A 57671-nucleotide genomic window follows, 5' to 3' on the forward strand; every position below is an offset into this window, starting at 1 on the left:
CTAAACGAAGACGTTTCAGAAGCAATCCAGAAAAATACCTTCAAAACGCTGAAAATAAATATTGTGCGTTAATTGGTCAGTCGTAGTTTTTTTTTTATGCGGGGCGCGGGTCAGATCAGCAAGCTGAACAAATTCGGATCTTTGTTGATTTCGCTGAAACCGAGGCCTCTTTGCTTCATCCTCTCGATCAGAGGACCGTAATCCTCCTTATGCTTCAGCTCGATACCGACCAGAGCCGGCCCGTTTTCTTTGCTCGTTTTCTTTGTATACTCAAATCGGGTAATATCGTCGTTTGGCCCCAGCACATACTCCAGAAACTCCCGCAGGGCACCGGCGCGCTGCGGAAAGTTGACGATGAAGTAATGCTTCAAACCCTCATAGATAAGCGACCGCTCCTTAATTTCCTGCATCCGGTCGATGTCGTTGTTGCCACCGCTGATGACGCACACCACGTTCTTGCCCGCAATCTGTTCGCGGTAGAACTCCAGCGCCGCAACCGGGAGCGCACCCGCAGGCTCCGCTATGATCGCGTTCTCGTTATACAGCTCGAGAATCGTCGTGCAGACTTTGCCTTCCGGCACTACGACAATATCGTCGACGACCTCGCGGGCGATGTCGAAGTTGATCTCGCCGACCCGCTTGACGGCTGTGCCGTCTACGAACTTGTCGATCTCGCCCAACGTCACGATCTCCCCCGTATCGATCGACTGCCGCATCGAGGGCGCACCGGTGGCTTCGACACCGATGACCTGCGTTGCAGGGCTGATGCTTTTGATATACAAGCCCAATCCTGCAATCAGACCGCCGCCGCCAATGCCGGCAAACACGTAATCGGCCTGCTCCCGCATGTCGTTCATCAGCTCCAAACCTATAGTTCCCTGTCCCGCCACTACCTTAGGGTCGTCGAACGGGTGAATAAAGGACATATCTTCCCGGTCGCAGTAGGCCAAAGCCTCCCTCAGCGAATCGTCAAACGTATCGCCGATCAGCAGAACTTCTACGAACGGGCCTCCGAACAGCTTCACTTGTGAAATCTTCTGCCGCGGTGTCGTTGTCGGCATGAAAATTTTCCCCGGTATTTGCAGCGCCTTGCAGGAATAGGCGACACCCTGCGCATGATTGCCGGCGCTGGCGCACACCACGCCTTTTTGCAGCTTCTCTTCGGGAAGACTGCGGATCATATTATAGGCACCGCGTATTTTGAACGAACGGACGACCTGAAGATCCTCCCGTTTCAAATAAACGTTACAGCCGTATTTCTCGGACAGGATGAAATTTTTTTGCAGTGGGGTGTGTTGGACAACATCCTTCAGCACGTGGCTGGCAACGATAATGTCCTCGAGCTTGATGTGTTGTGCAGTCATTTGGGCGCTTCCTCCAACGTTTATCACCATATTTTCCTACTAATTATACACCTAAAGAAGATCGTGTCCACCCTCGCGTCTTTACCGGCAAAAAAAGAAGAGCCCTTCACCAAGCGCCGGGCGCTGAATGAAGGACTGCAGTTTCATGTAATTCTAACCTTTTTTCTGATCTGATCTGTCATCTATCGAATAATGATGGTGTGTACGATTTGGTTTTTGCCTCTCAGCTCGAGCGAGCGGCCTGCAGTCAGCAAGCTGAGGTCACCGGAAATGTACAGCTCGGGAGATACGCCATATACCGCAGACTGAACTCCGCCGTTTACCGACTGATTAATGGAAATGGTGGCAAGCTGACCTTTTGAATTCAGCGTGTAGTTGTTCAGCGTGCCGGTTACCGTGAAGTCCACGCGCTGCTCGGAGTCATTCGTTTGGTTCAAAACCTCAACATAAATGGCTTTCCCGTTATAGGTGCGGATCAGCACTTGATCTCCCGCGCGCAGTTCCGTCGCCGCTACTTTGGCACCATTGCGGAAAATAAAGGCGTTTGCGTCGAGTTCAACATTCACCGTTGTGTTGTTTTGCAATTTGACCGGGAGCAGGTTGTTGCTTACTGCCGCATTGACCGTTCCTTTTACGGAAGTACGATCCGGCAGTTGGGTTCCCGTACGGTCAAGCAGCGCTGCGAGCTCGGCGCGGGTTACGGGCTTGTAAGGACGGAACGTATTGTCTTCATAGCCGTCAATGAGATTTCTCTCCAATGCAACCGCTACGTAACCGACCGCTCCGGCAGGGATTTGCTTAGCGTCCTTGAAAGGCAGCTGCGCGTTCATTTTCGCCTTGGCTTCATCCTGGAGCTTCAGCGCTTTGACAAGCAGCATCGTTGCCCAGAGACGATCCGCTTCTTTCTCCGGCTGCACCTTGTCGTCCGTCTCCAGGAACAGGTCGTTTTGCAGCGCTACCGAAACATAGCCAGTCGCCCAAGGGTAGTCTTTTTTAATTTTGTCGGCATCTTTGAAGTTCAGGTTGGCTTGCTTCGCCGCATCGGATTCGGCTTGATCTCTGAGACCCATCAAACGGACTGCCGCTGTAATCGCTTCAATGCGGGAAATCGTTTTGCGCGGCTGGAAGGTGCCGTCCTCATATCCTTCAAATACGCGCTTGGATGCCAAACTTGCTATGTATCGTGCCGCCCACTCGACGTCTTTTCCTTTCAAGTCGTCAAAGCTCAGTTTAATATTGACATTGTTATCTTTACCGGCATATTTTTTATCATCATCTTTCTTATTATCATAACGGAACTCATAACGATCTTTCCAATCGTCGTTCTTGGCCTTATCGCGTTCTTTACCTTTACCGTCGGCAAACGCGGCGGTAGAACCACCCAGCACCATAGCCAGAGTCAATGCGGAAATAACCGTCTTTTTAAATGTTGTGTTCATCGTCATTCTCCTTTGAAGGTTTTGTTTTGTCGACAGGCGCAAGCCACACCGTCCAGACAAAAGACCGGCGAACGGCGGCATCCCGTAACGCTGGATAACGCTTGTCCGGACGCCACTTCGTAAAGCGGGTGCACGCATGTCATGTAGTCTTGTGTAGAGGATGATCTCAGAACCTTCGCGAAGAGTTCCTTGCTTCACCAAATCATTTCGCCGCCTCAAAAATGTTTGTGGGGGTGCTTTTGCCCAACCTTGCCAAAAATGATAAACTTAACAGAGCAGAAACGATAGAAATATGGAGCTTGAACCCCATCGATTAAAGGAGCGAATGTGTTTGAGGAGGAATGCCAAAAAAAGAAACATGACCGCCCTGCTGGCGGTTCTGGCACTGGCCATCCTTGCGGCGGTTTATGCTTTGGCCATGGGCGGCGGCACGGGCCCGCCGAATATGGCGGCAACATTACCTGAGAGCGTGACCCCTGTTAACGGGCCGATACCACCCCCTTCGGAACCGGACCCGAATTCCTCCCTCACAAGTGAACAGGCGGACGTCGTCATTATCGGCAGTGAGTTGGAGGGCCTCTATTTGGCCCGTGCCGCCGCGGACGAAGGGCTTAAAGTAAAAGTTCTCGATACCCGCGACGCCTTCGGCGGACAAGTGCTGCAGGGAGAAATGCTCTTTTTGGACGAGACCCGCGACGACGCGCGCCGTCTGCTGGTTCAGGGACGAGCCAAGGAGCTGTTCGACGGCTTTCGTAACGGAAAAATCCGCAAGCTCAATGAATTCCAGCAATATTTTGATAAGCTTATTCAAGGCATTCCTGTAGAGCAGGGCATCCGTATCGACAGCATCGAACAGCTTCAGGGACAGTTCGGCACCCATAGGGTGGGAGCGCTTCAATACACCGACAGGGAAGGCCAAAAGAAACGGATTGAGTCTTCTTATTGGGTGGAGAATACCGATTACGCCGCGATGGCGAGCAGGCTTGAGGTGACCCGTCTGCCGGGACTGGAACAGTTCTACGGACAAAGCCGAATCGAATATATGAGCTCCGGCATGATGATGAAGTTTAAAAACGTCGACTGGACGAAATTCCAGCAGCATTTTAACCGTTTGACCCCGCAGGAACGCAGCCAAAAGTACGGTTACGGTCAAGTCGATCACAGCTATGCGATCGGACTCACGGGGATGACCAACAGATACAAGCCGACCAACGATCGCGTCTTTCTTCGCGGACTGAATGCGGTTCATCAGCGGGATGGCGAAGTGATCATTAATGCGTTCCTGATTTATACCGTCGACCCCTCCGACGACAAGTCGGTCGCCGAAGCGATGGAGCTCGGCAAAAGGGAAATTCCGCTGATTCTGGACCATTTCCGCAAAAACATCGTGGGCTGGGAACATGCGGAGCTGAACGGCTTCCCGAACTACTTGTATATTCGTGAGTATAATCACTACGAAACCGATTATGTGCTCAAGCCTTCGGACATGCTGGGGGCCAACATGTTCTGGGATAATGTCAGCATCGGAGGCTATCCGCTTGATCTGCAGGGCACCAGTGCGAATAAATGGGGCATCGAGATGGGCCGTCCCGACAAATACGGAATGCCGCTGCGCAGCTTTCTGCTCAAGGATTACGATAACGTGATCATGGCCGGCAAAAATGTCGGAGCCTCCGCCATCGCTTTCGGCAGCGCGCGTATTCAGCCGAACACCAGTCTCGCGGCGGAATCGATCGGCGTCATCCTAGGCCAAATTCAAGGCAAAAAGAAGCTGCGCGAAGTGAATGAAGCCGACATGTCAGCGCTTCATGACTATCTTGCAAGCAAATATGCGATCAAGCTGGCCGGTGTGACCGGCAACAACAAGATCGCCGGTTGGACGGCGGATGAAATCGCCAAGCTGGATACGGGCGAAATCGTCTACGCCCAGTATGTAAAAAAGCGAAAGCAGCCATAAATGGCTGCAGCATAAAAAACGGACCTTGACGGGTCCGTTTTTTATTCATCTGGCGTGGGTTGTTATATTTTGCGCTAACGTATATTAAAACTTAACCTGACCGTAGAACCCTCAAAAGCTACCTCATGAATCCTCAACTGCTTCGGCAAATCGGCGTTCAAGTCCAGCTGCAGCGGATCGAGCCGAAACCATTCAAGCGGAACGGATATTCCGCGAATCTCGGTGCCGGTATGGACCGCCGTCAAATAGGGCTCCGTCCAGCTCAGCTTGAACCACAACCTGGCTCCCGCCTCAAGCCGCTGCCTCACAAGCAGATTCACGTCAGCGGATAACCGCTCGTCTTGCAGCGCAAACGCAGCTCCCGTCACCAGTACACCCGGATGCAGCTCAGGTCTTGCCGAGAGCGCCTGCTTCAGCAGATCGTTTACCTCACGCCCGGTCAGGACCATCTCCGGCCTTCGGGTCGACAGCATCGCCGTCAGCTTACCCCGTAAATCCGGCTGTACGTAAGACAGGTCGAGCGGCTTGGCCGGACGAACGTACCATGCCGCACCCGCTGCTAGAAGCGCAAGTATGACGGCCAAGGCCGCGAGCCGTTTGATGAACACGATCACTTGAACATCCCACCCCGGTCTTTCGTTACGGCTTCCGGTTCTCCTGCTGCTTCTCCTTCAGCCACCTCGGAGCGCCCTTGTTTTTGCGGTCGCGCTCCCTCTCCGGCTTCCGTTTATCAGGCGCCTTCCGCCCGGCCGGCGCGCCCTTGGCGCTCACCCTGGCAGACTTGCCCTGACCCGGACCCGCCGGCGCAGCTTCGCCGCCCGGCCCTTTGCGCTCTGCGGGCTTATTTCCCGCCCGGCGCGGTCCTCTCTCCGGCCTTGGATCGATTACTTTGCCTTGATACATCGCTTTCTGTTTAATTTCAATACCGAGCGCCCGGGCAAATTTGTCCATGATAAACTGCTCCCGCGGCGTAACGATCGACAAAGCCAGTCCCTTCCGCCCCATCCGGCCCGTGCGGCCCACGCGATGCACATAATGGTCCGCATCCACCGGCGGGTCCAGGTTGATGACATGCGTTACCTGCGGCAGATCCAGACCGCGTGCGGCGACGTCGGTAGCCAGCAGCAGCTGGAATTTGCCCGCCCGAAACGCCTGCATGACATTGGCCCGGTCCTGTTTGGACGCTTCGCCGTACAGACCTTCCACGGACAAGCCGACATACTGCAGCTTGGCCACCGCCTCACCGATATTGTCCGTTTCGTTGATAAACACGATCGCGGCCTTCGGGTTATACAACCGGACAAGCCTGCGCAGCGTGTCAATCTTATCCCGCTCCTCACAGACGAAATACAGATGCTCCAGCATCTCCGACGTACGCTGCGCCGGATTGACGCGCACATAGGCCGGATCATTCATCCAGCGGTCGATCACGTTCTGAAGCGGGGCCGGGAGCGTCGCCGAGAAGAACATAAGCTGCCGGTCGCGGAGCATGCCTTTGAACAGCGCCTCGACCTCCTGCATCGAACCAAGCTCAAACACCTGGTCCACTTCGTCGACAACCACCGTGCGAATCCCGTGAAGCTTCAATTTTTTCAGCTTGACGAGCTCATATACGCGGCCGGGGGTACCGACCACGATCTGGGGCTTCAGCTTGAGCTTGTCGATTTGCCGTTCGATGGAAGCTCCGCCGATCAGCTGCTGTACCCGAATCCCGCTGTCCTTCGTTAAATCCCCCAGCGTTGCGACGATCTGCATGCCAAGCTCCCGGGTCGGTACCAGCACCAGCGCCTGTACCTCCCGCACCGACTCCTCCACTTTGTGCAGCAGCGGCAGGGAATAGGCAAGCGTCTTTCCCGTTCCCGTCTGCGACTGGGCAACAATATCCCTTCCTTGCAGCGCGATCGGTATCGCCTCCGCCTGAATCGGCGAAGGCTCGGTGATGTCCAGCTCCTGCAGCCGTTTGACATACGCCGGAGCAATAGGTAAAGAAGCAAAGCCCGTATTCATTCCATCATCCCTTCTGCATCTCTCGTTTTCCTAGTATACCAAATTGCAGCTTTAATTTCTCTTGTGTATCTTCCGGCCGGGAAAAATGAATTGATCCATACCGGACAAGCGCGATATAATACCCCTAATCAAAGAAAGGAAGGTAGCTATGAGCATCGATATCGTGTCCATTAACACAGGACTGCCAAAGACCGTTTCCTATCATCAGAAAGATCTTCTTACGGGGATCTATAAATATCCTGTCTCAGGCCCGGTTTTTTTGACCCGATTGCATTTTGAGGGAGACGGACAAGCGGACCTTGTCCATCATGGAGGAGCGGACAAGGCCGTTTGCGTATATCCGCATGAACATTATGCTTACTGGGAGTCCGTCATGGGCCAGCCTTTGCCGCCGGCAGCCTTCGGAGAAAATTTGACGATCCGCGGGTTGACGGAGGAGCAGGTTTGTATCGGGGATACGTTCCGTTTAGGCGAGGCGGTCGTTCAAGTCAGCCAGCCGCGTCAGCCGTGCTTTAAACTTTCGGTCAAACTGGGCAGACCCGATATGCCTCTGCAAGTTCAGAACACCGGGTATACGGGGTATTACTTCCGCGTTCTGAAAGAGGGCCGGGTGAGTAAAGAAAACGGGCTTATTCCCGTCGGCCGGCTTTCCAAGCCAATCACCATCGCATACGCCAACCGTATCATGCATCAGGAGAAAACGAATTGGAAGGCCATGGAGGAGCTGCTTCAGGCGGAAGAGCTGTCGGCCAGCTGGAAGGAGACGTTTCGTGCAAGACTCGAGGGCAAAAGCGGCGGCTCCTGAGAAAATCAGCGGTCGCAAGCCCTGGAGCCCATAAAAAAACACCTGCACCGATCACCGAAGCAGTGCAGGTGATGTATGTCATCTTGACTCCCTATGCCCTGAAACGGTTCATCTCCTCCTGTTTTCGTTTAATCCAGGCGAATACGGCATCCAGCGCACGCTTATCGTCCTCTTTCGGAAACCGGTGCTCCAAGCCTTCGTACAGCTCCATTGCGTAGTCCTTGCCCGCCCGCTCCAGCGCCGCGGCGAGCTTGCGCGCATGGGATACGCTGACCTGCGTGTCGTTTGTCCCGTGGACGATCATCACAGGCACCTTCACCTGCTCGGTCCAATATACCGGCGAACGCCGCTCATACGCTTCCGCCTGTTTCCTCGGGTGCCCCACGACTCTTTTGAGCATCCGCCTGAGATCCACACGCTCTTCGTAGGTGTCGAACAAGTCGCTCACGCCGCCCCAGACGACAACCGGACCGACGTCCGGACATTCCTTGGCCGCCTGCATCGCCATGATCGCTCCTCTGGAGAAGCCGATCAGCGGAACCGGACCGGGCACCGTTTCCGGCAGAGACTGCATGAGCTTCACCGCATGGTATACGTCGAACCGGTCCTCTCCGCCGAAGTCCTCCCGGCCTTCCCCGCCTTCATTGCCGCGATAAAAGGGGGCGAACACCACATACCCCCGTCTGGCCAAATCGAAAATACGCCGTTTGCGCACCATTCCGACCTTGCGGATTCCGCCGCGGCAGTAAAGCAGTCCCGGTCCCGGGACCCCTTCTTCCGGAACGGCCAAATAGCCCTTGACCTTCAAGCCCTGACTGATATAGGTCAGCAGATACAGCTTGATCCCTTTGACCAGGCTTCTCAGGGGTTCACGCTCCACCAGCATGCCATCCTCCGGGACGCCGGCACATGCGCCTTCCGCAGGCAGCGCCGTTTTCCGCCCGGCAGGCTTGTCCTCTCCGCATTCCGTACTCCCTTGCGTTTTCATTTGCATGCTTCTTCACTCCGTTTTTGACACTATGGTAACTTCAGGATAAACTATGATGTAGTATGACCGGAAAGGTGGGTTTTCAATGAATTCACGATTTACGGAAGAGTTCGACGGGCTCGTGGAGAAGTTCTCCGAGCTTGTCACAGGCGATGCCTCTCCCGAAATGGTAGAGAAAATAAAAGTATGGTCGATTTACAACCACATACATAAAACCATGCCTGCTCTGACCAGCCACTGGAATCAGCTGCATCCCGAAGGCAAAGCCGAGATACGCAAGCTGTTCGAGGAAGTGCGCAGCCTCCATCTCAAGCTGAAAGACGAGAATCAGAAACAGGAATAGACGGGCTTAGGCTCGCTGGAATAGACGGCCTCTTCCTCCTATTTTTTATTCAACAGCCGATAGGCGATCTTATCGAACAAACGCGGGAACAGCTGGTACAGCTTCACTCCGAAGGCCGCCATAAACGGTATGTTCACTTCCGGCGTCCGGCGTTTGATCGCCGTGAGCACTCTCTGAACCACCTGCTCCGGCTTTAGCATAAACCATCTGACGTTATTCACGTATTGTCCGGTAGGGTCGGCCCGGTCGAAGAACGGTGTGTCAACCGGTCCCGGATTGATCGCGGTCAGATGAACGCCGGTACCGACAAGCTCCTGCCGCAGACAGTTAGTGAAGCCCAGCACCGCATGCTTTGAGGCCGAATATCCGCTGGATTTGGCCGATCCGATCTTACCGGCCATAGAAGCAATATTCACGATATGTCCGCTGCCCTGCTTCAGCATGTGCGGCAGCACGGCCTTCGTACAGCGGACGACCCCCATGTAGTTGACGTCCATCATGCTCTCGATCTCGGACAAATCCGCATGAATAAAGGCTTCGAACACGCCGTATCCGGCATTATTGATCAGAATGTCGATACGTCCGTGCTTGGCGATCACCCGTTCCATCGTCCCGGCCACCTGTTCCCAGGAAGTCACGTCAAGCACATAAACGCTGTGCGAACCGTTGATGTGAGAGGCGATTTCCACCAGCTTTTTCTCCGAACGCGCCATCAGAACCGGAATTGCGCCCAGAGCGGCCAGCCTCTGCGCCATCATAGCCCCTATACCGCTCGAAGCGCCGGTAATCACCACGATTTTGCCTTGAAAGTCCATTGTATGTATGCCCCCTTAGCACACCTGCTTGACATTGAAAGAAAGAAAAAAGCGAAAGCTCTTCACGGCCCGTACGGTCCGGAATGAAGCCTTCGCTATCAGCTTACACGTAATTTAGCTATCATTTCAACTGCATGATCATTAAGCAATCAGCACTTGAATGTCCAATTCCCCGATCCCATCCATAATAAGCGGAATGGTGAGCGCTCTCTTTGCATCAAAGCCTGCCGCGTTCGCGGATTGCATCAGCTTTGGCGGCGTAATGTCTACGCGTACCCCTTGATTGTATAACATCGTACTGGCATTGCCGCTGATCATATTGCCGAGCTCCGATATGGCACTTTTGCTCATATCATCCATCTCGGTAATGAGAAAGCCTCCCATCATTGCGGAAACGACTTTCAACGCCACTTCTTCGTGAAGCCCGAATACGATGTCTCCTTCCATCTGCCCGGTCATCCCGATTTGAATCCAGATGTAGTTTTCAACAAGTTTCACTTCCTTGATGCCGAGCTGACCGGTGGACGGCCGGATATTGGCGACTTGCTCAATAACGATTCTAGCCGATTCCAAGAACGGATTGATAAGCTCTGCCTTCATAACATTAATGGTCTCCTTTTTTCGGCAATTTTCTTCGAAATCATAGGACTTTTTTCGTTACTTCATTATACCCAAAGCAGTACGATAAGTATAGAATAATGTCCTGTTTCGTGTGAAAATTCACAATTTATAGCCGATTAGACTCAGGAATTTAGTTTCATTCCACGATTTCATCCCATCCGTAGCTGTCATAGAAGACACCATCAAGCACATTGCGGATCGCCTTACGCACATGAGGGATCGTGTCATCCGGCAGCCGATCCAATGGAAACCATCCCATTTCGGAGCATTTATCCGGCTCCTTGTTCACCGGTTCCCCTTCCCACCGGTTCACCTTAAGAAAGAAATCGATCCACTCTCCCTTATCCGACAGCCGATGCATGACGCAGGCTACCTCCAAATCCTCCGGGCTTAGTTTTATGCCGCTTTCTTCCTCCGCTTCCCGCACCGCCGCACGCTTGACTTCCTCGTTTCCGTCCAGCTTCCCGGCAACCAGACTGAGTTTTCCGTCCTCATACCCTGTATTGGACCGTCTCAGCATCAGAATTTTCCCATTCCGTATGAATAACATATATACTGCACTGTTGACTTGAAACCATGGTTTGCTCATAAGCTGCCTCCACACCGATGTTCATTGCCATTACCGAACAGGACCTGCCGAACATCCATTTTTATCTCGAATCGCTTGATCCAATCCTTCCGCGTTCTACAGTGTATGATGACCTCGCTTGGTCGTCCAGCCCAAATCGTTTGAACCCTACCGCCCCTATTTCATTCCATCGTCCGAATGCTATAAGGTTCCCCAAAATTCACTTCATGTCATGCTTGAACGGGAGGATTGGTATGCTGCAAAAAACACATAGCGCGGCCGGACTTGTAGCCGCTGAGCTTGTGATCGTTTATCATGAGGGTTCCTTTTGGTCCTGGGAAGCCGCAGGAGCTCTACTGCTGGGCTGTTTGGCCGGCCCTTTGGCTGATGTCGACAAGCAGGGATCGACGATGGCCAAGCTGCTTTTCCCCGTGTCCGCTCTGCTGCGGCTTCTCAACGTGCGCCATCGGACAATGACGCATTCCATTGTCTTTATTTTGACATTAATGGTGCTTTCTCTTCCTTTATCACCATTATATCATGCCGTTTTCATCGCCGCCTATTTATCGCACCCGCTCATCGACTTGTTCAATGAACAGGGAGTTCATTTATTTTGGCCGCTCAAAGCGAGGGTCCGCCTGCTTCCAAAATTTTTGGCAATTGATACGGGCTCGACCAGCGAAACGGTATTTCGGTGGATGCTTCTTGCCGTCGGGATATGGCTTCCGGTTTCTGCGATCGGCTTTCCCCGCCTATTTTAGCGTGAAATGAAAAATAGCTGCCCGTGGGCTAACACCCGCATGGCAGCTATTTTCAGTTTTTAATACGCTCTTTCGTACTGCTTTGGCAGCTCCGGCTGGCCGGATACGGCCTGAATCGCATGAATTGCCCAATAAGGATCGCGCAGCATGCCGCGGGCTACCGCGATCAAATCGGCATCGCCGTTAGCGACGGTCGCTTCCGCCAGCTTCGGATCTTCCAACAGACCGACCGCGATGACCGGAAGGCCAAGCGCTTGCTTGAAGGCGCGCGCCATCGGAACTTGATAGCCCGGATAATTTCCCGGCTTTCTTTGGCCTGCAGGCCCTTCCCCGCCGCTCGTAATATGGAACACATCCACTCCGGCTTCTTTGTACCTTTGGCCGATCTCAAGGCTGTGATCCAGATCGTAGCCTCCATCGATGTATTCGATTGCCGAGATTCTCATAATAAGCGGCATATGCTCCGGAATGACGCTTCTGATCGCTTGAACGACTTCCACACCGAACTTCGCCAAATCACGGCCGTACTCATCACTGCGGTTGTTGATGGCCGGAGAATGAAACTGATGGATCAAATACCCGTGGGCACCATGGATTTCGATCGTGTCCACCCCGGCTTCAACGGCCCGTCTGGCGGCTTCCCGGAATTTCACGACCATTTCCTTGACTTCCCCGGTTGACAGAGCCCTCGGCTTCTTAAATCGGGGACTCACCGGAATGTCGGAAGGTCCTACAGGTACCTCCGCATCCTCCGCTTTGCGCCCGGCATGGGCGATTTGAATTCCTATTTTGGCGTTATATTTATGTACTTCGTCAATAATTCTTCTGAACGCAGGAATCTGGTCGTCGGACCATAATCCGAGGTCATAGTCTGTAATGCGGCCATCCGGCTCCACATCGGTCATCTCCATGATGAGAAGCCCCGCTCCTCCAACGGCTCTGGAAACGTAGTGGACAAAGTGCCAGTCGTTCGGGGCACCGTCTTTTGCGGTAACGGAGTATTGACACATCGGCGGCATGACGATTCTGTTTTTTAATTCCAGGCTCTTTACGGTAAAAGGAGTTGATAACACAGCCATAAATGATTGCTCCTTTGCACAATGTGGTTTTATGACAATAGTACCCCAAATGGATATTATTTACAACTCTTGGGACCGTTTGGGATTCGGTTGAACAAGGTTGAACGATATAAGTAGGCCGTATTGGACATTCCTCACACTTTTATGGTGTGAATACCACATCGGCAAGCAGCTCGTAGGAACGCAGCCGCTTGCGATAATCGGGTACCATGGTGACGATGAGAAACTCATCCGCGTCGTACATACTGCTGAATTGTTCCAGCTTCGCTTTCACTTGCCCGGGAGTTCCCGCGAGCAGCTTTCGTTCGAAGTGTGCACTCTCCTCTTCTGCAGGGCCTTCCGGTCTAAACCATGCATTCGCCTTGACCGCTAGGCTTTGGGCCTCCTCTTCCGTGTCGGCGCAAATGACGCCCACGGCCACGATGATCCGGGGTTCCTGGGAAAGATGCGAAGGCTTGAACTCCCGTCTGTAAGCCGACAGCACCTCCACTCCATCCTGGTCGCTCATGAACTGTCCGAAAACATAACCTGTACCGAATTCGGCCGCATACGAGGCGCTTTTGCGGTTCGTGCCGAGCATCCAGACTTCCGGCGGGAGGGGCGGAGTCGGCCGTGCCTTAACAGAATGGCCTTCAAGCTGATAATGGCCGGCCAGCAATTCCGACAAAGCCTGAATTGTTTCCGGAAGAACGCTGACATTTTCCAAAAAATTGCCGCTCAATGCGATACTGACGTGCGCTGAGCCGCCGGGAGCCCGCCCGATGCCCAAATCCATTCGTCCGGGATACAGGACAGCCAGCATATGAAAAAGTTCCGCCACTTTGATCGGCTTGTAATGAGGAAGCAGCAGCGCTCCCGAGCCTAACCGGATCCGCTGTGTGCGGGCGCCGATATGGGCTAACAGCACCTCCGGCGCAGTGCACGCGAGCCCCTCCATATCATGATGCTCGGCTGCCCAATAACGGCAGTAGCCCAGCCTTTCCGCCGTACGAGCAAGCAGCGCCGCCTGTTCCAAAGCTTGTACAGAGTCGGCACCCGGAAAGACGGGAACAAGATCCAACACGCTAAGCTTCATGAAACCCACTTCTCTCTATGTGTATTGCTTACACTTCATCATATCAAAAACAGCCCTAAACCGGAAAACCATGTTTTGCGGGTTTCCAATAGGATTAATCTGTATGAATAACGCCGGGTTTATACGAAGCGGTACAGACCATAAAGACCCCGTACCGCTCCGCCTGACGGCGTTGCAAGCGCGAGGTCTTTACTCTTCAAGCCGATTACGGCATTTTTCGTCCTCTGGAGCTCACATACAGAGAATACCATTCTTCCCGGGACAGGCTTACCTGTAAGGCTTCGGCGCTGGCCTGAATGCGCTCGGGCCGGATCGTGCCCAGTACAGGCTGGATGCCTGCCGGATGGCGCATCAGCCATGCCAATACGATGGCTTCCGGAGCAGTCCCTTTCCGTTCTGCCATTTCCCGGACAAGGGCGGCGGTCAGACGAACCGATTCCGGTTGATTCTCCGGCTCCCGGCCGGTGAATACCCCCTTGGCCAACGGACTCCAGGCTTGAATTTGAATTTGCTCCATCCAGCAAAACTCGATCGTCCCTTCAGGAAACGATACTTCGGCGCCCTCCTGCTGGTTCACCAGCACACCGGCTTCAAGCCAATCCAGCTTGGCCAGGTTCAATTCCAATTGGTTCACAAGCAGCGGCGCATCCAGATGCGACTGGAGAAACCGGATTTGCGCCGGGCTCATGTTCGATACGCCAAAGCCTTTCACCTTCCCGGCCTGCTTCAGCTTGCTGAAAGCGTCGGCCACTTCTTCCGGTTCCATTAAAGGGTCCGGCCGGTGCAGCAGCAGAATGTCGAGCGACTCGACGCCAAGCCTGCTTAAGATCCCGTCCACGCTGGAGAGGATGTACTCCGCAGAGAAATCGTATCTTGCCGGGCGGCCGGTGCCTTCGTCGAACCGGATGCCGCATTTGGATTGCAGCACCATCTGCTCCCGAAGCCCGGGACGTTCCCGAAGCACCTGGCCGAATACCTGCTCCGCTTTACCATAGGCGTAAATATCGGCATGATCGAACATGGTGATGCCGGCGGCAAGAGCCGTTTCCACCGCAGCGTGTGCCTGCTTCAAATCGTCCGCGGTAACCGGATTGCGGTTCCAGCCTCCGCCAAATCCCATACATCCCAGCACCAGACGGCTGGCGGGAATGCCCCGTTTTTGCAATGGAATGGTTTTCTTCATATCTAATGTCGTCCTCCCTGAGTTCCGTCCACTTTCACTTTCAATTTCATCATCAGCGCAGTCATCAACTCTAAAAGGATGGTACCAAGATGAAATCAGGTCTGTCAACCGTTGGAACAAGCGGTACATCCTGCTTTAACTCCGCTTTGGATTAAGAATGATTTAAGATTTTAACCAAAGGACCGTTAAGATTTATCGGGTAGAATGAAACATGTTATGATGATCTCGGAATCACGCCTGACAAAACTTTGGATATAAAGGAGGCCTCTTAACCATGGCTCAACATACGATTCTTCTGGTCGATGATGAAAAAGAAATTATAGATCTGCTGGAAATTTACTTGAAAAATGAAGGCTTCCGTCTTCTCCGGGCTGCGAACGGATTAGAGGCTTTGAGCATCCTGCAGAAGGAAGAGGTCGACCTTGTCGTGCTTGACATTATGATGCCGAAGATGGACGGAATCGAGGCCTGCCTCAAAATACGTGAGCAAAAAAACATGCCTATCATCATGCTCTCCGCCAAGAGTCAGGATATGGACAAAATTCTCGGCCTCAGCACAGGGGCCGACGATTATGTATCGAAGCCCTTTAACCCGCTGGAGCTGATCGCCCGAATCAAATCCCAGCTTCGCCGGTATACGCGGCTGAACGTGGCGCTGCCCAACAAAGACCATGAAATCGAGGTGGACGAGCTGACGATCAATACGTTGACCCATGAAGTGAAGGTGGACGGAAGAGAGGTTCGGCTGACGCCGCGTGAATTCGCCATACTTGAGCTGCTTGCCCGTCATCGGGGTACCGTATGGAGCATCGAAAAAATCTATGAATCCGTTTGGAAGGAAGCCTATCTCGATTCAGACAACACCGTCATGGTCCATATCCGCAAAATCCGCGAAAAGATCGAGGTCAACCCGAGAAAGCCCAAATTCATTAAAACCGTGTGGGGAGTGGGATATAAAGTTGAGTAACGCAGATAAAATGAAGCAGTCCCGCAAGCCGATCCTGGAGCGCTTTCCATTCACCTGGTTTCCGTTTACGCTGCTGCGCGGTCTGATTTTGTTCATCCTGGATTTGTTCCGGATGAGCCGAGAGCATGTCGAACGCAGCATACGGCTTCAGCTCGTACTGACCTTTGCGATTTGTCTTGGCGTAAGCACCCTTTTCTATGGCATCAGCTCCGCCTTGTTCGGACAAATCAACAAAGGCACTGTCATCGACTACTCCCAAGGCATCAGACAAATCGATAGCGCAGCCCGCTCGCTGGTTCGCCTGCTGGAGCCGTCCTTTTCGGATGATGAACAGATCGAAATGAGCAGCTTGCCGAGTCGCTCGAACGCTGCTGTGGAAATGACCGATCAGGAATCTGCGCAACCTGTTTCTGACGCCGATAACGAGAAGCAGCAGCAGAAAAAGCAGCAGGAGGAACGGCGCAAACGCAAGTTTATGGAAGATGTCCAGCATCTTTCTACCTATGAAAATTACAAAATCGTCATTACCGATCTGGAAGGAAAGGTTATATTCCGCAGCGAGAACGCTCCTGAAACGTATATCGACGTTCACAAAGTGATTCGCAATGCCATGGAAACCCGCAACGAAGTCTCTCACAGACGTTCGGAAGTATCCAGCTTTTATCCGGTTACCTATGATAATCAAAAATCCTACTTGATCGTCTCCGGCATTCCGCAGCCGTCGATCAGCTACATCAAAGGACAGAGCCCGCTTTCGCTGTTGAGCGCCATCGCCGTATTCATCTTTCTTTTTTACTATTTGACACGAAAAAAAATGAGATACATCGAGGAGCTGGCCACCGGGCTGCGAATTATCGCGACGGGCAACCTGGATCACCGGGTGATCGAGCGTACGCGCGATGAACTCGGCTCGCTCGCCAAAGACATGAACTTGATGGTAGCCGATCTGCAGCATACAATAGAAGAGGAACGGCGGGCCGAGCGGTTGAAAAACGAGCTGGTGACGAATGTATCCCACGATTTGCGCACACCGCTGACCTTGATCATCGGTTACCTGCGGCTTCTGCATGACAAGAATTACGAAACGCCCGAGCAAGCTGCAGGTTATGTCGCCATTGCTTACAGCAAAGCGGAGAAGCTGCAAGGACTGATCGAGGACTTATTCGAGTATACCAAGCTTACCCACCAGGACGTTCCCATGCATAAGCGGGAAGTCGCCATCAATGAGGTGCTGGAGCAGCTGCTGGAGGAGTATGTAACCCTCAGTGAGGAACAGCAGTTGACCCTCATCCGCAGCATTCCGCAGGAAAGACTCTCCGTGCGGATCGACGTGGACAAGATGATCCGCGTGTTCGAGAATCTGCTCGGCAACGCCATCAAGTACAGTCCCAAGCCGGGGACCATTACGGTCGGAATGGCGAGGGAGCGGGATCATGTGCTGATTCGAATCAGCAACAAAGCGGACGCCCTTACCCGTGAGGAGCTGGAGCAGCTGTTCGACCGCTTCTACCGCGTCGACAAGGCCCGGACCTCCGATACTGGAGGCTCCGGTTTAGGCCTTGCGATCGCCAGGAGCATCGTCGAATCGCATGACGGAACGATCTGGGCCGAATCGTCCGGCGGCAGCATTCATTTTTATGTCAAACTAAAGCTGGAAACTTAAGAAAAACCGGCTACACGATGCTCAGGAGGTTCAGAATGCCTGGATTTTTACTCGATTTGGATGGAACGCTGTACAACGGCGACCGCCCTATTCCCTATGCCGCGGAGTTTATCGGCTGGCTTCGGGAACGGGGCTACCCGTTTCTTTACTTAACCAACAATTCGTCCCGGACGCCGGAGCAAGTGGCTTTACACCTCACAGCCACGGGCATAGAGGCGTCCGCGCACGAAGTGCTGACTTCAGCCCAAGCGGCGGCAATGTATTTGAAGGATGCGGGACTTGATAGCGGTCCGGTCATGTGCATTGGCGAGACCGGGCTGCAGCAGGCGCTGCAAGAGATGGGATTGGAGCTGGTTGGAGAGGAAGCGGAGCAACGCGGGGTGACGGTCGTAGTCCAGGGAATTGACCGGACCTTCAGCTACGAAAAGATGTTTAAGGCCGTACGCTATATCAGAGCCGGTGCGAAATATGTCCTGACGAACCCCGATCACCTGCTTCCGTGGAACGGCGAGCTTTCGCCGGGGGCAGGCTCCATTTCCGCCTCCATCGAACGCGCAAGCGAGACGGCGCCTGTCATCATCGGCAAACCCTCTCCGATCATTATGCGCTATGCCACCGCCAGGCTCGGGCTTGCCCCAGAGGAAATTTGGGCGGTCGGCGACAATATAAACACCGATATCCGCGGCGGAGCAGAGGCAAAGTGCCGCACGGCCCTGGTGCTTACAGGGCTGGCGAACGAATCCAATGTAGAGGAGCAAATCGCAAGAGCCGGCGTCCGGCCGGAGCTCGTTTGCCTCCATCTCATGGAGCTCGCCGGGCAGATCGGGTAAAGAAGCTTACGATAATTCTATGAACCCCTCCAAAGGAGAGGGTTCTTTTTATTTCCATTTGACATTTATGTTGGCTGGTGCTATGATTTTTGATTATTAAATTATTTACTTTTAAACTATTTTATTATTAAATATTATTTTCAGATTAGGATGGTTGCTTATGAAAATCCCCTTGGATCCTGCTGTCCGTCGCTTTGAGGCCGCCTTCTTCACGCTGTTTCGCAAGCTGGGACCTGAGCTCGGCATACCGGCCGACCTGTCGTTAACAGGACCTCAAATGATGATACTGTTTACCATTTCCAGCAGCGGGCGCTGCCCTGTCGGACAGCTGGCGCAAAAAATGGAGGTTACTCCCGGCGCCATTTCCGTGATGATTGACCGGCTGGTGAACAACGGTTTTGTCGTTCGGAAGTACGACCCAAAGGACCGGCGGGTTGTGCTTCTTGAAATTACCGGGCAAGGACGCGAAGCGCTAGAGAAAATAAGAGAGGTGCGCACAGCCCAGATCAAGCAGTATTTAGCTTACCTTGAGCCGGACGAGCTGGATTTATTCCTGCATTCGTTCGAGAAAATCGCCGCTCACATTAAACAATAATAAAGATAAACGGGAGGAATAATGGTGTCGCAAACCTTAGAACTCAATTCATCGGAAAATAACCAAATTGCCGGCCGCGGTCTGCTGATCACCGGTTTGATCATAGCCATGCTGTTCTCCGCTTTAGACAACACCATCGTCGGAACGGCCATGCCGCGTATTGTCGGAGACCTCGGAGGTTTCAGTTTAATGACGTGGTTGACGACGGCTTATATGCTTACATCTACCACCGTCGTCCCGATTGCCGGCAAACTCGCTGACCTGTTGGGCCGCAGAACGGTATACTTGGCAGGTTTATTGATTTTTATTCTGAGTTCCATGCTCTGCGGGCTTGCCCAGACGATGGAACAGCTGATTTGGTTTCGTGCGCTGCAGGGTATCGGGGGTGGGATCATGATGCCGATGGCCATGATTATTATCGGGGATATGTTTACCGGAAAGCAGCGGGCCAAATGGCAGGGAGTATTCGGAGGAATTTTCGGCCTTTCCTCCGTTATCGGTCCGCAGGTCGGCGGTTGGATCGTCGATTCGATGAACTGGCACTGGATCTTTTTTATCAATTTGCCAGTCGGCATTCTGGCAACGATTTTTATCGCGATGGGTTTAAGGGGCCAGCGGGCACAAGGACCGGTCAAATTCGATATGGCTGGCATGATTACGATGATTATCGGTATCGTCACGCTGCTGCTGGCCCTGACGTTCGGCGGCAAAGAATACGCTTGGGGATCTTGGCAGATCATCGGGATGTTCGCGGTTTCTGCCGTTTCGCTGCTGGCCTTCGTACTGATCGAAGCCAGAACCAGCGAGCCCATATTGCCTGTGCGTCTGTTTAAAAACAGGACTTTCACCGTGGTTAATTCCATCGGGTTTCTGATGAGCGTGGGCATGTTCGGAGCCATTATGTTCGTACCTCTGTTTATGCAGGGGATTGTGGGGATCAGCGCTTCAGCCTCCGGCACCGTCATGACTCCGCTTATGATCACGATGATTGCGGCAAGCATGATCGGCGGGCAGCTGGTGCACAAAATCGGTGTAAAAATACAAATGGTTATGGGTATGATCGTCATGGCCGCAGGCTTCCTTCTGCTTACGACAATGAATATCGATACGACCAAACTGACCGCCAGCGGGATCATGGTGGTACTCGGCCTCGGTATGGGTCTGGTGATGCCTCTGCTGACGCTTACGCTGCAGGAAACGTTTCCCAAATCGGAGCTTGGGGTGGTCACGTCCTCCAGCCAGTTTTTCCGCCAAATCGGCGGTACCTTCGGCATGACCATTCTCGGCGTGGTCATGAACAGCAAGTCGGATGAGCTGCTCTCATCGCAATTGGTGCCCAAGCTGAAGCAGCTGCCGGATCAAGCTGCCGGCATAGCCGATCAACTTGCCGAAACGATCCATACGAATCCGCAGGGCTTGTATTCAACGCTTTTGAATCCGGAGACGCTGGCCCAATTTCCCAAAACGCTGGCGGATCAAATCGTTCCGATCGTTAAGAACGCATTGATCGAATCGCTGCATTCCGTCTTCTGGTTCGGACTGGTTTTCGTGCTCCTCGGTGCCCTCTTAACGCTGACTCTCGGTAAAATCAAATTGGAAAGCCGCAGCGGCAAAGAAGAAGCCACGGCCCCGGAAGGGGCCATGGAGTAATCCTTATAAGCCCCTTTAGAAAAGGAAACATCTTTTAAGCGCGGTTACCATTGTTCTTTCAACGGGGGGCTCCCTTTCGCATCCGAACCGGTCATCAACATTTAAATATTGGTTGGCTGCTTAGTTTGCCCTAATGCCGCAAGTATCATATAATGGTATTAGTCGAGAAACCGGATTTATGTATTTTACTCATTTGATAAAAATTAATTATTCTGCGCACAGTAGAGTTGCGCAGGTTCACGCTTGGGAGAGGAGGGATACCGTGAACCTCAACCAACTGGAAACGCTTATCACGATATCCAAAACGATGAGCTTCCGTAAAGCCGGCGAGCTTCTCAATTTAACCCAGCCTGCCGTGTCGGCGCAAATCAAGAGCCTGGAGGACGAGTTCAAAACGGTACTTATTGACCGGAATCAGCCCGTGACGTTGACTGACAGCGGCAAGGTATTTTTGGATCATGCCGAAAAAATTCTGCAGACGGTAGAGGATTTGAAACAGCGGCTTGCTGATTTGAACCAAACGCCCCAGGGACACATTCACCTCGGAACGACGACGTCCATCGCCATTCAAATTTTGCCAAGAGTTTTGTCGTATTTCCAAAACCAATTTCCGCTAATCAAAACAACGATTCATTCCATGACGACTTCGCAGATTATGCAAAACGTCGAGAACGGAACGATCGACATCGGCATTACGTATTTGTTCGACAAGCACCCGGCGCTGGAAAGCTCCGTACTGTATTACGACACGTTCGAGCTTGTCGTGTCCCCTGACCACCCGCTGGCTCAATACAGCCATATCCCCATCGAACGGCTGCATGAGCTGCCTCTCATTATGCTGTCTCCCGAAACGGCCGGACGCCGGTTCGTCGATCAAATTTTCAAGCAGCTTCATATCGTTCCGCAAGTGGTCATGGAGCTGTCCAGCAGCGAGGAAGTGAAGCGGATGGTGGAGCTGAATTTGGGAGCGGCAATCATCTCCAAGCTGTCGATTCAAAGCGAGCTTCGTCTTGGCACGTTGAAAATGATTAACGTCAACGAGTTGGAAATCAGCCATCCGGTCGGCGTGGTATACAAATCCGGACGTTATTTGAGCTCGGCGCTGCATCAATTCTTAATGGATCTCAAAGGCATGGAAGAAATTCAATTTATCGGTTCGGAGTGATGAAAAATATGAAATTCGATTTGCATACCCATCACGAGCGCTGCGGGCATGCCGTAGGTACGATCCGCGATTACATTGAAGCAGGTATTGCCCGCGGCCTTCAGGTCATCGGGATTTCCGACCATTCGCCTTACTTTGCAAGCGAGTCCGACCGGGAACAGCCGGGTATTGCCATGGCGAAGAGCGAATTTAAACGCTATGTAGATGAAGTTCTCAAGCTGAAAGAAGAATACCGGGGACGCATTGAGGTGCTGCTCGGTGTGGAATCCGACTTTTTCCCGGAGCATGCGGACGTATACCGTAAGGTATATGAACAATATCCGTTCGATTATATCATCGGCTCTGTCCATTTGTCCGGCGGGGTCAGCATTTTCAACAAAAAACGCTGGAACGGACTGACCGACCGTCAGAAGGTCGAGCAAAAAGAGCTGTATTACGATCTGATCGAGCAATCCGCGCGCAGCGGCATGTTTCAAATTCTCGGTCACATTGACGCGATGCGGGGCTTCTACCCTGCCTTTTCAGACATCCAAACGGATGCGGTGGACCGGACGTTAAAAACGATCGGCGAAATCGGCATCGCCATCGAGATCAATACTTCCGGCAAAACGAAGGATTGCGGCGGCTGGTACCCGATCGATCCGATTCTGGAGCGGGCGCTGCATTACGGGGTGAACGTTACTTTCGGCTCGGATGCCCATGTGCCCGGGCGGGTCGGTGACGATTGGGAGGAAGTAGCCGTGCGGCTCAAGGAGATCGGGTTTCGCGAATGGGTGTATTTCAAAGAAAAGCAAATGCATAAGGTACCTTTATAACCTGTTTGCAGCGGATGTCGGGGTCTCCCCGGCATCCGCTTTTTATACCAGCCAATCCGGTCAACCCGCTGTTCGGAGCCGGAGGCAGACCGGATTTAACCAAGCGGCCTGTAGCCAAGCTGACTCATTTGCTGCGCCATGACACGATATCCCGCCGCATTCGGATGAATCTTGTCGGAAGACAGCAGTTCTTTTTCCCTTCCGGCAAACAGGCTGTAAATCCGTGCCACCTGAAAATTGGCGCACTCCAGGCTCTCAATGTGCTGGCCCAGGCGCTGTACCCATCCGGCCGCCGCGGGAACTTGCGGAAGAGGATTGTACAAATCGACGGCACGGATGATATAAGGCCTTGAACGATTCGCTTTCAGCTTCCGGATGGAATCCACGATCTTTCCATAGTTCTCCCGGCACTGCACCAGCGCTTGCTGAAGCACCTCGGGATTGGTTTGCATCGCGTAACGCTGAGCAGCGCGAATTAAATCGTTGCCTCCCGCCGTAATCGTAATGATATCCGCACGGGCCAGAATATGACGAATTTCGGGGCTTCCGTGCACCACCCGAAGCAAGTCACCTGTCGTCGCCCCGGATATTCCCAAATTGATGCTGTACACACATTGTCCCAGCCGCTTCTCTGTCATAGACCGATACTGCGGCACCAACCCGCCGCCGGGACATGCGCCTGTTCCGACGGTTATCGAATCTCCAAGTGCAGCATAGGTGAGCACGATCTTCACCCCTTTCTTCCATTATCTCTGTTTTTGGCGTACAACGGCTTTCTTGGGTTTTGCAGCATGTTTGCCTTGCAGAGGGACCGCCTTGACGTTGGCCGTTCCCAAACCGCCGATCCCGGTTCCAAATCCGCCAAAGCTGCCCATCAGCTTAAATATCGGCCCCATCTGTTTCATGATCGTAAACAGCTTCTGGAATTTTCCCATAGTGGACACAATACCGTCCAATCCGCCGATTCGATCATACATAGAGAGAAAACCTCCGCCCGATCCGACCGCTCTGGCTGCGTCACCCGCGCCTGTTCCCCCCGCGCCATCCGGAATGCCGGTCGCTCCTCCACCGCCGAAAGGACTGAACAATCCTTTTACATTGGCTGTATGCATGTGAGGACGACTTGTACCGTCAGAGCGGCGACGTTCGGGTTTAGAGCCTTTCGACGCACGCGGGACGGATTTACGGACTTGCGATTGCTTTGTCTTCTTCATGCTCGTTCCCTTCCCTCTTCACGTGTTGGCATACTCTGACTTGTCTACTTAATCCAGATTATGTGAATGCGCTCCGTATGGCTTGGGTAAGTGGAATGCTTGCGGTAAAATGGGCGGATACCTGTGCCTGACTGTCTCAACGAAAACTATCCGATAAAGCAAAAAAAGAAGCCGGCCTCATTTATCCGACACTTGCGTCACGGAATGATGAGTAGTCCAGCTTCTTTCCTACACCAGTTTTATTCGGTTTTTTTCAAATCTTCTATCGAATTGATTTCCATATACTTCGGCACGACCAGGCCGATCTTGGTACCGTTCAAGTTCGGACCAAGGTCTTCAATTTTGTCCTTGAACTTATCAAAGTAGTCTTTGTGCGTAGTCGGCAGCCATGCGGCTACGATGCCGTCCGCATCGCCTTCGGCCACTCCGGCCCACATCGGTCCGGCTTCGACCTGCAGCAGGTCGACTTTATATCCAAGTCTCGTTTCCAGCACCTGCTTTACGACATAGGTGCTGGCGATTTCGGAATCCCAGGCCACGTAAGCAAGCTTCAGGGTCTTGCCTTCTTGTTTGGGCAGATCCTTCACCCATTCGTCCGCCTTGTCGGCATTGTCGCCGAGCCATGCAGCCGCGGCTTCTTCAGGCTTCTTGCCTTCCTGCACCTCCACCATCACCTTCGCCATATCGTCCGGTGTCCATTCAAACCGGTCCAGCATAGCGTAAGCGGCCGGATGTTCCTCTTTCAGTCCTTTTCTGACGATCGTATGAATTTGCTCATCCCCGCCATACACGTTTTTCGGATCTTCCAGATATTTAAGGTCATATTTGGCGAACTTCCAATGCGGGGTCCATCCCGTCACAATAATGGGTTTTTGGTCTTTATAGGCTTTATCCAGCGCAGCCGTCATGGCGGCCCCGGAGCCCTCCACCAGCTTCCAGTCCGTGAGTCCGTACTCCTCTAACGCTTTGCTCGTGGCCTGCATCAAACCTGCACCGGGATCAATCCCGATAATTTGATAATTGACCTGTTCCCCGACAGAAGCGGAACCGGAGTCAGAGCCGGAATCCTTCTGTCCGCAGCCGGCGGCCAGTACCGTTATTCCCAATACACATGCCGCCATCATCATCAGGTTACGAGTTCTTTTTTTCAATGCCTACCCTCTCCTTTTTTTCTTTTTGACTATATTTTGAGTTAAGCGGTCCAGAAGGATCGCCAAAATCACAACGGCAATGCCTGCTTCAAAGCCTTCGCCTATCTTGAGCTGGGTCACCGCGCGATAAACGTCCGCACCGATTCCCTGGGCTCCGATCATGGATGCAATAACGACCATGGATAAGGACAGCATAATTGTCTGGTTGATTCCTGCCATCAGTGTAGGCAGGGCCAGCGGGAGCTGAACCTTCCACAGCTTCTGGCCTGGAGTCGAACCGAACGAATCCGCAGCCTCAATCAAATCGAACGGAATCTGGCGGATACCCAGGTTCGTCAACCGTATCGTAGGCGGCACGGCAAAAATGACCGAAGCGATAACGCCGGGCACCACGCCTAAACCAAAAAAGAAAACGGCGGGAATCAAGTAAACGAATGCGGGCATGGTCTGCATAAAGTCCAGAAGCGGCGTCACCGCATTCTGGACCGAGTTATTCCTCGCGCACCATATGCCAAGCGGCAGCCCTATAATGACCGAAACCAGCGCGCTCGTCATCACCAAAGCCAGCGTGTCCATCGTGTGGTCCCAAAATCCGAGATTATCAATCAACAGCAAGCCGACCAGAGAAAACAGCCCCAGCACCCAGCCCGCTGAGCGGTAGGACCAGAAAGTTACCAACAGAATAAAAACGAAAGCCGGCGGCCAATGAAACAGCCACGAGAAAACATCCACCGTGCCACCGATGATGGTGGAGATGAAATCAAATATGAAATCAAAGGTCGAGCCGACCCAATCAACAAAACGCTCTATTCCAGGAGCAATCGGCAGCTTAGGCATCTTCGCTCACCGCCTTTCGCACCCGGTCTTGATTTCCTGCCAAAGCCCCAAGCACGGCGCCGCGGATAATTACACCAAGCAGTCTCCCGCTTTCCGAGGTTACGGCTACGGGCACACGACTGACACTGACAAGCTCGAACAAGTCGTTCAGCAGCGTATTCTCCGACACCGTCGGCACATCTTTGACGATAATTTCGTCAAGCCCTTTATTCTCTTTAATGGCCTGCGCCGTATCCTCCGCCGTCAATACGCCGATCAGACGTTTTGAATTGTCGACGACAAACAGATTGGAGATGCCGTTCTCCCGCATCAGCTCAAGCGCTACTCTCGGGCCTCCGCGGTCGTAGACCATCGTCTCCGGTCTGCGCATGACGTGCGATGCCGTCAGTACCCGGGACAAATCCACGTCCTCGATAAACCGTTCCACATATTCGTTGGCAGGCGAAATCATGATTTCCTCCGGCGTGCCGATCTGTACGATCGAGCCGTCCTTCATCAGAGCAATGCGGTCTCCGATCCGAAGCGCCTCATTCAAGTCGTGCGTAATGAATATGATGGTTTTCTTCAGCTTCTCCTGAAGCTCCCTCAGCTCCTCCTGCATGTCTTTGCGGATGAGCGGATCCAACGCGCTGAACGCTTCGTCCATCAGCAGCACCTGCGGCGAGTTGGCCAGCGCCCTGGCCAGTCCGACGCGCTGCTGCATTCCCCCGCTAAGCTGGTCTGGGTAACTGTTCTCCCATTCCTCAAGGCCGACCAAAGCCAATGCTTCCCGCGCTTTCTCTCGGCGGATTTTGGCAGGAATCTTCTGTATCTCAAGACCGAACTCTACATTCTGCGCCACCGTGCGATGCGGGAATAAAGCGAATTTTTGGAACACCATACTCATCGCCGTTCTTCTGAACTCTCTGAGTCTTCCCTCCGACATCTCGACGATATTTTCACCTTGAAACGTAATGCTTCCGAACGTCGGTTCGATCAGGCGGTTTATAAGACGGATCAACGTCGATTTACCGCTGCCCGACAACCCCATGATAACGAAAATTTCCCCTTCTTTTACTGTAAAGTTGGCGCGGTTCACGCCCACGGTCAGCTTTGTCTCGGCAAAAATGCGTTTCTTGCTCCAGCCTTGCTCCAGGAGGCTCAAGGCTTTTTCCGGCGACTGCCCAAATATTTTAGTCAGGTTTTTCACCTCAATCAACCTGTATCACCCCATTCTTTGATGTGCTTAAGTTTACAGGTTTTGGTGTAAAATGGTCAAAACCCAAATAAGTTTGTTTCGTACGTACAGAAAAAACTTTATATACGTATTATACAGAATACTCCTTATTCCTCCAAATTCCTGTCCATGTAACTTCTTTACTTTCAAAACCAACTTCAATACAATGTAACTATTCTAGTAAGAGCGTGCCGGCGGCTGCCGGTCCGCAGTTATGAACAACATACGAATAACATCTGAACAGGCAACCGGCTTCGTCCGGAGGAGGCAGAACGATGAACAACTGGGTTGGCATGTCGGAGGAACAAGTCGGCATCATTCAAAAAGCCCGCAAACGCGTGATTGAATCAATCGGTAAAAACATGGACTTATACGGAGTTACATTATCGTCCGGACATTTATACGGTATGATGTTTTTTCAGGACAAACCCATGACGCTCGACGAAATGGGCGAAGGCATGGGGATGAGCAAGACCAGCATGAGCACAGGCGTGCGCACGCTCACGGATCTGAAGATGGTTCATAAGGTATGGGAACCGGGGTCACGCAAGGATCTGTATGAAGTGGAGCCGGACTGGTACCAGACGTTTGCGGATTACTTCGCTATCAAGTGGAGGAAGCAAACGGAGATGAATCTTCAGGCGGTGCGCAAGTCACTCAGCGAGCTGAAGCGGTTGAAGGAAGCGTACCAAGACAATGAACAGCTGCAGAAGATCGTTAACACGGATATCAATAAGCTGGAGGAAGCCGTCCGCTATTACATGTGGCTGGGCCGTTTGATCGATACCTTCGAGAGCGGGGAAATCTTCTCGCTGGTACCGAAGGAGGAGCCCGTAAAACCATAATGCAGGAGAGCCGATTAAGGCTCTTTTTCCTGTTCAATCGTCTTTATGATAGAATAGAGTAATACTAACCGTTGTGATGAGGTGAAGCTTTTGAAAACCGATTTTGACCGTATCATCAATCGACGCCATACGCATTCCTACAAATGGGATCAATCCCTAAAGCTGTTCGGGGATCAGGACATCCTCCCCCTTTGGGTGGCCGATATGGATTTTGAAAGTCCTCCTGCCGTAAGGAAAGCTCTGGAAGCCCGTGCTGCGCTGGGAGTTTACGGCTATTCGATCAAAAACGAAGCTTATGTGGATGCCATTATCCACTGGTATCAACGGCGGCACGGCTGGACCATCGAGCGGGAATGGCTGAGCGACGTGCCCAGCGTCGTCACATCGCTCAGCATCGCGGTAGATGTATTCAGCGAGCCCGGCGGCTCCGTCATTCTTCAATCCCCGGTTTACTATCCTTTTTACGATGTGATTCGGATGAATGTCCGCGAGGTGGCTAAGAACCCTCTGGTCATCCGTAACGGCAGATACGAAATGGATTATGACCATTTGGAGGAACTGATGGCGGGCGGAGCCAAGCTGATGCTGCTGTGCAGTCCGCATAATCCGGGCGGGCGCGTCTGGGAACGCGAGGAGCTGCTCCGTCTGGGCGAGCTGTGTCTGAAGCACGGGGTTACGGTCATCTCGGACGAAATTCACTGTGATTTGGCACTGCCGGGACATCGCCACATTCCGTTCGCCTCTTTGTCGGAGGAGCTCTCGCAAATTACCTTGACCGCACTCGCGCCGACAAAGACGTTTAATCTCCCCGGCCTCCAATCCTCGTTCATTGTCACCGCTAATGCGGCGATGAAACGGAAATTCGATTACCGGGTCAAAGCGCTCAGCCTGCACATGACGAACTTCTTTACTCATGAAGCCGTGATGGCCGCATATAACGAAGGGGAAGCTTGGCTCGACGAACTGATCGAATACGTAGCAGGCAATGTCGAATATGCCATAGCTTATTTGGCTGAGCATCTTCCCGAGGTAAAGCCGATGCGTCCGGACGGCACTTATTTGCTGTGGGTGGACTGCCGGGGCCTGGGCCTCGATATTAAGGGGCTTAAGTCGCTGATGTTCGAAAAAGCGCGTGTGGCCTTCAGCGAAGGCTCTGCCTTCGGCACGGAGGGACAAGGCTGGCTGCGCATTAACCTGGCCTGCCCGAGATCGCTGTTGACGGATGCGCTGGAGCGGTTTTGTGAGGCGGCTTCCAATAGAAGTTAATCCGTTGTTTCTCACTAACACTACAGCCTTGTATTCCGTAACGCCTTTTCGCGAATACAGGGCTTCCTTATGTCGCCTTTGGGACTTGGGCATCGGGACGTAATTCCATCATTTCCGGTGAGCCGGCGGCAGGAGAAAAGCTTACGAACGAACGGCTGCTTGCCCGAACAATGCAGCGCAGCCAGAAGACGTATACGCGAAGCCCTGCGGCTTGTCCCTGATCGGCTTAATTCATATTAAGGCCGGAGAAGGCAGCTTTGCGAAATAGCGGAACGATTCCATTTCTTCCAAAACGATTACCTAGCTCTTCATATTCCGGATGAGGTCATGCCGCAATGACTATTTTTCAACAGGTCTGAACCGTTTTATAATCCATCATCAATCATAAGGATAATAGACCGCATCCCGAATAAGGACCGCGCCTCCTGAAGTCAGCCGGGAGACCCGGTCTTTGGGGTGCCGCTTTCTCCAGATACGCGGACAAGACGCTGCCCATCATCCGCCTTCATGCTGTTCGTCGAGATAAGCCTTGTACTGCTCGGCATTGAAAAGCTCGTTCAGCTCTTCTCCGGCATCGGGAGACCATTCGATCTCTACGATCCATCCGCCCTCATACGGCTGCTCATTGACAAGCTCAGGCTGATCGAGCAGAAGGGCATTTATATTCGTGATGATGCCCGAAACGGGAGCAAACAAATCCGAAACGGTCTTCACCGATTCAATCGTACCTATAGGGTCTCCGGCGCGAACACTAGATCCTATCTCGGGGAGCTCGACAAATACAATATCCCCCAGCTCGCATTGCGCAAAATCGCTTATGCCGACCCTGACCGTCCCGGATTCCCCGATGTCCGCCCATTCATGCTCTTTGCTGTAGAAAACGTTCGCTTTAACCTCGCTCATATCCATACAGCTCCCCGTCTGTGCGGTGTTCTGCACCTGCCGGCTGCGATTCGTTCTCCCCGGAGGCACAGGCCTTCCACCCTTGTGATCCTTCATCTTCGCACGTATACTGGTAGAATAAAACAATGGACAAGTTTACGTCAATATAACTTACAGATCAATTTATTTTATCAGAAAAACACATTGACAATCCGTTTCAACCGGGAAATAATGAGAATAAGACAACTAAATATCCGTGGATGATGACAAAAGGAGAGATTACTTGACATTAAAGTAACGCCGAAGGGGTAAGCCGCAAGGTGAATCTCTCAGGCAAAAGGACTTTTGCCGGACACATCTCTGGAGAGAACCTGCAAAACAGGTCACCCAAGGGGAAACTTGTGCTGCGGCATAAGGTAACTCTCAGGTAGAAGGACAGAGCAAGGAACGAGGTAACGCCGGCAAGCCCGGCAAGCCCGCTTCTTTGGCTCTGTTTGTTTTTTCTATGCACTTGAGAGGCCAAATCATCGAAAGAGGTGAAAGGGATGTCCCCCTTAAAAAGAACACCGCTATTCCCGCTCTATGCGGATGAACCGGGAGCCCGCTGCATCGATTTCGGCGGTTGGGAGCTGCCCGTCCAATTCATCGGCATTCAAAAAGAGCACGATGCCGTTCGCCGGCACGCCGGATTATTCGATGTTTCCCATATGGGCGAGGTTCTGGTTACGGGCACCTTTGCCGAGGCTTACCTGCAGCACTTGACGACGAACGATGTCTCCAAATTAAGGGACGGTCAGGCACAGTACAGTTTGATGTGCTATCCTGACGGCGGCGTCGTTGACGATTTGCTGGTTTATCGGCTCACCGCAGACCAGTTCATGCTGGTTATCAACGCCTCGAATATCGACAAGGATCTCGAATGGATGGACCGCCACCTGATCGGCGACGTTGTGATCCGAAACGTCTCTGAGCAAACCGCTCTGCTTGCGCTTCAAGGCCCGTTGGCGGAAACCATACTCTCTCGGGTTACAGACGCCTCTCTTTCCGATTTAACCTCATTTTCGTTTATTTCGAATGTTCAGGTCTGCGGCGTTCAGGCTCTTGTCTCCCGCACAGGATATACCGGCGAGGACGGGTTTGAACTCTATCTTCCCGGCGCCGACGCTCTTCATGTATGGCGGACGCTGCTTGAGCACGGCCGGGATCACGGCTTAATCCCCGCCGGACTTGGAGCCAGAGATACGCTCCGCTTTGAAGCTAGGCTGCCTTTGTACGGGCAAGAGCTCAGCGCCGGGGTGTCCCCTTTGGAAGCCGGAGTTGGATTTGCCGTGAAGCTAAGTAAAGAAGGATTTATCGGCAGGGAAGCGCTGTTAAAGCAAAAGCGGGAAGGAGTACGCCGCAGGCTTGTAGGCATCGGGATGATTGACCGTGGTATTCCCCGCCCCCACTACAGGGTATATGCAGACGGTGCATGCATAGGAGAAGTTACATCGGGCACGCAATCCCCCACCCTGAAAAGGAGCTTGGGCTTGGCCTTGCTGGATACCCGTTATGCAGACATCGGCACGAAAATCGAAGTGGACATTCGCGGCAAACGATTACGGGCGGAGGTTGTTCCCAGTCCGTTTTATAAACGGACCAGCAAATAAGGTAATCGGCTTTCCCCCATCATAAAGGAGCTGAATAAGGTGAAGCATCGATACTTACCAATGACGGAGCAGGATCGGCAGGACATGATGGCCGAAATCGGCATCAAGTCGGTGGAGGAGCTGTTTGCCGACATCCCTGCCCCAGTCCGGTTTCAAGGAATCTTGAATGTCTCTTCCGCACTGAGTGAGCCTGAATTGCTCAAGCACACACGCCGATTAGTGGAGAAAAATGCGGATACCGATCGGTACACCAGCTTCTTGGGTGCCGGCATCTATGATCACCACATCCCCGCCGTCATTCAACACGTGATTTCCCGTTCCGAGTTTTACACCGCCTATACCCCCTATCAACCGGAAATCAGCCAAGGCGAGCTTCAGGCGATCTTTGAATTTCAGTCGTATATTTGCGAATTGACGGCGATGGCCGCGGCCAATGCAAGCATGTACGACGGCGCTACCGCTCTGGCGGAGGCCGGAAAGCTGGCCTGCGAAGCCACCAAACGAAAGCAGTTGGTCGTCTCGCGGGCGGTACACCCCGAATCCCGGCAAACCTTACGCACGGCGGCACGGGGGCTAGATCTGGATATCGTTGAAATCGACTATGCGGATGGTGTAACGGATCAGAAGCTGCTCGCCTCCCAAATCTCCGGTCAAACCGCAGCCGTAATCGTACAATCGCCCAATTTTTTCGGCTGTATCGAGGATTTACGAGCTATGGAGCCGCTCATTCATGCCGTAAACGGCTTGCTCGTAGTGTATACCAATCCGCTCTCACTCGGTTTGCTGGAGCCGCCAGGCGCTCTCGGCGCGGACATCGTGATAGGCGATGCGCAGCCGCTGGGCATTCCTGCGGCTCTTGGCGGACCTACCTGCGGCTTCTTCGCCGTCGGCTCACCGTGGCTCCGCAGGATGCCCGGCCGAATCGTCGGCCAAACGGTAGACCGGGACGGCAAACGCGGTTTTGTGCTCACGCTGCAGGCAAGGGAACAGCACATCCGCCGTGAAAAAGCAACCTCCAACATTTGCTCCAACCAGGCTCTCCTTGCTCTATGCGCTTCCGTTTACTTGTCGGTTATGGGTAAAGCCGGCTTACAGGAGGTGGCAGGCACGAACGTGCGGAAAGCACACTATGCGGTCGAAAGCTTCCGGCGGATCAAGGACGTCACCCTTGCTTTCAACAGCCCTTTTTTCAACGAGTTCGTACTTAAGTTACCCGAACAGGCCGACATCGGAAGGCTTAATGAAGCGCTGCTGTCCTTTGGATTTATCGGAGGCTATGATCTGGGATCGGCATACCCGGAATTAAAAAATCACCTCCTCATCGCCGTTACGGAACGAAGAACCCGGGAAGAGATCGAGGAATTTATCGACCGAATGGAGGCATCCCTGTGAGCAGCGAAAAATCCACTGAACGTATCGTAGAGGAAACAAGCAGCGTAAAGCACGATCAAGCCTTGATTTTCGAGATAAGCAGGCCCGGACGGATCGGGTACTCCCTACCCGAATGCGATGTGCCTCAGACCAGCATCGATGAACTAATTCCTTCCCGTCTGCTGCGAACAAAGCCCGCTCAGCTTCCCGAGGTCAGCGAGGTCGACGTCATTCGCCATTACACCGCTTTATCGCGCCGCAATTTCGGCATCGACAACGGATTTTATCCCTTAGGCTCCTGCACCATGAAATATAATCCGAAAATCAACGAGGATGTCGCCCGTTTTCCCGGTTTTTCCAAAATTCATCCGTACCAGCCCGAATCCTCCATCCAAGGCGCATTGGAGTTGTTGTATACGCTGCAGAATGATTTGACCGCCATCACCGGCATGGACCGGGTGACGCTGCAGCCCGCAGCCGGGGCACACGGCGAATGGACCGGACTCATGATGATTCGCGCCTATCACGAGAGCCGTGGCGAGCATCGGACGAAGGTCATTGTTCCGGACTCCTCCCACGGCACCAACCCTGCAAGCGCAACCGTCGCGGGGCTTGAGACCATCATCGTCAAATCCGACGCCAAGGGGCTGGTCGATCTGGAAGCGCTGCGCGCAGCGGTAGGTTCGGATACCGCCGCACTCATGCTGACCAACCCTAATACGCTCGGCTTGTTCGAGGAGCGGATCGTGGAAATTGCGGAAATCGTACACGAAGCCGGAGGCCTGTTGTATTACGATGGAGCCAATTCCAACGCGATTATGGGCATTACGCGCCCCGGAGATATGGGCTTTGATGTTGTTCATTTAAATCTTCATAAAACCATGAGCACCCCGCACGGCGGCGGAGGCCCGGGCGCAGGCCCGGTGGGCGTGAAGCAAAAGCTGGCCCCATTCCTGCCAGCACCGACCGTAGAACACAAGGAAGACGGGACGTACTACTTCGACTATGACAAGCCAGAATCGATCGGCCGGGTCAAAGCCTTCTACGGCAATTTCGGGATTCTTGTACGGGCCTACACCTATATCCGCAGCTATGGTCCAGAGGGGCTTCGCGCCGTATCCGAATGCGCCGTGCTGAACGCCAACTACATGATGCGCAGGCTGGCGCCTTATTACGAGGTTCCGTATGAGCGCCTGTGCAAGCACGAATTTGTCATGTCCGGCAGAAAGCTGAAAAAATTCGGCGTGCATACGTTAGATGTAGCCAAAAGACTGCTTGATTTCGGTTATCATCCCCCGACCATTTATTTTCCGCTGAATGTCGAAGAATGCATCATGATCGAGCCTACCGAAACCGAGAGCAAAGAAACACTCGATGCTTTTATCGATGCGATGATCCAGATCGCTCACGAGGCCGAGCATCATCCGGAGCTGCTGCTGAACGCCCCGCACACTACAGCCGTAAGAAGGCTGAACGAAACCCAGGCAGCCCGAAAGCCCGTACTGAATTGCACCTGCCGCTAATAGTCCGTTTCGAAACATAACGGGGTTACCCTGCAATAAAGCAAACTCGCCTAACCTGGCGGGTTTGTTTTTCTTCGATCCTATCGGCAAGCTTCTAATTGATTCTCATATGGCCGCGAAAAGTTGGCGAGTTATCATCCTTCTGCATAATATATCCTATTTCATTTTAACTTTATCGGATTTGGACATATCTTTATTGTTCTAAGCCTTCAAGACAAAAAAAGAGACCCGCCAACGGGGCCGGGTCTTAAAGTGTATATATTAAAAAAGGGGGTCTTGTCACTAATTATACATCGTCAATATGTTAAACAAGTAACAGAAATATTTCATTTATGTAACAAGTTTGAAAGCGCTATATCGAAATTGAGAATAACTATCAAAATCATTGATAAAACTTCTCAATCGGGAGATAATCCACCAAAATAGGCTAATAATCGGTCTCAATTAAAGTATTTGCCAAAATTCAACACTTGACGTATAATTCGGATCACAGGGGTACATGAAAGGCGAGGTGAGAAGAATGTACGACTATCATCATTTACATCATGTCAAGGAGCAGTCCCGATCCAAGAGAACCCTGTGGATCACGCTGTTTTTGACTGGATTTTTTACCCTGGTGGAAATTATCGGAGGTCTCCTCTCCAATTCTCTTGCTCTGCTTTCCGATTCGGCTCACATGATATCCGACGTATTCGCACTCGGGCTCAGCATGTTTGCGATTCATTTGGCTACTCGGCCCCCGAATGCAAAGTTTACGTTCGGGTACCTGCGCTTTGAGATTATCGCCTCTTCGATCAACGGACTTACGCTTTGCGCCATCGCGGTCTGGATCTTTATCGAAGGCATCCGGCGCTTTATCCATCCGGAAGAGATCAACCTGAAGCTGATGCTGACCATTGCCTCCATCGGACTTGTTGTAAATATAATACTGACCTACGTATTAAGCCGCAGCGTGAAGGAAGAAGACAATTTAAACATCCAAAGCGCATTATGGCACTTTATCGGCGATTTGCTCAGCTCGGTCGGGGTTATCGTTTCCGCGATCCTCATTTATTTTACGGGCTTCCTATGGTTCGATCCGCTGATCAGTATGGTGATCGGGGGCATCATCTTTACAGGCGGTGCCAAAATCCTGAAAGAAGCCTACTATATTCTAATGGAGTCGGTGCCTGACCGCTTTCAACTGGATGAGATACGGGAATCGATTGCTCAGGTAGAAGGTGTGGAGGATGTGCACGAAATGCATTTGTGGGCTATTTCCACCGACCATTATTCGCTGACCGCGCATGTGTTTATTGACAATAAGACCCAACCGTTTTGCATCATTCTCGCCATTAACGAGACGCTGAAGGAGAAATACGGCATTGAGCATTCCACTATTCAAATGGAGCATGCGGTCATTCATCCCCATGGAGAGTACGGCAAGGAATTTTTACGGCACAAGGACGAGGTCGGCGGGACGGCGCTGCCAACCTGATCCGGGAAATAAAGCAAAACCCTCTTTCATCCAAGCGATGGCAAGAGGGTTTTATGCTTTATCCGCTTTCGCTCCCGTAATCAGTATATGACTAGCGACCCTGGAACGCCTCCCCTTCTCTTGAAGATCAGTCCCCGTCAATGTCATTCAAAACTACAAAACGATATAAAAACCGCCCCTGCCGGCCAAAGCCGACAAAGGCGGTGATATGCATTAGCCCGGATATATTCCGGACTTCATTTACAAAATTACATGCTGAGCCATTTTTTGAACAAATGCTTCGTCGTATCGAGGTTGATCGCTGCGATCGAAGTCGTGAGCGGGATGCCTTTCGGACAAGAGCGCACGCAGTTCTGCGAGTTTCCGCAGCCTTCGATGCCGCCGTCGGACATGAGTGCTTCCAGACGCTCGTGAGCATTCATCTCGCCAGTCGGATGCGCGTTAAACAAACGCACCTGCGAGATGGCCGCCGGGCCGATAAAGTCCGTTTTGTCGTTCACGTTCGGACAGGATTCCAGACATACACCGCAAGTCATGCATTTGGACAGCTCATAAGCCCATTGACGCTTGGCTTCGGCCATACGCGGACCGGGACCCAAATCGTATGTGCCGTCGATCGGAATCCAGGCTTTCACTCTCTTCAAAGCGGAGAACATACGCTCGCGATTGATCACCAGGTCACGAACAACCGGGAATGTCGTCATCGGTGCAATGCGGATCGGCTGTTCCAGCTTGTCTACCAGCGCTGTACAAGCCTGACGCGGTTTGCCGTTGATAACCATGGAGCAGGCTCCGCACACTTCCTCCAAACAGTTCGATTCCCAGCAGACCGGTGTCGTTTTTTCGCCTTTGGCATTCACCGGATTACGCTGTACCTCCATCAAAGCGCTGATCACGTTCATGTTCGGGCGATAAGGAATTTCAAACTCCTCCGTGTATGGCGCACTTTCCGGTGAATCTTGACGGGTTATGATAAACTTGATCGTTTTGCTTGCAGTCGCGGTTGCTTCGGCCATGATTAATGACCTCCCTTCTTCTTGTCGGTCGTATAGTCACGTTTACGGGGCGGAATGAGTGATACGTCGACGTCCTCATACTCGATTTGCGGACCATCCGGCGTCCATTTCGCCTTCGTTGTTTTCAAAAATTTCTCGTCATTACGCTCCGGGAATTCCGGCTTGTAGTGTGCACCGCGGCTCTCGTCACGCAGCAAAGCGCCGAGTGTCATGGCATGCGCCAGTTCCAGCATGTTCCAAAGCTGACGGGTATAAGCCACACCCGGGTTGTTGAAGCGGGCGGAGTCGTTGATGTTGATGTTGCGGTAGCGCTGCTTCAGCTCGTTGATCTTGTCGATCGTTTCCTGCAGCTGCTTGTTGTAGCGAACCACCGTCATGTTATTGGTCATCCATTCGCCGAGCTCTTTCCCAATCACGTAAGCATTTTCGGTGCCGTCCATCTTCAGGATGCTTTCGTATTTATCGGTATGAAGCTTCGTATAACGGTCGAATACCGAGGAAGAAATATCTTCCGCATGCTTATCCAGGCCTTTGATATATTCGATCGCTTTCGGACCGGCAACCATACCGCCGTAGATAGCGGACAGCAGTGAGTTCGCGCCCAAACGGTTCGCGCCGTGGTACTGGTACTCGCATTCGCCTGCGGCGAACAAGCCCGGAATGTTTGTCATTTGGTTATAATCTACCCACATACCGCCCATCGAATAGTGAACGGCCGGGAAAATTTTCATCGGAATTTTGCGCGGGTCATCGCCCATAAACTTCTCATAGATCTCGATGATCCCGCCAAGCTTGACATCCAGCTCTTTCGGATCCTTGTGGGATAGGTCAAGATAAACCATGTTCTCGCCGTTGATGCCCAGCTTCATGTCCACGCACACGCTGAAAATTTCCCGCGTAGCGATATCACGGGGCACCAGGTTGCCGTAGGCAGGATATTTCTCCTCAAGGAAGTACCAAGGCTTGCCATCTTTATATGTCCATACCCGTCCGCCTTCACCGCGTGCCGATTCGGACATCAGACGAAGCTTGTCATCGCCCGGAATGGCTGTCGGGTGGATCTGGATGAATTCGCCGTTAGCGTAATAAACGCCCTGCTGGTACACCGCGCTCGCCGCCGTACCCGTATTGATAACGGAGTTGGTCGATTTACCGAAGATGATCCCGGGGCCGCCTGTCGCCAAAATAACCGCATCTGAACGGAATGTTTTCACTTCCATGCTGCGCAGGTCCTGGCCGACAATACCGCGGCATACGCCGTCATCGTCAAGCACCGCACCAAGGAACTCCCAATGCTCGTATTTCTGAACCAGACCGGCAGTTTCCCAACGGCGCACTTGCTCATCCAGCGCATACAGCAGCTGTTGACCCGTTGTCGCTCCAGCAAATGCCGTACGATGGTGCTTTGTCCCCCCGAAACGCCGGAAATCGAGCAGACCCTCAGGTGTACGGTTGAACATCACCCCCATCCGGTCCATCAAATGGATGATGCCGGGCGCCGCTTCACACATCGCTTTAACAGGCGGCTGGTTCGCGAGGAAGTCTCCGCCGTATACCGTATCGTCAAAATGTTCCCACGGAGAGTCGCCTTCTCCTTTTGTATTAACCGCTCCGTTGATACCACCCTGGGCGCATACGGAGTGGGAGCGCTTGACAGGAACAAGGGAGAACAAGTCTACGTGAACTCCAGCCTCGGCCGCTTTGATGGTGGCCATCAAGCCCGCCAGACCTCCACCGACTACAATGATTTTTGAATTCGCCATGATCGTCCGCCCTCCTTAACCTTTTGCCATTTGAGGCACTTGCTGGAATGATGGGTCCATAAATGCCGTCAACGACAAGATAAACATGATGGACATGATAACAAAAACGCCCATCCATACATAAGTAGATACTCGCTGTGCGCGCGGACCTATGGTAATACCCCAGCTGACAAGGAAAGACCACATTCCGTTGCTGAAGTGGAATACGGCTGCAATCACACCGATCACGTAGAGCACGAAGTAGACGGGATTGACTACAATACCGTGCATGTGGACGCCGATCTCACCTTGGTCAACCGTTCCGATAGCAATCTGAAAGCGAGTTTGGAAAAAGTGCCATGCCACGAAAATAAACGTGATTACGCCGGTCACACGCTGCAGAAAAAACATCTGGTTGCGGAAATACCCGTAGTTAGACACGTTGTTGCGTGCTGTATAAGCTACATACAGACCGTAGATGGCATGGTATGCCAGCGGAATCCAGATCCCGAAAATCTCCAGGAACAGGACCAGCGGCAGCGAATGCAGCCAATGCACTTGCTCCATAAAGCCCGTGTGTCCACCGCTGAACGCTTTGTAGTTCGTCAGCAGGTGCTCGATCAGGAAGAAACCGACCGGGATGACACCCAGCAATGAATGAAGCTTTCGAGAATAATACGAGTTCTTAAACATTAGTAATTCGTTCCCCCCTTAAGGTCAAGGCTTGTCACTATTTCGTCAAAACCATCTTTCATTGTACTCCCGCATACTTAGAGCGTCAACAGAAAACGCTACAACTATTTTCCATGAATCGACATGCTTTTATGCAGAATACGCCGAAAAATGTGAACGGGAAGTGACATATACCATACTACTCTTGAATCGCTTATAATGGAAGTGCGGATTTTTTATATATCGTTATAACAATACTGCATATGTAAAAAGGAGACGGTTCTTATTATGGAACTCATTGATGTTTTCGCTGCCGTCGTCGAGCAGCAAAGCTTGAATAAAGCCTCTCAACTGCTGAATATTTCACAGCCTGCCTTATCGCGCAAAATCATGCGGCTGGAGGAGGAGCTCGGTGTCCAGCTGTTCAAGCGCATAGGCAAGCGTCTTGAGCTGACCCGGGCCGGTGAGATTACCTATGAATATGCTCTCGATCAGCAGCGGCTGGAACGCAAGCTGCATGAAACGCTGCAAACCTTCAAAACGGGTGTGCAGCCTGCCAGCATGATCATTGGAGCAAGCTTGACTACGCTGCAGTCTACGCTTCCGGACCTGATTACGATGTATATGAGGGAATACCCGAACACCGATATTAAAGCGATCACCGGCAAAACCCATGAAATCGTGCCGCTGGTTAAAGACAGAAAAGTGGACATCGGACTCGTCGCTTCCAAAATCGATGATCCGTCCCTCACCTGTGTTCCCTTGTTCGACGACCACCTGTGCCTTGTTTTGCCGGACGGTCATTCTTATACCGGCAAGACGGAGCTCAAGATTCACGATCTTCACGGGCTGCCGATGATCCTGTTCTCGCGAGGCACCTGGTACCGTGTCCTGATGGACGAGATCTTCCAACGCTATGCCGTCCATCCCGACGTCAAGATGGAAATCGATTCGTTCGAAGCCATCACGCGTCTGGTTTCCACCTGTAATGCGGGCACCTTGCTTCCCGAATCCTATCTCCGCCGTAATTTAATGGAAGACAACCAATTGACCGTACGTTATATACCGGAGCTGAAGCAAACCAAAAGAACGACCTCTCTGCTGTATACAGATGATGCCGTTCTCCAGACTTCCATCGGTCTTTTCATTGATCAGGCGGTGCGTCATTATCAACAGGCCAGGACGGTGGGCGTTTAGCCTTTTGGGGTTCACTTGCCCCTTGAGCCAAGCGCCTCAGCCGATGGTGATTTTACCTTCAGGGTAACGGTACAGCTCCTTATCCGTTTTCTTTCCGAGCGCGTAGGCCAAAGTCATCGGTCCAAGCCGCCCGGTGAACATCGTCAGAGCGATAACGACTTTACCGAATTCGGTGAGCTGGGGGGTTAGGCCCATGCTTAATCCCACGGTGCCGAAAGCGGAGGTCACTTCGAACAGGATAACCAAAAAGGCGTGATCCTCCGTCGTAGAGAGCAGCATCGTTATGAAAACGACCATAAAGATCGCGAACATGGTCAGTGTGATCGCTTTGAGAATCCGGTCCTTTCCGAGCCGGTAGCGAAACATGACAATGTCTTCCTTTCCCCGAACCATCGCAACCAGCGCCCCGACCAGGATGGCGAAGGTCGTCGTTTTGATTCCGCCGCCCGCCGAACCTGGAGAAGCGCCGATAAACATAAGAATAATGAGAAAAAATTGCGAAGCTTGTCTCATCTGGGAGACGTCCACCGTGGTAACCCCTGCGGAACGGGGGGTCACGGAATGCAGCAGCGAAGCCAGCAGTTTACCGGAACCGTTTAATGCTCCGAACGTTTTGTGATTCGTAAATTCAAAGATCAGCAGAATCACAAAGCCGATAACGGTGAGTGCCCCTGTAGTGCTCAGTACGACTTTTGAGTGAAGCGAGAGCTTTCGGGTTTTATGATATTCCAGCAGATCCGCAATGACAATAAAGCCGATTCCGCCAAGCACGATCAGAATGATCGCCACCAAATTGACAATCCAATCGTAAGCCAGATGAGACATGCTGCCGAATGGCTTATGGATCGCGCCGAATAAATCGAAACCTGCATTATTAAAGAATGAAATGGCATGGAAAATGCCGTAATAAATCGCCTGGCCGGGTTCCATCTCGAACGACCAACGGACCGAAAAAATCACCGCCGCTGCAAACTCAATCGTTAAAGAATATAAAAGAACCTTGCGTATTAACCGGACGATCCCTTCCATGCTGCCCTGATTCATTGCCGTCTGCAGCACCAGACGTTCTTTGAGCGAAATCTTCCGCTTGAACACAAGAGCGATCAAAGCGGCCATCGTCATGAAGCCGAGTCCGCCAATCTGAATCAGCAGGATAAGGACAAGCTGCCCGAACGCGGAAAAATACGTGCCTGTATCCACCAGCACGAGTCCCGTTACGCATGTCGCTGAAGTAGCTGTAAATAAAGCGTCCAGGAAGGGCATGGACTCCCCGCTGACCGTTGCAATCGGCAGTGAAAGCAAGACTGCGCCAATCATAATAATCAAAGTGAAGCCATATACCAAAATTTGCGGCGGTGACAGCCTCATAATCAATCCAGGTTTCAAGCCTTGGCACGTCCTTTCCGTCTCCCGGGAGCATCAAATCTGCTCCGTCCGCCTGCTAGCGGATGACTTCATTCTCGAATGTTTCGATCTGTTCGTTTGTTCCAATCACGACCATAACGTCGCGCTCTTCGAAAGTATCTTCCGCTGTAGGCGCAATGATGACACCGTTCTTTCTATTGATCGCCACGACACTGCATCCGTAACGCGCCCTGGGATCAAGCTCCTTCAGCGTCCGTCCGGCAAGCCTTTTGGGTACGGCCAGCTCCGCAATGGTGTAGTCATTGGACAGTTCAATATAATCAAGCAAATTGGGAGAAACGAGTTGATGCGCTACGCGTATCCCCATATCCCGTTCGGGATAAATGACCCGGTCAACCCCGATTTTGTTCAGCACTTTGCCGTGAAGCTCGGACAGCGCTTTGGCTACGACCGTTTTGACCCCAATGTCCTTTAATAGAATCGCAGTAAGAATGCTCGCTTGAATATCGTTGCCGATCGCCACCACCACGCAATCGAAATTCCGGATGCCCAGCGATCGGATCACCTCTTCTTCCGTCGAGTCCGCTACCACCACGTGCGTCAGCTTGTCGCTCATCTCCTCCACCGCTTCTTCGTCCACATCGATGCCAAGCACCTCATAGCCCAGTTTCAGAAGCTCCTCGGCAAGACTTGAACCGAATCGTCCTAATCCAATGACTGCGTATTGAGTGTTTTTCATCCATTCGTTTCCCCTAACCAATCGTAATTTTGCCTTCCGGATATCTGTACAATTCCTTCTCCGCCTTCGGACCCAGTGCATAAGCCAATGTCAGCGGACCCAGACGTCCGGTAAACATAGTAAACGCGATAAGGATCTTGCCGAGATCCGACAAATCCGGTGTTAACCCCATCGACAAGCCAACCGTGCCAAAGGCCGATGTCACTTCAAACAAAATCATCAGGAACGCATGATCCTCCGTTGTAGAAAGAATCATCGTGATCGTGACGACCAGCGCCAAAGCGACCATCGTAATCGTAACGGCCTTCAGAATCCTTTCTTTGCCTAACCGGTGACGGAAGAGTACAATGTCTTCCTTCCCGCGGACCATCGCGATCATCGCGCCAACCAGCGTGGTAAAGGTCGTCGTTTTGATCCCTCCGCCTGTAGAGCCGGGAGAAGCACCGATGAACATCAGAATGATGATAAAAAACTGCGTCGCCTGCCTAAGCCCGGCAATATCAAGCGTATTGGCTCCAGCTGTCCGCGGTGTAACGGATTGAAACAGTGAGGCGAGTATTTTGCCGGACCAGTCGAGCGATCCAAGCGTTCTGGAATTCGTAAATTCGAAGATAAATATAATCAACGCCCCGATTCCGATCAAAAAACCGGTAGCGCTTAGCACCACTTTGGTATGAAGCGTCAGCTTTTGGTTCCTTCTATAATCCATGAGGTCCGACAGAACGACGAAACCGATTCCACCCAAAATGATGAGTCCCATCGAAACCGCGTTGATCACCGGATCAGCTGCATAAGCCGTCAAGCTGCTGAATTTTCCCGTTACCGGCCCGAAAATATCGAAACCGGCATTGTTGAAGAAGGAGACGGCATGAAAAATACCATAATAAGCCGCTTTGCCGGGACCCAAATCAACCGACCATCGAACAGCGAAAATAACGGCAGCCGTAAACTCAATCGTGAGCGAATAAATCATCACCTTACGGATTAACCGCACAATGCCTTCAAGACTGTTCTGGTTCAGTGCTTCTTGCAAAATAAGCTTTTCTTTAAGTGAGATGCGCTTTTTCAGGGCAAATGCGAATAAGGTAGCCATGGTCATAAACCCGAGCCCGCCGACCTGGATCAATAGCATGATAACCATCTGGCCGAACAGGGTAAAATAAGTGCCCGTATCCACAACGACAAGTCCGGTTACACAGGCTGCCGATGTCGCCGTGAATAAAGCATCCAGGAAACGCATCGGTACACCGCTGGCCGAGGCCGCGGGAAGCGACAACAGCATGGAGCCGATCAAGATCATAACAGCAAAACCGATGACCAAAATTTGCGGAGGCGTGAGCTCGACTTTCCTGGCAATGGTTTTCATGAATGCACCCCTATTTGACGTTTCAGGCAACAAAAAAGACACTGGAAACCCAATGTCAATTTAAGGTTCCTGTAATTCAAGCCTACGAGGTTAGCTGTCGGATTCGGATGTACAGGCACCCTATCAGCGGATTGTATCCGCTGAATTCACCCCTAAACTCATGGTTCCCCCGTTTTCCTTTAGAAATTCGGCTCGCTATTCAATTGATATGAATTATAATCCTCTTTTCATTGAAGTACAAAGCCTTGTTTCACCTGAATGCACCGGATTTCGCAAAATTACGACATATGTAAGCGTTTTTATAGGTGTGGCGCTTCGCTTTGCTGAATATTGCCTCGCGTAGCTCTTGTTATCATTGGATTTGCTTATGGAATGTATGCTACCTTAAAAGAATAGACTGTTATTATCCCATATCTGCTAAGGAGCATTTCATGCCGAAACGACGATTCGAACCTCCACTGCTGCTTCTGGCCGTCCTTGGCCTGATGCTGTACCTGGGCGTTACGTTTGCCTCCGCCTATTTGGACAAGACTCGCCTCCCTAAAGACGATGCCGAAGACCTTCCCGTCGTTACGAAGCAGCAAGCGGCGAATGCTGCGATGAGCTTTGTCCGCAACCGCTTTGCGATAGGACCAGGCGCACAAGCCCATACCTTGTACCAATCTTACCCGGTAAGAAACGGGTATTTGCTAAAGGAGCAGCTGTACGATCAATACAAGAAAAAATATGAAGGACGATTTCCCCTCGAATATTTTGAGGTGGAGATTAACGACATCGAAAAGGGCGTAACGTACTATGTGGCGGTGAATTATAAAACCTTGGCCATATTCGGATTCTCGATGAGCCGGACCGCAACCGCCAGAAGCGAATCCGTAAGCTCTCCGGATGCCGGCCTCCTGAAGACGGCGAATACCGCCATTCGGGAGATGGGCTATGACCCCGCGGAATTTGCATTGACGGGCGAATCCGGGCGGGCCGGGAACGGAAGTCTCATCTTCCGCAGCAAGACGGAGCGAATAGGCAAAGCCCCGCTGGAGCTTCACCTGAAAGTGTCCGGCAGCCGGGTCACTGCGTTTGAGCCGGTATTTCCGGTTCCGGATGCATTCATGGCCTGGCAGGAAGCGCAGGATCGCCGTTCCGCTTTAATGACGCGGATCAGTATCGGAATCTCGCTTGTGATGACACTCGCGGCGCTGATCCTAGTTGTGCGGCGGCGGCGTGACATCCGCTATGCGCGCGGTGCGCTGCTCACGTTTTTCTTCGTGGCGATTTATATCGTCAACAATTTTAATATGATCCCTGCGTTCCGAACGATGCACGGAAGCGGACCTTCCTGGCCAGTAGCCCTGTTTTACTTATGGTTCACCAATATTGTTGTCGGACTGATGGCCCTTTCGACGTATTTGGCCTTGAGTGCGGGGCGGCGGCTCTGGCTCGACCGCGGATGGAATCCCTGGCCGGTCTGGCGGGACTCTGTATTCGGAGGCGAGGTATGGAAAGCGGCGGTACGAGGTTATTTCATTTGCTTGTTCATTTTGGGCCTGCAGCAAACCATGTTTTTTATCGGTACCGAAGTGTTCGGCGTATGGACGGTCAGCGACCCGGCCGACTCCGTATACAACATGACCTATCCCGGTATATTTCCGTTGATGGCCTGGGTGGCCTCCATCTCCGAAGAGGCGGTGTACCGGCTGTTGGGCATCGCCCTCATGCTGAAGCTGACACGCAGCCGTTTCCTGGCCGTACTGCTGCCGAGCGTCATCTGGGCGATGAGCCATACCCAATACCCTATTTACCCGGTGTACACCCGATTGGTCGAGGTGACGGTCATCGGATTGATATTCGGTTATGTATTCTTGAAATATGGCTTGCTTACCGCTCTGTTCACCCATGCGTCCATGAACAGCATCCTGATGGGGCTCTCGATCATGTTCGTCGGAGAGCCCGAACAGGTCGCTATCGGCGCGGCTTATTTGGCGGCGCCATTGGCTATCGGCCGGGTGCTGTCTCTGCTGCACGCCGGATTCAATCGACGGCCCCCGTCGTTTCCCCCGCCGAATCCTTCGCCGGATCCGAATCCGCACCCTGGCTCCGGCCGTTTAACGCCGTTATGATTTGCTCCGCCAGCTTTGGACCGATACCAAGAGGCTTAAAGTCTTCAGGCTTGGCCTCTTTTATTTTTTTCAGGGAACCGAAATGCCTCAGCAGCGCTTTCCGCCGTTTCTCCCCAACGCCGGGCACGGCATCCAGCTGGGAAACGACCATCGACTTGGCCCTCGTTTCCCTGTGGAAGGTGATCGCGAATCGGTGCACTTCGTCCTGGATGCGCTGAAGCAAATAAAATTCCTGGCTGTCGCGCGGCAGGGGCACAACCTCGGCCGGATCGCCCATAAGCAGCTGCGCGGTTTTGTGCTTGGCGTCTTTTACCAAACCGCAAACGGGTATAAAGAGTCCGAGCTCGTTCTCAAGCACGTCCACCGCAGCAGCGATATGCCCCTTTCCGCCGTCAATGACAACGAGATCCGGCAGCGGCAGACCTTCCTTCAGCACCCGTTCATAGCGGCGCCTTACTACCTCGCGCATCGTTTCATAGTCGTCCGGTCCCTTTACCGTGCGTATTTTGTACTTGCGGTATTCCTTACGGTCCGGCTTGCCGTCCGTAAATACAACCATCGCCGATACGGGGTCCGAGCCTTGAATGTTGGAGTTATCGAACGCCTCGATGCGCCGTACGACGCCCGTGCCCAAATAGCGGCCTAGGTTCTCCACCGCCTTGACCGTACGCTCCTCATCCCGTTCAATCAAACGGAATTTTTCTTCAAGCGCAACCCGGGCATTCTCGCAAGCCATATCCACCATATTCTTCTTCAGGCCCCGGCGCGGAATATGCACCTTTACCTTCAGCCAGCTTTCAAGCGCCTCCTTGATTTCGACTTTGGCCGCCACTTCATGTTCTTCCGATTCAGCATCGGAGAAGCCGGCCTTATGCTCCGCTTTCCCGGCAGGATCGCCTGCTTCTTCCTGCTTCTGCCCCGCTCCCCACGCCGGCAGGAAGACTTCCTTCGGCAGCGCCGGATTCTCGCTGTAGTACTGCGTCACGAAAGTGAGGAAGTCTTCATCCGCCTCGCCATAATATGGAAAGAGAGAGGCGTGGCGTTCGATCAGCTTGCCTTGGCGCATGTACAGGATTTGCACACACATCCAGCCTTTGTCTACGGCAAACCCGAATATGTCCCGGTCCACGGTATCCGTTGTCGTAATTTTCTGCTTTTCCATCACGGCATCGATTTGCAGAATATGATCACGGAGTTCCTTTGCCCGCTCGAAGTTCAGCTCCTCTGCCGCTTCGTTCATTTTACGAGTCAGCTCCGCCTTGATGGCATGATGTCCGCCGTTTAAGAAACGGCTGATCTCTTGGACCATCTTGTCATACGTATCCTGCTCCACCTCATATTCGCAGGGGGCGATACATTGGCCAAGATGGTAATACAAGCATACCCGGTCCGGAAGCGTCTTGCATTTGCGCAGCGGGTACAACCGGTCCAGCAGCTTCTTCGTCTCCTGTGCCGCAAAGGCGTTCGGGTAGGGTCCGAAATATTTGGCTTTATCCTTCAGTACCCGGCGGGTCACCTCAAGCCGCGGATGCTTTTCATTCGTAATTTTAATATATGGAAACGATTTGTCGTCCTTAAGCAGAACGTTATATCGCGGAAAATACGTTTTAATCAGGTTGGCCTCAAGAATGAGCGCCTCCACATTGCTGGCCGTAACAATGTATTCGAAGTCGACGACCTCATTGACCATCAACTGCGTCTTCACGGTATGACTGCCGGTAAAATAGGATCGCAGCCGGTTGCGCAGCACTTTTGCTTTGCCGACATAAATGACGGTGCCCTCCCGGTTTTTCATCAAATAACAGCCGGGCTGCTCCGGTACGAGCGACAGCTTGTTTTTGATGGCTTCCAGCGTCTTCTTCCGTTCCTGTAGGTGATGGGCTCCCCCTTCGTGCTCGGTCATCTGCGCTCCTCCTTTCCATAACAAAAAGCTCTTTTTCCAGCATAGCAGAAAAAGAGCTTTTTCGTCACCTTACTCGCCTGCTGCCAATTTATTGATAGCGGCTCAGTACGTTTTTCAGGGCATCCTTGGACTGGAAGCCGACAACCTTGTCCACCGGCTGTCCGTCCTTGAACACAATCAGCGTAGGAATACTCATAACGCCAAAACGGGAAGCGGACTCCGGATTGTCATCCACGTTCACCTTGGCGATTTTTACACTGTCGCCGATTTCTTTATCCAGCTCCTCAAGTACAGGAGCGATCATTTTGCAAGGACCGCACCAAGGAGCCCAGAAGTCTACTAGAACCGTACCGGATCCTTCTACTTCATTAGTAAAGGATTGGTCAGTAACATTTACGATTGCCATATTTTATATATTCTCCTTTCGGTTTGGTATGCCAACATGTAAAGTATACCACATCACGGCCCTTTTTCAACCGCGCTAAAGTTTGCATAATTGTCACTTTCACGTTCTTTACAATTCCTTCGAAAGTTGGGTATACTGTCTTTATATATGCACCCCGGCTAATTGCCGAAGGAGGAAAGGGACATGAACGATCCGAAACATCCGGAGCTGCACGTATACGAAGAAGGACGCGACGATTTGATGGATACGGCCATGGGCTTTGGCGTATTCTTTATCGTTCTTATCGGAATCGCGGTAGTGGCTACCGTTGTCTCCGTTTTGGTGAAGTAATTTCTCATTAGACAAGTTAGTTTTCCCAAAGCCAAAAGCCCTTCTCGACGTCTGCATGACGCGAGAAGGGCTTTTTTACCTTTTTTATAAGCGGCCGCTTATTGCAAGCCCCGTTTATTCGTTCCATTCACCATGACCACGTCGACAAAATGCCGGATGCGATCCATGATTCTCTGCCCTTTGTACTCCTCGTCTCCATCCTTACTGGTGAAGCTGAAATGCTTCTCCAACGAGGTTAAATCCAGATTAGAGGTAAAGAACGTCGGCTTGCGGTTCATCCGGTAATTGAGAATCGCTCCCATCACATGGTCGCGCAGCCACGGATTCAGGTTCTCCGCGCCGATGTCGTCAAATACCAGCAGATCCGTTTCCTTGAGCACATCAATCGTTTCCTTCAGCTTCAGCGGTTCCTGGAACATCGACTTCAAATCCTCGGCAAAATCCGGCATGTACACAATGGCTCCCGTATATCCGTCTTTGGCCAGCTCATAAAGCAGGTAACACATTAAGAAGGTTTTTCCTGTTCCGAACGCCCCTGCCAGGTAAAGCCCCTTCGGTTGCAGCCCGTTTTCCCGCACCTGGAAAATATAATCCATCACCTGCCCGACAGCTTCTTCACGATCGGGGTCCTTGCCCAGAATCTCCAATGACGAATAACCTTCCGACAGCGCCCGCTCATCTACATAGAAGCTGCGAATGCGGCTGCGTACCGCCTCTTGCGTTGACCTTGCGATAAACTTTTTGCAGGCCACCTTCTGATCGTGGATGCGGATCCGATCTTCCGCCGCCTCCACCGTCAGTATTGAGTAATGACCTTCAAAATCGTTCGGACAGCGGTCCAGGCCCGGACAATTGGAACAGTTGTTATATTCCGTCACATATTGGTGCAGCTTATTTAAATTCAGCTTCATCGTCTGAAGATCAAGCTCCGGATATTTTTGTCTCAGCTTCACGATGAGCGGGTCCTTTGCCACCTGCTGTAACTTTTCATCCGCCTGTTTTAACAACTGTCGTCCCTGCATGCCGCGCAGCAACTCTCCTAACGATTCCACCGGCTTCACCTCCCCATGGTTTCCGATTCATTGACCGGACTAAAGCCTACCGCTGTCCGTCCAGCTGCTGAGCTTTTCTGCGGAGCGTCTCACGTTCAGCTTCCGTTAACCGTTTGACGTTAGGCGCATCCTTGACGATCGGGATAACCGGCTTCTGGCGCCCTCCTGCCCGGCTTCCCCTTGCCGCTGCAGCGCCCCTGCCTCTTGGGCTTTGCGCATCGCGAGACGCTTTCTTGTCCGTATATTTCATCTGCTCGCGTATGTATTGCACCGCTTGTTCGAACGAGTTCACCTGTTTCCCCAGCATATCCGTCACGCTGAATTCAATGGATGCCCTTGACCAGGATCGTTTATTTACATAGATATAATGAATGAGCACATTGATGACTTCTTCACGCAAGCCGTAATTCAAATCGACCTTTGCCAGCGTATCGAGCAAACCGTCCGGTACCGAACCCTTCGAAAAAATTTTTTCCAGCAGGAACGTATAGGGCTCATTACGCAAAATGTAATTATACTGATGCTGGTTGCATTCGCCTTGAAAAATATCGGGCACGTCCAGATAATATTCCATTTCGACGATGTTGTCCCCCGATTCCGGGCCTTCGCCGCCGCGGTTCAATTCACCCTGCCTGTCGGTCAATTTGGCCAGCAAACGGGTACGGTCGTCGCTTCGTTTCTTATCCGCCCGGAAGATCTGATTCGCTTTATGCTGAAGCAGTTCCAGCACCACCCGGCCCTCTTCATCAAACACGCCATCCTCATCCAGTAAGCGGCAGACGTCCGTCAGGTGTAAATTATACTTTTTGGCCACAAAATTAATGGTTGCCATTTGCTCTGTTTCGTATTTGAGCCTCTCCACGTACTCCCGGTTTATGGATTCGCGCGGGAAATGCATGATGATGTCGGCATATTGATAGCCCTTGTACGTGACTTCCGGCTTCCCTTCCGCAGGTTCAGACGCGGCGGATTCGAAGAAAGCCTGCTCCAGCTCATAATCGACCACCTGTGTGTTGAGCCGGAACAGCTCGTAGAAGGGCACGGATAAATTCTCCGTATTGGCATTCTTCAGTTCGTCAGGCTCCGGCCGCACCAGCTCGTCCCGAAGCGCAAAGACCGCATACTTGCCGACCTTATCCCGCAGCAGCAGCGTCAAATGCTGGTTGCGGAAAAATTCCGCCGGCGTATGGGGCGCATACAGCGTATATTCATATACATAGTCCTCCGAAGCCGCCGCAAACCGGCGGGAGGTCTTCAGAAGCCCTACCGCCTCGAGACGCGAGGTCTGTTCAATAAAGAGCTTTCTGCCCCGCTCTCCCGCCTCCAGCTCCAGCGCCAAGAACAGCTTGCGCTGCTGCTCCACCTCGGAGCAGCCTGTTTTGTCGGCCGGCAGCTGCTGAAACAGCGTATGGTATATGCTCAGGGCATACGCCCCGACCATAGGCTGGTAGACGGCGGTCAGCATCTTGTAATCCAGGCTGCTCAGCGCGAAATCCCGTACGACATAGAAACGGTGGTATTCGGAAAAATGCAGCAAATTCGTTATTCGCATTCGTTCAAAGCTCCATCCGTGTTGCGAGTCTTACTCTCCATTTTACCACAGGAATCGACAACATGTGTAGATGAAAAAGAAGGCTCTGCTCTGGATGGCGTGGCTGAAGTGCCAGGGTGGCTGCCGGCGTTCCGCTGCGAGCTCGTGTTACCTGCCTCCGGCCGCTCTTGAAATCAGGTTCTTCTTATTATTAACTTACGTAGCAGTTAGAACCCGATTTCAAAGGCGGCACGTAAACTCTCCGGCAGTTACACGGCTCTCCGCTTCACACCAAACCACCTTAAAAAACGTAAGCCCCGCCAAAATGGCAGGGCCTTGAGGGGGGATAAGCAGGAAAATCAAAGCGACAAAATATCAGAAGCATCAAGGAGTTTAAAACATTTTGTAGCCTTTTTGCCGAAGAGATTTGATCGTGGAGCCGCTGACGATGGCGCCGGCTAATCCGCCGATCGCAGGTATATAATCGACAATCGAGTACTCTGCAAGGTTCGCGCCAAGCGAACCGGTACCCCATTCCCAATAAATGACCAACCCGATGACCAGTACGATATATCCGTAAATGGGAAACCATGTCGTTTTCATCAGCATGTTTAGTATAAAACCGAGTCCGAAGAAAAGCACGAACAACAGCATCGTAACGATAATTAATTGAAGCAATCCGGACAACCCCTTTCTTTTCGCACACAACGCAGGCTTTTCCATTCTATTTTATAATAAACAGGAGTGCCCGGTAAAGTGAACGGTGACTGAACAGAGAATTTGGACACAAATCGTTCGCTGTTTTGTCACGGTCTGTCATTTGCCCTTTATTACCGATTTCGTTACAATGAAACAAGCAACCTCAAAATTATATCATAAATGTTCCAATATAAAGGAGTTGTATATCATGAGTGAAGCCGTTTCTACATTGGAAGGCTGGTACTGCCTGCACGATTTCCGCGCCATCGACTGGAATGCCTGGAAGAGCCTGACGGACCAGGAGAGAGCCCGCGCAGAGGATGAGCTGTACACCTTGCTGCGCCAGTACCAGAATACGGAAGACCAAAAGCAGGGAAGCACCGCTTTTTACTCCATCGTCGGACAAAAAGCCGATTTTGTGTTCATGCACCTGCGCGAAACGCTCGAAGAGCTGAACGAGCTTGAAACCGCGTTTAACAAAACGTTATTCGCTCAAGTTACAATACCGACCTATTCCTATGTTTCAATTGTAGAACTTGGCGGCTACATGGCCAAACCCGGATCGGACCCGATGCAGGATCCCGAAATTCTCGCCCGTTTGAAACCGATCCTTCCAAAAGCAAAACATATCTGCTTCTACCCGATGAACAAGCGCCGTGAAGGCAATGACAACTGGTACATGCTGTCTACCGAAGAGCGCCGCAACTTTATGCGGAACCATGGCATGATCGGCCGTAATTATGCAGGCAAAATCAAGCAAATTATCTGCGGCTCCATCGGTTTGGACGATTGGGAATGGGGAGTTACCCTGTTTGCGGATGACGCGCTTCAATTCAAGAAGATCGTCTATGAAATGCGTTTTGACGAAACGAGCGCACGCTTCGGCGAGTTCGGCGAATTTTATGTCGGAAATCTGCTGGATAAAGACAAAATGGAAGCGATGCTGAAGCTATAGGCCCGGCATTCCTGAATACAGCCGACAAAAAACCTTATCGCGCACGGTTCCTAACTCATACCGGGCTGCGATAAGGTTATATTGGTCAATCTTCATCATCGTCCGCTGTCAAACGCGCCAGTTCTTTTTCAAGCTCTTTACGGCGAAGGTATTCTTCCGTATCCCGGTCGCGCTGCCGCGACTTCTCTTTCAGCCGCTCGATGGCGGGAAGAATCAAAATATCGATTTCCTTCTGTACCGTATGAACCAGATCGTAGCGCTCTTGCGATTCCAAATAATGGCCGACGTCCATCAGCGCATTGTACCGGTCAAGCTCATCCCGCGTCAGAAGTCCCCGAACTTGAACGCTGCAGTGTCTCACGATTTAAAACTTTCCTTTCCTAATGACCAGCGAAATTCCGCCGATGATGTACAGGTAACGCAAATCGATGATTTTCTTCATGATGGCGGCGATTCCGCCTTTAATTTTCTTTGAACCGACAATCCCGATCGCTTCGCCGCGGCCGAGGGACGCCACTGTACCTTTAGGTTTGTATTCAAATTTCTTCAGCTCGGAGCCGCGGATTTGAGCAACCAGATTGCTTGCGCACACTTCGGCCTGTTGCATCGAAATTTGCGCCGTTGGCGGATACGGACGGCCTTCTGGATTCATTACAATGGAGCAATCGCCCAGGACGTACACATGGTCATAGCCTGGCGCACGCAGCGTCTCATCCACTTTAATGCGGCCGCGCATCGTTTCGAAACCAGCTTCATCCAGCAGGTGATTACCGCGGATACCGCCGGTCCAAATGACCGTGGAGGACTTGATTTCCTCGCCCGTTGCCAGCACGACGCCTTCCGGCGTGCACTCTTTGATCGCTGTAGCGATTTTGAACGTCACACCTTTTTTCTGCAGAACTTCCATCGCGTACTCGACCAGCTCCGGATCAAAGCCCGGCAGTGCGGTCGGCGCCGCTTCAACGTTATAAATTTTAACAAGGGAAGGATCCACGTCGAATTCCTTGCACAGCTGAGGTATGCGGTCAGCCAGCTCGCCGACAAATTCGATCCCCGTAAACCCTGCTCCGCCGACGACAAAAGTCAAGTAATCGGTACGGGAAGGTTCACGCTTGAACTTGGCGAACTGGTATTCGATATGCTCGCGAATGAGGCGCACGCTGTTGATCGAGCGAATGTTCATTGCATATTCCTTCAAACCCGGAATCCCGAACGTTTCCGGTTCGCCGCCTAGACCGATGACCAAATAGTCGTACGAGAGCGTTCCTTCTTCAAGAATGACCTTCTTCTCCTGCGGACGAATCTGAACGACCGTGGATTTCACAAAGTCAATTTTAAACTCGTCGATGAGCTTCAAAATATTCACTCTTGCATTCTCGGGATTGTCCGTCCCTGCGGCCGGCATGTGCAGATGAGTTGTGATGTAATGGTAATCATGCTTGTTTACCAATGTGACATCCGCCTCATTATAATTCAACTCTTTTTGTAAGCGAATAGCCGTTACAATGCCTCCATACCCTGCGCCTAAAATGACTATTCTCGGAATTCGACTCATGGCTTTATCCCTTCCATCCCGCATTTGCGTTGTATATGTCTATCATAGCGCTTGTGAAAAAATACACAAGTTATACCAAAAATAGCTTCCATCTTTACTTTTTCCGTCGGAAAATGAAAGTATGAACGTTTAAAGCATACGTGGTACAACAGTTTTAACCAATTCACAAAAATAATATAATTTTATGACTTAAATAGCAAGCCCTATTTTGGATAAAATAGTAGGAAAATCAGCAGAATAATGGGGCATACGCCAGTAAGACACGCAAAAAATGTCGAAAGCTATACAAAAACTTTATCGGGCTAATCAATTAAATCACTCATTGAAAAGGGGATTTTTTATTTTCATACTACTGGACGTACGTTTATAATAAAAAGGATTGAACTTCGGAGGTGTTATTTTTTCATGAGTAACCAAATCAGCGACGTGATTATTGTCGGCGGTGGCCCTGCAGGTATGTTCGCCGCTTTTTATGGAGGAATGCGGCAGGCTTCCGTAAAATTGATTGAAAGTATGCCGCAGCTTGGAGGACAATTGGCCGCGCTCTATCCGGAGAAATATATTTATGATGTGGCCGGATTTCCCAAAGTGACGGCACAAGAGCTGGTTAACAATCTGTATACCCAAATGAAGCATTTTCCGATCGAAGTATGCCTGGAAGAAAAAGTGCTGAAGGTGGAGAAAAAAGACGAGCGGCTGTTCGAAGTGACTACGGACAAAGGAACCCATCATTCCAAAGCGGTCATCATTACCGGGGGCGTCGGCGCGTTTGAACCGAGAAGACTGGAACTTCCGGAAGCGGCACAATACGAAAAGAAAAACCTGCATTATTTCGTAAGCGATCTTAACCGGTTTAAAGGACAAAAGGTGCTCATTAGCGGCGGCGGAGATTCCGCTGTAGACTGGGCGCTCATGCTGGAGCCTATCGCCGAGAAGGTGACCTTGGTTCACCGCCGCGATAAATTCCGCGCCCATGAGCACAGTGTAGAAAACCTGATGAAGTCCAAGGTCGAAGTGGTTACTCCAACGGAAATCACCGCCCTGCACGGAAACAGCCAGATCGAAAAAGTCACGCTCAAGCACATCAAAACAGGTGAAGAAACCGTTGTAGATGTGGATGCTGTTATTATTAATTATGGTTTCGTCTCCACTCTCGGTCCGATCGCGGAATGGGGACTTGAGATCGACAACGGCTCGATCGTCGTCGATTCCCGGATGGAAACGAACATTCCCGGCATTTTCGCTGCCGGCGACATCACCACTTACCCTGGCAAGCTGAAATTGATCGCCGTCGGTTTCGGCGAAGCGCCAACGGCGATCAACAACGCCAAAGTATATATCGATCCTTCAGCCAAGCTTTCCCCGGGTCACAGCTCGAACATGAAGCTCTAAGCACGGGTTTACATTTAGGCTCTACAAAAAACGGACTCCACGGTCCGTTTTTATTTTGGGTATTTTCTGTTTTTTATACTCCATTGCAGCCCGTCTCTTAAATCACCTGAAAAAGAAAAAAAAGCCCGGTCAGCTGACCTGGGCTTCACCCGCTCTGTAGTAATCTAGGTTGATTTGCCTGTGTCTAATTTCATCCAACAACAACGCAACAAATTCATCCTCTAACTGCAACTCAATAGCTTTGAAATAGGACTCGACCAACATCTCATCACTGATAAGTTTCATAATAACTATCACCTTATTCTGTAATCTACCATCATATTAGCATGCGGTTAATATTAGAACAAGCGTTCTGTTATCCACAAAATCATGTGAACAACCTGTGTGTATCATGTTAATAACCTTCTAATAACTGTTATTTATGCGGTGGGTAATGTGGACAAAGTTATACACAGCCGCTTATTCGATCTTGTCGATAAAAAAGAATAATTGGAAAACATATAAACAATCTGATTTAATAAATTTTTCCTTTCATATCAAGACTACCCTTTTTTCGCAAAAAACCGCCAGGCTTATCCGCCTGACGGTCCCGCTATTTACAAGTGCAGATTTTCCAGTTCAATAAGCGTTAGAAGAAGGAGATTTGTTTACACTTGCTTTGAACGGATGTCTTCTTCGATCATCGCAATGACGCTCTCCAGGCTTTGAGCGCCCAAATCGCCTTGTCCCCGCTTGCGTACCGACACGCTGCCCGATTGGACCTCGTTCTCGCCGACTACAAGCATGTAGGGGATTTTTTCCAATTGCGCTTCACGAATTTTGTAGCCGAGCTTCTCGTTCCGCAAATCGGCCTCCACACGAATACCTGCGAGCTTCAGCTTCTCTTCCACTTCCTTGGCATAAGCCTCGAAATTGCCGGATACCGGAAGGACTTTCGCCTGCACCGGACACAGCCAGGTCGGCAATGCGCCTGCAAAATTCTCAAGCAGGAAGGCCGTCATGCGCTCCATCGTCGAAATAATGCCGCGGTGAATAACAACCGGACGGTGCTTCTGGCCATCGGCGCCGACGTACTCCAGCTGGAAACGCTCCGGCAGCAGGAAGTCGAGCTGGGCAGTAGACAGCGTCTCTTCCTTCTTAAGAGCGGTTTTGATCTGCACGTCAAGCTTCGGACCGTAGAAGGCCGCCTCGCCCTCTGCTTCAAAGAACGGAAGGCCCAGCTCCTCCACAACCTCACGCAGCATGCGCTGCGACATCTCCCACATCTCGTCGTTTTGGAAATACTTCTCCGTATCCTTAGGATCGCGGTAAGACAAGCGGAACCGGTATTCCTTAATCCCGAAATCCTCATATACCTGACGAATCAGGTTCACAACACGGGCAAACTCCTCTTTAATCTGATCCGGACGGCAGAAAATATGTGCATCGTTCAGTGTCATCGCCCGGACACGGTGAAGACCGGTCAGCGCTCCGGACATTTCATAACGGTGCATCGTACCCAGCTCGGCGATCCGTA

Annotated in this window: 54 protein-coding genes and 2 riboswitches (1 of these 56 running past the window's edge); of the genes, 22 read left to right on the forward strand and 32 right to left on the reverse strand. The window is 51.9% G+C overall.

Annotated features, from left to right (window positions below; translation table 11 throughout):
• Nucleotides 1-110: 110 nt before the first annotated feature.
• On the reverse strand, nt 111-1364 hold the full coding sequence (ilvA, locus tag BLT35_RS18100) for a threonine ammonia-lyase IlvA (protein WP_062409372.1): 1254 nt from the start codon (nt 1362-1364) through the stop codon (nt 111-113).
• 182 nt (nt 1365-1546) lie between these two features.
• The gene (locus tag BLT35_RS18105; RefSeq protein WP_074729286.1) at nt 1547-2803 is read right to left on the reverse strand and encodes an S-layer homology domain-containing protein; all 1257 of its coding nucleotides are present in this window, start codon (nt 2801-2803) and stop codon (nt 1547-1549) included.
• 331 nt (nt 2804-3134) lie between these two features.
• Between BLT35_RS18105 and BLT35_RS18110 the strand changes: the two genes are divergently transcribed.
• Entirely contained in the window at nt 3135-4760 is a 1626-nt protein-coding gene (locus BLT35_RS18110) for an FAD-dependent oxidoreductase (protein ID WP_074729288.1), read from the forward strand.
• A 74-nt stretch (nt 4761-4834) separates the two neighbouring features.
• Here BLT35_RS18110 and BLT35_RS18115 read toward each other — a convergent pair whose 3' ends face one another.
• Nucleotides 4835-5374, reverse strand: a complete 540-nt coding sequence (locus tag BLT35_RS18115; protein ID WP_062409375.1) for a hypothetical protein — start codon at nt 5372-5374, stop codon at nt 4835-4837.
• Nucleotides 5375-5399: 25 nt separating this feature from the next.
• The gene (locus tag BLT35_RS18120; protein WP_062409376.1) at nt 5400-6767 is read right to left on the reverse strand and encodes a DEAD/DEAH box helicase; all 1368 of its coding nucleotides are present in this window, start codon (nt 6765-6767) and stop codon (nt 5400-5402) included.
• A gap of 148 nt (nt 6768-6915) precedes the next feature.
• Between BLT35_RS18120 and BLT35_RS18125 the strand changes: the two genes are divergently transcribed.
• Nucleotides 6916-7572: an MOSC domain-containing protein gene (locus tag BLT35_RS18125; RefSeq protein ID WP_054819605.1), complete on the forward strand. Its 657-nt coding sequence runs from the start codon at nt 6916-6918 to the stop codon at nt 7570-7572.
• A 91-nt stretch (nt 7573-7663) separates the two neighbouring features.
• Here the strand turns inward: BLT35_RS18125 and BLT35_RS18130 are convergent, their stop codons facing one another.
• Nucleotides 7664-8560 (reverse strand): alpha/beta hydrolase family protein, encoded by an 897-nt coding sequence (locus tag BLT35_RS18130; RefSeq protein WP_083351333.1) that lies wholly within the window; start codon nt 8558-8560, stop codon nt 7664-7666.
• 85 nt (nt 8561-8645) lie between these two features.
• Here BLT35_RS18130 and BLT35_RS18135 point away from each other — a divergent pair, with 85 nt between their 5' ends.
• Nucleotides 8646-8903 (forward strand): DUF2573 family protein, encoded by a 258-nt coding sequence (locus BLT35_RS18135; protein ID WP_054819604.1) that lies wholly within the window; start codon nt 8646-8648, stop codon nt 8901-8903.
• Nucleotides 8904-8941: 38 nt separating this feature from the next.
• Here the strand turns inward: BLT35_RS18135 and BLT35_RS18140 are convergent, their stop codons facing one another.
• The 3 genes from BLT35_RS18140 to BLT35_RS18150 form a co-directional block, all read right to left on the reverse strand.
• Nucleotides 8942-9718 (reverse strand): SDR family NAD(P)-dependent oxidoreductase, encoded by a 777-nt coding sequence (locus tag BLT35_RS18140; RefSeq protein ID WP_054819603.1) that lies wholly within the window; start codon nt 9716-9718, stop codon nt 8942-8944.
• A 141-nt stretch (nt 9719-9859) separates the two neighbouring features.
• A complete protein-coding gene (locus BLT35_RS18145; protein ID WP_054819602.1) occupies nt 9860-10318 on the reverse strand; it encodes a chemotaxis protein CheX in 459 nt (152 codons plus the stop codon).
• 157 nt (nt 10319-10475) lie between these two features.
• Nucleotides 10476-10928 carry an NUDIX hydrolase gene (locus BLT35_RS18150; RefSeq protein WP_062409378.1) on the reverse strand — a complete coding sequence of 151 codons (453 nt, stop codon included), beginning with the start codon at nt 10926-10928 and terminating at the stop codon, nt 10476-10478.
• A gap of 233 nt (nt 10929-11161) precedes the next feature.
• Between BLT35_RS18150 and BLT35_RS18155 the strand changes: the two genes are divergently transcribed.
• A complete protein-coding gene (locus BLT35_RS18155; protein WP_074729291.1) occupies nt 11162-11668 on the forward strand; it encodes a metal-dependent hydrolase in 507 nt (168 codons plus the stop codon).
• Nucleotides 11669-11727: 59 nt separating this feature from the next.
• Here BLT35_RS18155 and BLT35_RS18160 read toward each other — a convergent pair whose 3' ends face one another.
• The 3 genes from BLT35_RS18160 to BLT35_RS18170 all read right to left on the reverse strand — a co-directional run bounded on the left by BLT35_RS18160 (nt 11728) and on the right by BLT35_RS18170 (nt 15005).
• The gene (locus BLT35_RS18160; protein ID WP_062409379.1) at nt 11728-12747 is read right to left on the reverse strand and encodes an NADH:flavin oxidoreductase/NADH oxidase; all 1020 of its coding nucleotides are present in this window, start codon (nt 12745-12747) and stop codon (nt 11728-11730) included.
• A 142-nt stretch (nt 12748-12889) separates the two neighbouring features.
• On the reverse strand, nt 12890-13822 hold the full coding sequence (locus tag BLT35_RS18165) for an LLM class flavin-dependent oxidoreductase (RefSeq protein ID WP_062409380.1): 933 nt from the start codon (nt 13820-13822) through the stop codon (nt 12890-12892).
• A 205-nt stretch (nt 13823-14027) separates the two neighbouring features.
• A complete protein-coding gene (locus BLT35_RS18170; RefSeq protein WP_074729293.1) occupies nt 14028-15005 on the reverse strand; it encodes an aldo/keto reductase in 978 nt (325 codons plus the stop codon).
• Nucleotides 15006-15279: 274 nt separating this feature from the next.
• Between BLT35_RS18170 and BLT35_RS18175 the strand changes: the two genes are divergently transcribed.
• The 7 genes from BLT35_RS18175 (at nt 15280) to BLT35_RS18205 (ending at nt 22690) form a co-directional block, all read left to right on the forward strand.
• Nucleotides 15280-15972, forward strand: coding sequence for a response regulator transcription factor (locus BLT35_RS18175; protein WP_062409382.1), 693 nt, complete (start codon nt 15280-15282; stop codon nt 15970-15972).
• Entirely contained in the window at nt 15965-17635 is a 1671-nt protein-coding gene (locus tag BLT35_RS18180) for a sensor histidine kinase (protein ID WP_062409383.1), read from the forward strand. The genes BLT35_RS18175 and BLT35_RS18180 overlap by 8 nt, the downstream gene beginning before the upstream one ends.
• Nucleotides 17636-17670: 35 nt before the next feature.
• A complete protein-coding gene (locus BLT35_RS18185; RefSeq protein WP_062409384.1) occupies nt 17671-18465 on the forward strand; it encodes an HAD-IIA family hydrolase in 795 nt (264 codons plus the stop codon).
• A gap of 160 nt (nt 18466-18625) precedes the next feature.
• Nucleotides 18626-19060 (forward strand): MarR family winged helix-turn-helix transcriptional regulator, encoded by a 435-nt coding sequence (locus BLT35_RS18190; protein WP_062409385.1) that lies wholly within the window; start codon nt 18626-18628, stop codon nt 19058-19060.
• 21 nt (nt 19061-19081) lie between these two features.
• Nucleotides 19082-20710, forward strand: a complete 1629-nt coding sequence (locus BLT35_RS18195) for an MDR family MFS transporter (RefSeq protein WP_074729295.1) — start codon at nt 19082-19084, stop codon at nt 20708-20710.
• 262 nt (nt 20711-20972) lie between these two features.
• Nucleotides 20973-21875: a LysR family transcriptional regulator gene (locus BLT35_RS18200; RefSeq protein WP_062409387.1), complete on the forward strand. Its 903-nt coding sequence runs from the start codon at nt 20973-20975 to the stop codon at nt 21873-21875.
• A gap of 8 nt (nt 21876-21883) precedes the next feature.
• Nucleotides 21884-22690: a histidinol-phosphatase gene (locus BLT35_RS18205; RefSeq protein WP_062411004.1), complete on the forward strand. Its 807-nt coding sequence runs from the start codon at nt 21884-21886 to the stop codon at nt 22688-22690.
• A gap of 95 nt (nt 22691-22785) precedes the next feature.
• Here the strand turns inward: BLT35_RS18205 and BLT35_RS18210 are convergent, their stop codons facing one another.
• The 5 genes from BLT35_RS18210 to BLT35_RS18230 all read right to left on the reverse strand — a co-directional run bounded on the left by BLT35_RS18210 (nt 22786) and on the right by BLT35_RS18230 (nt 27090).
• Nucleotides 22786-23424, reverse strand: coding sequence for a GDSL-type esterase/lipase family protein (locus tag BLT35_RS18210; protein ID WP_054819597.1), 639 nt, complete (start codon nt 23422-23424; stop codon nt 22786-22788).
• A gap of 12 nt (nt 23425-23436) precedes the next feature.
• Nucleotides 23437-23904, reverse strand: coding sequence for a hypothetical protein (locus tag BLT35_RS18215; protein ID WP_062409388.1), 468 nt, complete (start codon nt 23902-23904; stop codon nt 23437-23439).
• 239 nt (nt 23905-24143) lie between these two features.
• Nucleotides 24144-25028 carry a glycine betaine ABC transporter substrate-binding protein gene (locus BLT35_RS18220; protein ID WP_367888805.1) on the reverse strand — a complete coding sequence of 295 codons (885 nt, stop codon included), beginning with the start codon at nt 25026-25028 and terminating at the stop codon, nt 24144-24146.
• Nucleotides 25029-25058: 30 nt separating this feature from the next.
• Complete coding sequence (locus tag BLT35_RS18225) at nt 25059-25892, reverse strand: ABC transporter permease (RefSeq protein ID WP_062409389.1); 834 nt, start codon at nt 25890-25892, stop codon at nt 25059-25061.
• The gene (locus BLT35_RS18230) at nt 25885-27090 is read right to left on the reverse strand and encodes a quaternary amine ABC transporter ATP-binding protein (protein ID WP_062409390.1); all 1206 of its coding nucleotides are present in this window, start codon (nt 27088-27090) and stop codon (nt 25885-25887) included. The genes BLT35_RS18225 and BLT35_RS18230 overlap by 8 nt, the downstream gene beginning before the upstream one ends.
• Nucleotides 27091-27383: 293 nt before the next feature.
• Between BLT35_RS18230 and BLT35_RS18235 the strand changes: the two genes are divergently transcribed.
• Both BLT35_RS18235 and BLT35_RS18240 read left to right on the forward strand, forming a co-directional pair.
• Nucleotides 27384-27953: a GbsR/MarR family transcriptional regulator gene (locus BLT35_RS18235; protein WP_062409391.1), complete on the forward strand. Its 570-nt coding sequence runs from the start codon at nt 27384-27386 to the stop codon at nt 27951-27953.
• Nucleotides 27954-28043: 90 nt separating this feature from the next.
• Nucleotides 28044-29219, forward strand: a complete 1176-nt coding sequence (locus BLT35_RS18240; protein ID WP_074729297.1) for a MalY/PatB family protein — start codon at nt 28044-28046, stop codon at nt 29217-29219.
• Between the two features lie 495 nt (nt 29220-29714).
• Here the strand turns inward: BLT35_RS18240 and gcvH are convergent, their stop codons facing one another.
• Nucleotides 29715-30122, reverse strand: a complete 408-nt coding sequence (gene gcvH / locus BLT35_RS18245) for a glycine cleavage system protein GcvH (protein WP_062409394.1) — start codon at nt 30120-30122, stop codon at nt 29715-29717.
• Between the two features lie 239 nt (nt 30123-30361).
• Nucleotides 30362-30456, forward strand: a riboswitch (glycine riboswitch).
• Between the two features lie 190 nt (nt 30457-30646).
• Between gcvH and gcvT the strand changes: the two genes are divergently transcribed.
• From gcvT to BLT35_RS18265, 4 genes are all read left to right on the forward strand, one after another.
• Nucleotides 30647-31750 (forward strand): glycine cleavage system aminomethyltransferase GcvT, encoded by a 1104-nt coding sequence (gene gcvT, locus BLT35_RS18250; RefSeq protein WP_074729299.1) that lies wholly within the window; start codon nt 30647-30649, stop codon nt 31748-31750.
• Between the two features lie 39 nt (nt 31751-31789).
• Entirely contained in the window at nt 31790-33142 is a 1353-nt protein-coding gene (gene gcvPA, locus BLT35_RS18255) for an aminomethyl-transferring glycine dehydrogenase subunit GcvPA (protein ID WP_054819593.1), read from the forward strand.
• Entirely contained in the window at nt 33139-34644 is a 1506-nt protein-coding gene (gene gcvPB / locus BLT35_RS18260) for an aminomethyl-transferring glycine dehydrogenase subunit GcvPB (RefSeq protein ID WP_302848197.1), read from the forward strand. The genes gcvPA and gcvPB overlap by 4 nt, the downstream gene beginning before the upstream one ends.
• Nucleotides 34645-35164: 520 nt before the next feature.
• The gene (locus BLT35_RS18265) at nt 35165-36121 is read left to right on the forward strand and encodes a cation diffusion facilitator family transporter (RefSeq protein WP_074729301.1); all 957 of its coding nucleotides are present in this window, start codon (nt 35165-35167) and stop codon (nt 36119-36121) included.
• Between the two features lie 248 nt (nt 36122-36369).
• Here the strand turns inward: BLT35_RS18265 and sdhB are convergent, their stop codons facing one another.
• Genes sdhB through BLT35_RS18280 form a run of 3 tightly spaced genes read right to left on the reverse strand, consistent with a single transcriptional unit; the run spans nt 36370 to nt 39572 of the window.
• The gene (gene sdhB / locus BLT35_RS18270) at nt 36370-37137 is read right to left on the reverse strand and encodes a succinate dehydrogenase iron-sulfur subunit (RefSeq protein WP_062409396.1); all 768 of its coding nucleotides are present in this window, start codon (nt 37135-37137) and stop codon (nt 36370-36372) included.
• A 2-nt stretch (nt 37138-37139) separates the two neighbouring features.
• The gene (gene sdhA, locus BLT35_RS18275) at nt 37140-38900 is read right to left on the reverse strand and encodes a succinate dehydrogenase flavoprotein subunit (RefSeq protein ID WP_062409397.1); all 1761 of its coding nucleotides are present in this window, start codon (nt 38898-38900) and stop codon (nt 37140-37142) included.
• Nucleotides 38901-38915: 15 nt separating this feature from the next.
• On the reverse strand, nt 38916-39572 hold the full coding sequence (locus BLT35_RS18280; RefSeq protein WP_062409398.1) for a succinate dehydrogenase cytochrome b558 subunit: 657 nt from the start codon (nt 39570-39572) through the stop codon (nt 38916-38918).
• 267 nt (nt 39573-39839) lie between these two features.
• Here BLT35_RS18280 and BLT35_RS18285 point away from each other — a divergent pair, with 267 nt between their 5' ends.
• Nucleotides 39840-40748 (forward strand): LysR family transcriptional regulator, encoded by a 909-nt coding sequence (locus BLT35_RS18285; protein WP_054819386.1) that lies wholly within the window; start codon nt 39840-39842, stop codon nt 40746-40748.
• Between the two features lie 36 nt (nt 40749-40784).
• Here the strand turns inward: BLT35_RS18285 and BLT35_RS18290 are convergent, their stop codons facing one another.
• The 3 genes from BLT35_RS18290 to BLT35_RS18300 all read right to left on the reverse strand — a co-directional run bounded on the left by BLT35_RS18290 (nt 40785) and on the right by BLT35_RS18300 (nt 44218).
• Nucleotides 40785-42116 (reverse strand): TrkH family potassium uptake protein, encoded by a 1332-nt coding sequence (locus tag BLT35_RS18290; protein WP_054819391.1) that lies wholly within the window; start codon nt 42114-42116, stop codon nt 40785-40787.
• A 73-nt stretch (nt 42117-42189) separates the two neighbouring features.
• Complete coding sequence (locus BLT35_RS18295; RefSeq protein WP_062409399.1) at nt 42190-42852, reverse strand: potassium channel family protein; 663 nt, start codon at nt 42850-42852, stop codon at nt 42190-42192.
• A 13-nt stretch (nt 42853-42865) separates the two neighbouring features.
• On the reverse strand, nt 42866-44218 hold the full coding sequence (locus tag BLT35_RS18300) for a TrkH family potassium uptake protein (RefSeq protein ID WP_074729303.1): 1353 nt from the start codon (nt 44216-44218) through the stop codon (nt 42866-42868).
• 64 nt (nt 44219-44282) lie between these two features.
• A riboswitch (cyclic di-AMP (ydaO/yuaA leader) is annotated at nt 44283-44421 on the reverse strand.
• Between the two features lie 228 nt (nt 44422-44649).
• Here BLT35_RS18300 and BLT35_RS18305 point away from each other — a divergent pair.
• Nucleotides 44650-46332 carry a CPBP family intramembrane glutamic endopeptidase gene (locus tag BLT35_RS18305; protein ID WP_074729305.1) on the forward strand — a complete coding sequence of 561 codons (1683 nt, stop codon included), beginning with the start codon at nt 44650-44652 and terminating at the stop codon, nt 46330-46332.
• On the opposite strand, the gene uvrC is transcribed toward BLT35_RS18305, so the two are convergent.
• Both uvrC and trxA read right to left on the reverse strand, forming a co-directional pair.
• The gene (gene uvrC, locus BLT35_RS18310; RefSeq protein ID WP_074729308.1) at nt 46244-48235 is read right to left on the reverse strand and encodes an excinuclease ABC subunit UvrC; all 1992 of its coding nucleotides are present in this window, start codon (nt 48233-48235) and stop codon (nt 46244-46246) included. The genes BLT35_RS18305 and uvrC overlap by 89 nt on opposite strands.
• An 88-nt stretch (nt 48236-48323) precedes the next feature.
• Nucleotides 48324-48641, reverse strand: coding sequence for a thioredoxin (gene trxA / locus BLT35_RS18315; protein WP_054819385.1), 318 nt, complete (start codon nt 48639-48641; stop codon nt 48324-48326).
• A gap of 183 nt (nt 48642-48824) precedes the next feature.
• On the opposite strand from trxA, the gene BLT35_RS26545 reads away from it, so the two are divergent.
• Nucleotides 48825-48971, forward strand: a complete 147-nt coding sequence (locus BLT35_RS26545; protein WP_137670599.1) for a YqzM family protein — start codon at nt 48825-48827, stop codon at nt 48969-48971.
• A 98-nt stretch (nt 48972-49069) separates the two neighbouring features.
• On the opposite strand, the gene dnaI is transcribed toward BLT35_RS26545, so the two are convergent.
• The 3 genes from dnaI to BLT35_RS18330 all read right to left on the reverse strand — a co-directional run bounded on the left by dnaI (nt 49070) and on the right by BLT35_RS18330 (nt 52277).
• Nucleotides 49070-50023 (reverse strand): primosomal protein DnaI, encoded by a 954-nt coding sequence (dnaI, locus tag BLT35_RS18320; RefSeq protein WP_062409403.1) that lies wholly within the window; start codon nt 50021-50023, stop codon nt 49070-49072.
• Between the two features lie 46 nt (nt 50024-50069).
• On the reverse strand, nt 50070-51575 hold the full coding sequence (locus BLT35_RS18325) for a replication initiation and membrane attachment family protein (protein WP_074729310.1): 1506 nt from the start codon (nt 51573-51575) through the stop codon (nt 50070-50072).
• A gap of 372 nt (nt 51576-51947) precedes the next feature.
• Nucleotides 51948-52277 carry a YuiB family protein gene (locus BLT35_RS18330; RefSeq protein ID WP_082660832.1) on the reverse strand — a complete coding sequence of 110 codons (330 nt, stop codon included), beginning with the start codon at nt 52275-52277 and terminating at the stop codon, nt 51948-51950.
• 184 nt (nt 52278-52461) lie between these two features.
• Here BLT35_RS18330 and hemQ point away from each other — a divergent pair, with 184 nt between their 5' ends.
• Nucleotides 52462-53208, forward strand: a complete 747-nt coding sequence (hemQ, locus tag BLT35_RS18335; RefSeq protein ID WP_054819383.1) for a hydrogen peroxide-dependent heme synthase — start codon at nt 52462-52464, stop codon at nt 53206-53208.
• An 85-nt stretch (nt 53209-53293) separates the two neighbouring features.
• Here the strand turns inward: hemQ and BLT35_RS18340 are convergent, their stop codons facing one another.
• Nucleotides 53294-53569: a hypothetical protein gene (locus BLT35_RS18340; RefSeq protein WP_054819382.1), complete on the reverse strand. Its 276-nt coding sequence runs from the start codon at nt 53567-53569 to the stop codon at nt 53294-53296.
• A 3-nt stretch (nt 53570-53572) separates the two neighbouring features.
• Complete coding sequence (locus tag BLT35_RS18345) at nt 53573-54763, reverse strand: NAD(P)/FAD-dependent oxidoreductase (protein ID WP_074729312.1); 1191 nt, start codon at nt 54761-54763, stop codon at nt 53573-53575.
• A 405-nt stretch (nt 54764-55168) separates the two neighbouring features.
• Here BLT35_RS18345 and BLT35_RS18350 point away from each other — a divergent pair, with 405 nt between their 5' ends.
• Nucleotides 55169-56155: an NAD(P)/FAD-dependent oxidoreductase gene (locus BLT35_RS18350; RefSeq protein ID WP_062409406.1), complete on the forward strand. Its 987-nt coding sequence runs from the start codon at nt 55169-55171 to the stop codon at nt 56153-56155.
• A gap of 129 nt (nt 56156-56284) precedes the next feature.
• On the opposite strand, the gene BLT35_RS18355 is transcribed toward BLT35_RS18350, so the two are convergent.
• Nucleotides 56285-56440 carry a sporulation histidine kinase inhibitor Sda gene (locus BLT35_RS18355; protein ID WP_054819381.1) on the reverse strand — a complete coding sequence of 52 codons (156 nt, stop codon included), beginning with the start codon at nt 56438-56440 and terminating at the stop codon, nt 56285-56287.
• A 362-nt stretch (nt 56441-56802) separates the two neighbouring features.
• Nucleotides 56803-57671, reverse strand: the 3' portion of a protein-coding gene (gene thrS, locus BLT35_RS18360) for a threonine--tRNA ligase (protein ID WP_074729314.1). The gene runs 1069 nt beyond the window's last position; only the last 869 of its 1938 coding nucleotides appear in the window; the start codon falls outside the window, past its right edge; its stop codon occupies nt 56803-56805.

Source organism: Paenibacillus naphthalenovorans (assembly GCF_900099895.1).
Classification (GTDB): Bacteria; Bacillota; Bacilli; order Paenibacillales; family NBRC-103111; genus Paenibacillus_G; species Paenibacillus_G naphthalenovorans.

Excerpts from the sequence above, each read along its gene's own strand:
- BLT35_RS18305 (WP_074729305.1), top strand. The coding sequence starts at position 44,650 with ATGCCGAAACGACGATTCGAACCTCCACTGCTGCTTCTGGCCGTCCTT.
- BLT35_RS18300 (WP_074729303.1), bottom strand. The coding sequence starts at position 44,218 with ATGAAAACCATTGCCAGGAAAGTCGAGCTCACGCCTCCGCAAATTTTG.
- gcvT (WP_074729299.1), top strand. The coding sequence starts at position 30,647 with ATGTCCCCCTTAAAAAGAACACCGCTATTCCCGCTCTATGCGGATGAA.
- BLT35_RS18215 (WP_062409388.1), bottom strand. The coding sequence starts at position 23,904 with ATGAAGAAGACAAAGCAATCGCAAGTCCGTAAATCCGTCCCGCGTGCG.
- BLT35_RS18105 (WP_074729286.1), bottom strand. The coding sequence starts at position 2,803 with ATGAACACAACATTTAAAAAGACGGTTATTTCCGCATTGACTCTGGCT.
- BLT35_RS18165 (WP_062409380.1), bottom strand. The coding sequence starts at position 13,822 with ATGAAGCTTAGCGTGTTGGATCTTGTTCCCGTCTTTCCGGGTGCCGAC.
- BLT35_RS18205 (WP_062411004.1), top strand. The coding sequence starts at position 21,884 with ATGAAATTCGATTTGCATACCCATCACGAGCGCTGCGGGCATGCCGTA.
- uvrC (WP_074729308.1), bottom strand. The coding sequence starts at position 48,235 with ATGACCGAGCACGAAGGGGGAGCCCATCACCTACAGGAACGGAAGAAG.
- BLT35_RS18265 (WP_074729301.1), top strand. The coding sequence starts at position 35,165 with ATGTACGACTATCATCATTTACATCATGTCAAGGAGCAGTCCCGATCC.
- BLT35_RS18355 (WP_054819381.1), bottom strand. The coding sequence starts at position 56,440 with ATGAAACTTATCAGTGATGAGATGTTGGTCGAGTCCTATTTCAAAGCT.
- BLT35_RS18190 (WP_062409385.1), top strand. The coding sequence starts at position 18,626 with ATGAAAATCCCCTTGGATCCTGCTGTCCGTCGCTTTGAGGCCGCCTTC.
- trxA (WP_054819385.1), bottom strand. The coding sequence starts at position 48,641 with ATGGCAATCGTAAATGTTACTGACCAATCCTTTACTAATGAAGTAGAA.
- BLT35_RS18160 (WP_062409379.1), bottom strand. The coding sequence starts at position 12,747 with ATGGCTGTGTTATCAACTCCTTTTACCGTAAAGAGCCTGGAATTAAAA.
- sdhA (WP_062409397.1), bottom strand. The coding sequence starts at position 38,900 with ATGGCGAATTCAAAAATCATTGTAGTCGGTGGAGGTCTGGCGGGCTTG.
- BLT35_RS18295 (WP_062409399.1), bottom strand. The coding sequence starts at position 42,852 with ATGAAAAACACTCAATACGCAGTCATTGGATTAGGACGATTCGGTTCA.
- BLT35_RS18125 (WP_054819605.1), top strand. The coding sequence starts at position 6,916 with ATGAGCATCGATATCGTGTCCATTAACACAGGACTGCCAAAGACCGTT.
- BLT35_RS18350 (WP_062409406.1), top strand. The coding sequence starts at position 55,169 with ATGAGTAACCAAATCAGCGACGTGATTATTGTCGGCGGTGGCCCTGCA.
- ilvA (WP_062409372.1), bottom strand. The coding sequence starts at position 1,364 with ATGACTGCACAACACATCAAGCTCGAGGACATTATCGTTGCCAGCCAC.
- BLT35_RS18130 (WP_083351333.1), bottom strand. The coding sequence starts at position 8,560 with ATGAAAACGCAAGGGAGTACGGAATGCGGAGAGGACAAGCCTGCCGGG.
- BLT35_RS18325 (WP_074729310.1), bottom strand. The coding sequence starts at position 51,575 with ATGCGAATAACGAATTTGCTGCATTTTTCCGAATACCACCGTTTCTAT.
- BLT35_RS18195 (WP_074729295.1), top strand. The coding sequence starts at position 19,082 with ATGGTGTCGCAAACCTTAGAACTCAATTCATCGGAAAATAACCAAATT.
- hemQ (WP_054819383.1), top strand. The coding sequence starts at position 52,462 with ATGAGTGAAGCCGTTTCTACATTGGAAGGCTGGTACTGCCTGCACGAT.
- sdhB (WP_062409396.1), bottom strand. The coding sequence starts at position 37,137 with ATGGCCGAAGCAACCGCGACTGCAAGCAAAACGATCAAGTTTATCATA.
- BLT35_RS18140 (WP_054819603.1), bottom strand. The coding sequence starts at position 9,718 with ATGGACTTTCAAGGCAAAATCGTGGTGATTACCGGCGCTTCGAGCGGT.
- gcvH (WP_062409394.1), bottom strand. The coding sequence starts at position 30,122 with ATGAGCGAGGTTAAAGCGAACGTTTTCTACAGCAAAGAGCATGAATGG.
- BLT35_RS18135 (WP_054819604.1), top strand. The coding sequence starts at position 8,646 with ATGAATTCACGATTTACGGAAGAGTTCGACGGGCTCGTGGAGAAGTTC.
- BLT35_RS18155 (WP_074729291.1), top strand. The coding sequence starts at position 11,162 with ATGCTGCAAAAAACACATAGCGCGGCCGGACTTGTAGCCGCTGAGCTT.
- BLT35_RS18120 (WP_062409376.1), bottom strand. The coding sequence starts at position 6,767 with ATGAATACGGGCTTTGCTTCTTTACCTATTGCTCCGGCGTATGTCAAA.
- BLT35_RS18235 (WP_062409391.1), top strand. The coding sequence starts at position 27,384 with ATGAACAACTGGGTTGGCATGTCGGAGGAACAAGTCGGCATCATTCAA.
- BLT35_RS18175 (WP_062409382.1), top strand. The coding sequence starts at position 15,280 with ATGGCTCAACATACGATTCTTCTGGTCGATGATGAAAAAGAAATTATA.
- BLT35_RS18150 (WP_062409378.1), bottom strand. The coding sequence starts at position 10,928 with ATGAGCAAACCATGGTTTCAAGTCAACAGTGCAGTATATATGTTATTC.
- BLT35_RS18345 (WP_074729312.1), bottom strand. The coding sequence starts at position 54,763 with ATGAGTCGAATTCCGAGAATAGTCATTTTAGGCGCAGGGTATGGAGGC.
- BLT35_RS18170 (WP_074729293.1), bottom strand. The coding sequence starts at position 15,005 with ATGAAGAAAACCATTCCATTGCAAAAACGGGGCATTCCCGCCAGCCGT.
- BLT35_RS18225 (WP_062409389.1), bottom strand. The coding sequence starts at position 25,892 with ATGCCTAAGCTGCCGATTGCTCCTGGAATAGAGCGTTTTGTTGATTGG.
- BLT35_RS18330 (WP_082660832.1), bottom strand. The coding sequence starts at position 52,277 with ATGGAAAAGCCTGCGTTGTGTGCGAAAAGAAAGGGGTTGTCCGGATTG.
- BLT35_RS18220 (WP_367888805.1), bottom strand. The coding sequence starts at position 25,028 with ATGATGGCGGCATGTGTATTGGGAATAACGGTACTGGCCGCCGGCTGC.
- BLT35_RS26545 (WP_137670599.1), top strand. The coding sequence starts at position 48,825 with ATGAACGATCCGAAACATCCGGAGCTGCACGTATACGAAGAAGGACGC.
- BLT35_RS18285 (WP_054819386.1), top strand. The coding sequence starts at position 39,840 with ATGGAACTCATTGATGTTTTCGCTGCCGTCGTCGAGCAGCAAAGCTTG.
- BLT35_RS18185 (WP_062409384.1), top strand. The coding sequence starts at position 17,671 with ATGCCTGGATTTTTACTCGATTTGGATGGAACGCTGTACAACGGCGAC.
- BLT35_RS18145 (WP_054819602.1), bottom strand. The coding sequence starts at position 10,318 with ATGAAGGCAGAGCTTATCAATCCGTTCTTGGAATCGGCTAGAATCGTT.
- BLT35_RS18290 (WP_054819391.1), bottom strand. The coding sequence starts at position 42,116 with ATGAGGCTGTCACCGCCGCAAATTTTGGTATATGGCTTCACTTTGATT.
- BLT35_RS18280 (WP_062409398.1), bottom strand. The coding sequence starts at position 39,572 with ATGTTTAAGAACTCGTATTATTCTCGAAAGCTTCATTCATTGCTGGGT.